The sequence below is a fragment of the Mycolicibacterium stellerae genome, assembly GCF_003719305.1.
GTDB lineage: Bacteria > Actinomycetota > Actinomycetes > Mycobacteriales > Mycobacteriaceae > Mycobacterium > Mycobacterium stellerae.
Genome location: NZ_RARC01000001.1, coordinates 512,930 through 568,101 on the forward strand (window position 1 = coordinate 512,930; position 55,172 = coordinate 568,101).

Consider the following 55,172-nt stretch of genomic DNA (forward strand, 5'->3'; position numbering starts at 1 on the left):
CGCCACTGCGATCTCACAGCCGGACGCCAGGAAACTACGTAGCCGGTTTGCGGCGTAATACCCTCGGCGTGCGCCCGACGAGGTCCAAGTTCCGGTCCGAATTTCTCGACCCGCGGACAGCACACCGGACGCTGCGACCTCACAGAGGGCGCTGCCGCGGATGCACGCGAGTGCGGGCTGCCCGAGGCTGCGCACACGCGACAACCTGGCAAGCACAAGCACTCCAGCGCCTTCAGCAACACCAAACCCGTCCGCCGCCGCAGCGATGGGTTTGGAGCGGCCGTCCGCGGACAGCGCCCCCTGCCGACCGAAGCCGACATGGATACCGGACGAATTCTCTGCGATAGATGTCCGACTCGCGATCGGCCCACGGCCAGGGCACCGCTGGGCTGCGGCTACCTGCAACGTCGTGACCTGCGAATTCTGCGGTAGCCATCATCGCCCTCCAGCCCAGTCGCGGTGGGAATGCCGGCAACCCCTCGAACGCCGTCTCCACTCAAGGAGATCGTCGCTGGCCTACCCCGCAGCGAGCGCAGTAGCGCGCCACTGCGATCCCGCAGAAGGGGCCTGGATACTACTGAACCGCTTTGCGGCGGGGTAGCAGGGCCGCAAGCTCGTCGCGGCTGGTGGTCTCCGTCTTCAACATGGCCCGATAGACGTAGCTCTCCACCGTGCGCACTGAAAGCGTCAGCCGCTCGGCGATGGCTCGGTTCGACATCCCCTCCCCGATGAGCATGACGATCTCGGCTTCGCGCTCGGTCAGCGGAAGGGACTCGCTGGCCTGACGAAGCGCGGGAGTACTGGCGCCACAGCAGAGATCCGCGATGGCCTCGGCCCGTGCCGACGAACCCAACGCCGACCCCCGTTTGTCGCGGCGCCGATATGCGAGAGCCGACTGGGCGGCGGCGTCGACAGCGGCGACCAGATCTCCTATCCGCTCGAACTCCCCTGATACGGAAAGCAGTTCGGCGCCGTCGCCGTCATGGACAGCCGCCGCAAAGCGCGCGGCTAAGCCCACCCGTGGTCCTTCGACGATCGACTCGAGTTCGCGCAACCGTGGTGCACACGTGCGGTCACCGAACTGGGTGGCGGTCTGCAGAAGTAGTACCTCTGCCGCGAATCTTCCTGTCGCTGCGGCCCTCTCGGCCGCCGAAAGCAGGATGCCGATCGCCTCGGTGATGGCGCCCTGGCCCCCGGCCACCCAAGCCTTGGCCAGACTCCGCTCGTGGTCCAGTGAGCGGAATGTGCGTTGCAGCTTGTCGAGCGCTGCCAACACCGCCGCTGCTTCATCGGAGGCACCGCTGACGGCGAGCGCGGTCACGTAGGGGAACCCGTAGCGGTATCCCCAGCCGATCGGATGCGATACGAGCAACCCTTCTGACCCCTGTTTCAGCAGCAGGCGTGCGGTTCGCAGATCGCCTGCACCAAGCGCCGCCCGTCCGGCGACCGCCGGGCCGAGCAGCTGAGCAGCACCCGGGAGATTGTCTGCCTGCGGGCGAATCCGTTCGGCCACCTCACGCGCGTCCGTGATTCGACCGGCCAGCAGCAGCGCGCCGACTTCCGCATCGGCGATGTTGAACCGCATGTGGGGCGCGTCGAGCGAGCGGGTTGCGACGGCGTATCCGGCTTCTGCGGCGGCGACGGCTTCGGTCGTGCGGCCGGCGTCTGCGGATATCTGGGCCAGCGCCCAGGCGATCTCGGCACCCACGACGGGCAGATCTTCCAGCGCAAGGGTTTTCGAAACGGCCATGGCCGACTCCGGCTGATCCGTCGCAAACCAGTACACCGTGAGGAAGGCGTCGATGTAGATACGGGCGTCGGCAGGAGTGAGCGCCGAAGCTTCGTCGATGAGCTCTTTGGCTCGCGCCGGATCACCAAGCGCCCACAGCATGTTGCTGGATTGCAGGAATGCGAACCTGGCGCGGTCGCGATCAGTCAACTGACCGTCACCGACGTCGGCAAGCACGGCCGCAGCCTCCTCACCTCGACCCAACCACGACAACGCGTGCGCCCGAACGAATTTGGGCTCCGGTCCCGCTCCGGCTCGGATTGCGCCTTCCGCCAGCTGATCCGCCAGCGACAGGTCCCCCAGCCAGACCGCGCCGTGTGCCGCATGGACGAGCAGATCCGGATCCGGGGTCAGGTCGGAATCGAGGCTCAACGTCGCACGGCGCACGACGAGCCGGAGGTCGTCTCGACCACCCGATGCGGCGAGTTCGGTGGCCACCCGGCCCCGCAGGCGTCGTAGCCTGCTGTGCGGCGCGCGCCCTCGGCGCAACTCGCCGTAGATCGGGTGCGCCAAGCGCACCTCGATTCCCGCACCGGCATGTTCCAGTGTGATGAGGCCACGCGTTTCGGCCTCCTCGACAGCAGCGGCATCGGTGATCGACGTCAGCGCGGCAAGGTCGAGCGGCTCCCCGACGGCCAGCGTATCGATCACTTCGCCGACTGGCTTTGGCAGTGTCCCGATTCGGGATTCGATCAACTCGACAAGGCCGGGCGGCATGATCGGGTCACCGGTCCACCGCCAGTACCCGTTCTCCTGCACAAGTCGCCCGCCCGCGACCTCCTGCTCGACGATGTTCCGCAGATACAGGACATTTCCGCGAGTCAGCTTCCAGAGCCGGTCGACGGCGTCCGGATCCACCGGACCATCAAGGGTCGCCGTCAGCAGCGTGCCGGTTTCACCAAGCGGCAGTTGCGCGAGGTCGATCCGCTCGAAGTGGTCGGCCTTCCATATCTCCTGTGTCGCAGGCGGAATCGGCTCACCACCGCGGACGGTGAGGATGACTTTGGCCAACCGTCGCGCCACGATCTGATGGACGACGAAGGTGGACAGATCATCGAGCAGGTGTACGTCATCGACAACGAGGACCACCTTCGCGGCCGTCGATGCAGACGTCAGCGCCTCGATCACTCCGCGCACCAACTGGACGGTGTCGGTGACATCTGACGGCGCCCATGCGCTGAACGCACCGAGCGGAACCGCGCGCGCCGACGACGTACCCGCCGTCACGCGTGTTTGGCAACCCCGCGCCTCGGCAGCCGCCAACGCCTCGCGGGCGAGCCGGCTCTTCCCTACGCCTTCCGCCCCGCTGATGACGGCGCCCGACGCCTCGGCAGCCGAGATGGCCGCGTCGACGGCGCGCATCTCCTCGGTGCGGCCGATCAACGGCCACGACATTCGCACGCGATAAGCCTAGGAGGACGGCGTCTGGTTACCGCCCTTTTTGACCTTCAACACCTGCTTGCGCAGGCCGTCGGTCGCCGTCTTCATCAGACCCTTGGCGCCCCGTTTGACCAGGAAGCCGGGCAGGGGTACGACCAGATCCACAGTCAGTTCGAAATGCACGTCGGTGGAGTCCCCGTGAGCCGTCAACGTGTAGCGGCCCCGCTGCGCACGTTGCTGTTTGGAGCTGACCAAGGTCCAGCTCACACCGTCGTCGTGAACGGTGTAGTCGAGCACCTGGTCGTCGCTCACACCGACGATCTTGACGACCTGACGCGACTTCCTTGGTCGGCCTTGGTCGTCTCGTTCGAGCACTTCGACTTCCTGGTGAGCCGACGACCAGTCGGGAAGCGATTCCAGGTCGATCAGAACATCCATGATCTCGCCGGGAGTCGCCTCGATGGTGATGTTGCGGGCTTCGGTGATCGCCATCGACGTGCGATACCCGCTATGAGCCCTTTTTGACCTTCAACACCTGCTTGCGCAGGCCGTCGGTCGCCGACTCGAGCCCGCCCTTCATCGCCCGCTTCAACACGAAGCCAGGGATCGGAACAGCCGGGTCCACAGTGATCTCGAACTTGACCCGCGTCTTGTCCCCGTCGGGGGTCAACGTGTACTTCGCATCCTGCGTCTTGAGCTGGCTCGAGCTGATCAGCGTCCAGCCCGCGGTGCTGTCGGTCCACTCGTATTGCACGACCTGCTCGTCGGCGATGCCCATGGTCTTCAACTTGAGCTTCACCCTGCCGGGTCTGCCGCCCTCCACGGTGTCGAGGATCTCGGCCCCCTGATGCTGCGACGACCAGTCCGGGGCCGTCTCGACGTCGGCGATGACGTCGAGGATCTCCTCGGGTGTCGCTTCGATGAGCACTTCGCGTGAATCGCTGACCGCCATGGCGCGACAGTAGTTGCCACGCACCCTCCGCCGCGGGCCTATCGCCCGAATCGGACAGTCACTCCGGCCATTTGTTGCCGAGGATGATCTCGACGAAATCCTCGCGGACGAACGTCGGGTCGTAGTGAGCCAGGACGTCGGCGTTGACATTGCCGAAGGTGCTGTGCGGGCGATGGACGTTGCCCTCGGTGAACGCCGCGAGGATGCGGCGTTTGAAGTCCGGCCTCGGGTGCGCGGCGGTCACGGCGGCAAGCGCGTCCTCGGATAGCTCGTCGCGCCCGATGCCGAGCACGTCGGTCTCGACACCCGCGGTGACGAGCGCGATCTCGGGGTCGAGGAACTCGGGGATGCCCGGCGTCGTGTGTAGGGCGATGCTCAGCCAAACCTTGCGCGCGGTGTGCTCGTCGACGCCCCGTTCCAGCAGGAAATTGCGTGCGGCGTTGGCCCCGTCGACCTCGAATCGCGCCATCGATCCCCGATAGCCCTGCGTGAGTCCGACGTCATGGAACATCGCTCCGATGTAGAGCAGCTCCAGGTCGGGGTCGAGCCCGCGGCGCCTGCCCTGCAACGCGCCGAACAGGAAGACTCGACGGGAGTGGTCGAACAGCAGGTCGCTCTCCACGTCACGGATATAGGAGGTGGCATCCCGCACCAGCGGGCTGTCGGGGATCGTGATCCCGGCGATCGTGTGTGTAGTCATATGACCAGTGTTGGCTCGCAGACCCCGCCCGACCCATGTCCGATCTGCCATCCTTCCCACAGAAAGCGACATACGGTGGTGTCATGCCAGCCGAGCATGTCGTTGTCGTCGTCGTGTTCGACGGCATGAAGCTGCTCGACGTCGCCGGACCCGCCGAGGTGTTCGCGGAGGCCAATCGGTTCGGCGCGTCATACCGGTTGGTGATGGCCTCGGTCGACGGTTCCGACGTGAGGACATCGATCGGCGCGCGCTTCGCCGTGACGACGCGCATCGACGACGTCGAATTCGCCGACACCACCATGGTGTCCGGTGGCGACGAGCTCGTCGGCAGGCCCATCGACCCGGACTTGGTCGACGCCGTCCAGAGGCTCCGACAGCGCAGCCGCCGGATGGCGTCGATTTGTACGGGATCGTTCGTTCTGGCGCGTGCAGGTCTGCTGAGCGGCCGCCGGGCGACCACGCACTGGCGCCACACCCGACTGCTGGCGCGGGCATACCCGGATGTCACGGTGGAACCCGACGCGATCTTCGTTCGAGACGGTGACGTGTACACATCGGCGGGCGTCTCGGCCGGAATCGACCTCGCGCTGGCCCTCGTCGAAGACGACCATGGCGCCGATCTGGTTCGCGAGGTGGCGCGGTCGCTGGTGGTGTTCCTCAAACGTTCGGGCGGCCAATCGCAGTTCTCCGCCGCAGTCGAGGCAAACCCTCCCACACGCTCGGTCCTGCGCGTCGTCACTGATGCCATCGCGGCCGACCCGGCGGCGAACCACAACGTCAAAATGCTTGCGGCACAGGCTTCTTTGAGCACACGACAGCTCACCCGGCTGTTCCAGGCCGAACTCGGCACCACCCCGGCACGGTACGTGGAAGCGATACGGGTCGATGCGGCACGGGCGGCGCTCGACGCGGGCAGCTCGGTCGCCGACGCGGCGCGGACCGCGGGCTTCGGCAGCGCCGAGACGTTGCGCAGGGTGTTCATCGGTGAACTCGGCATCTCCCCGAAGGCCTACCGGGACCGATTCCGGTCGACGGCACGCGGTTAGGACGCGGGAATCCATTCAACAATCACCACTGTCTTCGGCGGTAGGCTCGCCATCTATGAGTTCTGATGTCGACCCGACCGTGCCGCCGAGCGGCACCGGATGCGTTGAATGCGATTCGGCCGGCGGCTGGTGGGTGCATCTGCGGCGATGCGCGGCCTGTGGCCACATCGGCTGCTGCGACGACTCGTTGGCGCGTCACGCTTCTGCGCACTGGCGGGAAACCGGCCACCCCATCATCCGCTCCTTCGAGCCGGGTGAGGACTGGTTCTGGAACTACCAGACGAACGAGTACTACGACGGTCCCGAACTGGCCGCACCGGAGTGCCGCCCCGAGGACGAGACCGTTCCCGGTCCGCGCGGCCGGGTGCCAAGCGACTGGGCCGACCAGTTGCGTCGCCGCGAGTGAAAGCTCGGTGCGCGGGTACTCCGCCACAGTGAATAAGGAAAAGCCCGAGACCGCAGAGTCGGAGTCCGGACGCGATGGCGCCGACGACGACGTCGTGAGCGACCCGGCCAAATCCGACGGTGCAAGTGGCGATTGGGCCGACGAAGGCGGCGCGACGCCAAGCGGCCCCTCCGACACCGGCGACCACACCCAGTAGCGAGCCCGGCCCGCAGATGGCTGACCTTGCTCCGCGAGCGTGCGCGTTTGTACAGCCGTGCGCGGCGTGTCGTGTGCAGACACGCACGCTCGCGGTGCGAGGCCGCTCGCGGTGCAAGGCCGCTCGCGGTGCAAGGCCGCTCGCGGTGCAAGCCGGGCTCAGCGATCGGCGAGTGCCTGCTTGGCGGCGTTGTACCCGGGAATGAAGGTGATGCCGGGCCCGCCGTGACAGCCCGCGCTGCCGAGATACAGGCCCTCGATCGGGATCGGCTGGTCGACATAGCCTTTCGGGCCCGGACGGTTCGGCCCGATCTGGTCGGGATGTATCAGCCCGTGACAGTAGTCGCCGCCCGGCGCCCCGAACATCGTGCCCATGTGCTTGGGCGTGAAGGTCGTGTGCCTGATGATGATGTCCTCGAAGTTCGGCGCCAGCTTCGTGATCTTGTCGATCACCCGCTGCCCCATCTCGACCTTCATGTCGCCGTAGCTGGATTCGCTGTCCTCGATCGGAAACCACAGCGAGAAGGCCGACGCGGCGTGCTTACCTGGCGGCGCAAGGCCGGGGTCGTTGACCGACGGTATCTGCAGCGCGATCGACGGATCGGCGGGAACGATGCCACGCCTGCAGTCCTCCCACTGCTGCTGAAGTTCTTCGGGAGTACTGAAAATTCCGATATTGGACTGCATTTCGGGATCGTTGAGCAATTCGTAGGGCTTCGTGAACTCCGGTATGCCGTCAAGCGCGAAGTGCATCTGCAGGTAGCTGCCCCTGTGGTCGGACCGCGAGAAGCGCTCGCGGATGTCGGCGGGCACCGCGTTCGAGTCGACAAGGCCGTTGACGGTGAGGTCGGGCGCAACGCCGGATATCACGATCGGCGCGGTGATCGTCGAGCCGTCCTCGAGGCGGACCCCGGCGATGCGGCCGTCGGACACCGTGATCTCGTCGACCTTGCTGCGCAGCCGCAGTTCACCGCCGTTGGAGACGAACAGCTCTTGAAGGTGTGCGGTCAGCGCGCCGATGCCGCCGCGCAACTTCTTGACGAGCAGTGCATTCTCGTCCGGCACGGCGAACCCGTACGCCAGCGCGGCCGCCGTGCCGGGAGTCGCAGGTCCGCGGTAGGTGGTGTTGCACGCCAACAGCGACAGCATGCCGCGCAGCGCGCCGTTCTTCTCCTTGTCAGGCAGGTAGCGGTCGATGACGTCGGTGACGGATCCGAACAACAGGTCGGTGATCGTCGAGCGCTCGAATTCGTTTGTCGCGCAGGCATACATCTCGTCGAGCGTCTTCGGCGGTTGGCCTGCGTCAAAGCGGCCGAGCGCGCGCGTCGGCGCCTGACACCATGCCATCAACCCGGCCATGCCGTTGACGGCCTCCGCCCCGTGCACCTCGTTGATGTGCGTCAGCAGCTTCATCGGGTCGGTGTAGTAAACGAGCGGCTCGTCGCCGACACCCCGCAGCGAGACCGACATGACGTCGAGGTCGACCGTCGGCAGCGTGTCCAGCCCGAGTTCGCGGCTGACGACCGCCGACGTCGGAATCTGCACCGAGCCGGCGATCTCGAACTTGTACCCGTCGAAAAGCTCGACGGTGGAAGCCATTCCACCGGCATACAGCTTGAAGTCGAGGCACAGCGTGCGCAGCCCGGCCTTCTGAAGTAGCGCGGCCGCGGTCAGTCCATTGTGACCCGCGCCGACGACGATCGCATCAAAGTCCGCCATTGGCTGAGGCTGACACGGGAAGAAAGTTTTGTCAATAATGACGAAACTTGGGCCTAGGCGGTGTCCCCGAACCCTTTTTCCAGGGTCTGCAGCGCCTCCCGGGTCAACCGCCTCAACTCGGGTAGCGACCGGTCCTCCCCCAGCATCCAGACCTCCATCGCGCCGAACACCGCCGCCGCGATACATCGCGCGATGACGGTGATCCGCATCCGGTCATCGGTGCCGGGCTTGGGCGGGTCCTCCCCGCCGAGGTGCTCCTCGATGGCTTCGGCGAAGTCCGTCTCGACCTGACGGATGTGCCGCACGATCCGGCCTGGGTCGAGTTCCTGGGCCCGCAACGCCGGGATCTCCGCGACCGCCCAGTCGTCATACGGCCTGGCAAGAATCGCCGATTGCACGGCGTCGATGATCGGCTCATCCGGCGAGCGGTTCGCCAGCGCCGCCCGGAACCATTGCAGGCCGACGTCGTAGTCGGCGAACAACAGCTCGTGCTTGGACGCGAAGTGCCGATAGAAGGTTCGCAGCGACACCCCGGCGTCGGCCGCGATCTGCTCGGCCGAGGTCTCCTCGACGCCCTGAGCGAGGAACCGGACCAGCGCCGCCTGCCGCAGTGCCTCTCGCGTGCGCTCGCTGCGCACCGTCTGGGCAGGTCGGACCATGGCCGTAAGTTACCTCACGACATGGTTTTGGCAAATTTGTCAAAACTCTCCGCAAAGTCGCCCAGAACACGGCCGTTCCGCAGTAACCTGCCAGCCGTGGAGCTGAAGTTGCAGCGCATCGGTGCGTGGTCCGGAATCGTGATGATCGTCCTGTTCAGCATCTTCTTCTCGGTGATGGCCAAGCTGTTTCCCCCTCTGTCGCCGACGGCATCAGCGGATGAGATCGCCGGATTCCTTGTCGAACATAAGATCTGGGTCCGCTTCGGCATCGCGGGGAGCCTGCTCGCCATCGTCGTCGCGTTTCCGTTTCTGGCCGCGATCTGCCTTCGGATCCGCCGCGTCGAAGGTCGCTGGGGAATGCTCACCGTCACTCAGTTGCTCGCGGCAGCCGTCTTCGTGCCCGCCTTCATCTTCGCATTCGTCATCCTGGCGGCCGCCGCGTTCCGGCCCGAGCAGAGGCCTCCCGAGATCACCCTGGCTCTCGACGATTTGTTCTGGTTGTGGTTCGTCGGTATCGCAGGAACGATCATCGTGCAGAACCTGACGCTGGCCGTTGCGGCCTTCGTCGACACCACTGAGCCGCGGACCTTTCCCCGCTGGTACGGCTACTTGAATCTCTGGACAGCGACGCTGTCATTACCAGGCGGCATGACCGTGGTCTTCAACGACGGCCCGTTGGCCTGGAACGGCGTGTTCTCCTTCTACGTCCCCGGTGCCGCGCTGGTCATCTGGTTGTTCGCCACCGCTTTCGTGATGGATCGTTCCGTCAAAGCGCAGGAAGCCGCCGAAGCGCACCTCGTCGCCGCGTGACCGCGCCGATCGTCCGCCGGGTTCCCGGCGAATCCGGCACGTGGGTCTTCCTGTTCGGCGACATGGTGGTGTTCGGCGTCTTCTTCGTCACCTTCATGGTCGAACGGTCAAAAGCGCCCGAGGTGTTCGACGCCGCCCGCAAGACCCTGCACATCGGTGTCGGCGTCACCAACACCCTGGTGTTGCTGACCAGTTCACTGTGCGTCGTGGTGGCACTGGGCGCCATCCGCTCCGGGATGAAATCGATTGCCACCAAAGCGTTGTACGCGGCGATCGGATGCGGCTTGGCATTCATCGGGCTGAAAGTCTTCGAGTACGTGGCACTGGCCTCGGCCGGACACGGACCCGGTGCCAACCACTTCTACCTGTACTACTTCATCCTGACCGGTCTGCACCTGCTGCACGTGTGCATCGGTCTCGCGGTGCTGGCCCTGCTGGTCACCCAATCGCGCCGGGCCGAACTGAGTGCGACCCGGCTGGCACTGATCGAGGGCGGTGCCTGCTTCTGGCACCTCGTCGATCTGCTGTGGATCTTCCTGTTCGCACTCCTGTATCTGGTGAGCTGATGACGGTATTTCAACTTGTCCGCAATCGTGCGGGGATCTCCTGGCTGATACTGATCGCCGCGACCGTCATCTCCTGGGCGGTCGGGGCCGAACACGGCACCGGGTCGATGGTTGTGCTGGTGGTGTTGGCGATCGCCGCCCTGAAGGTCCGACTGGTCGGGCTGGACTTCATGGAGTTGCGGCACGCCCCGATTCCGCTGCGCGCAGCGTTCGAGTTCTATTGCTTCGCCATCTGGGCGGTGTTATCCGGGCTGTACCTCTGGCTCTAGCCGTCCCGGCCCAAATCGGTGGCCTGACGCCCTCCGCGATCCCCTTACAGTTGAAGGATGCTCGAGAGCGATCTGCGGCGGGGAGAGCGGTGAAGGTCCATCATCTCAACTGCGGCACCATGCACCCCGTTTACGGCCCTGAGTGCGTATGCCACGTCCTGCTGGTCGAAACCAACAACGGTCTGGTGCTCATCGACACCGGCTTCGGAATCGACGACTGCGCCGATCCGAAGGGACGGGTGGGACCGGTCCGGTTCGTCACCCGTCCCGTCTTCGAGTCCACCGAGGCGCCCGCGCACCAGCTCGACCGAATGGGGTTCCGCCGCGACGATGTCCGCCACATCGTGCTGACCCACCTCGATACAGACCATGTCGGCGGCGCAGCGGACTTCCCGAACGCGCAAATCCACGTCACCTCCGCCGAGGCAGTCGCGGCGTTCGCCTCGCCAACCCGCGCGGAAAAGGTCAGGTACGGCCGACAGCACTGGGTGAAAGACCGCGACGTCGTCGAACACGACCCCAAGGGGGAGGCCTGGCGTGGGTTCGCGGCCGCCAAGGAGCTCGTCGATATCGCTTCCGGCATCGTTCTCATCTCACTACCGGGTCACAGCCGCGGTCACGCCTGCATCGCGGTCGACGCAGGCCATCGATGGGTCTTGCACTGCGGGGACGCCTTCTACCACTACGGTTCGCTGGACGGCACCCACGTGCCGCGCACCCTGTGGGCGATGGAAACCGCGGTCGCCTTCGACCGAAAGAAGATGGGGGACAACCACGCTCGCCTGTCGGAGCTGTACAACCAGGCGGAGCCGGGCCTCTGCATCGCGCCTGCGCACGACCTAAAACTGTACGAACGCGCGAAGGCGACGGCTGAGCCCTCGAATTAGGGCACCAGCACCACTTTCCCGACGTTCTCGCGCGCGGCCAGAATCCGGTGTGCCTCACCGGCGTTGGCGAAGGGTACGGCCTCGTGAACGACTGGGACGGCGACGCCGTCGGCCAGCGCCGCGCTGAGCGGGCCGATCCACGGCTCCAGCGAGCCGCGGTCGTCCCACAGCTTGAGCATGTTCAACCCGATGATGGCTTTGGAGTCCGAGAGTTGCTTGACGAGGTTGAAGCCACGAAGCATCGGCAGTAGCTGCGGCAGCGCGGTTCGCAGCGAGCGTTTCTCACCCTGCTGCATCGCCGAAAACCCATACGCGATGATCCGGCCGCCTGGGCGAATCAGGTCGTAGGAGCGCTTGAGCGACTTGCCCCCTATCGCGTCGAGCACGATGTCATAGGGCGGCAACCCTTTCCACCAACCGTCCTTGCGATAATCGATCGCGCGGTCGACGCCGAACTCGGCCAGGCGCGCGTGCTTACCCGGTGACGCCGTCCCGTGTATCTCGGCACCCGCCGCCTTTGCCAACTGGATCGCCGCGATTCCGACACCGCCCGCCGCCGCGTGGATCAGCACCCGCTCACCGGCACGCAACGACCCATACCCATGCAGCGCTGCCCACGCCGTGGAGTAATTGACCGGTATCGCCGCGCCCTGTTCGAAGCTCAGCGATTCAGGTAGGGGTATCGCGTCGGCCGCCGGGATGGTGACAATTTCGGCGTAGCCGCCGAATCGCGTTCCGCCGAAGACGCGTTCGCCGACGCGGGCCTGGTCGACGCCTTCGCCGACGGCCTCGATGGTGCCCGCCACCTCGTAGCCGACGACGCAGGGCGGCTTGGGTGCGTCCGGGTAGAGGCCGACGCGCGCGAGGTGATCGGCGAAGTTCACCCCTGCGGCGCGGACCGCGATCCTCACCTGGCCCGCCGACGGCGCCGGCGGATCCGGCCGCTCTTGGGTCTGCAGGACGGACAGGTCACCGTGCTTGGTGATGACGACGGCGCGCATAGGAGGATCAGACCGTTGCGACGGAAGGGTTCTGCTGCGCGCGGCTCCTGAGTCGGCCGACGATGGTGCCGAGCAGGTCGTAATAGTGGGTCGGGGCCACCCGGGTCAGGATGTCGAAGAGGTAGGCATCGGGACCGACAAGAATGCGCGCCTTGCCGGCCTCGACACCCTTGTGGATGATCTCGGCCGCCTTATCGGGCTGGGTCATGGTGATCGCGGCGAACTCCTGCGCCATCTGCTCGTGGCTGCGACCGCGCCCGTCGGGGTCCTTGCGGAATCGCGCATTGCGCACGATGTTCGTGTTGACCCCGCCCGGGTGCACGTTGATGGCGGTCACACCGGTGCCGCGCAGCTCCTGACGCAGCGAGTCGGTGAAGCCTCGCACGGCGAATTTCGCTGAGCAGTAGGCACTTTGATTAGGCATGCCAGCGAGGCCGAACACACTTGAGGTGTTCACGATCGCACCGGAGTCCTGCTCGACCAGAATCGGCAGAAATGCTCGCGTCCCGTTGACGACACCGCCGAAGTTGATGTCCCACAACCAGTTCTCGTCATCGGGGTTCGCGTCGAGCACGCTCGAGGCCACGGCGACGCCCGCGTTGTTGAAGACTGCACCCAGCCGGGCAGGCGCCCAGTCGCGCACCTCGGAGGCGAAGTCGCGTTGGGCGTCGGCGTCGCGGACGTCGAGCACCCGCGTCAGGCTGGGACCGGTCAGGCCTGCTTCGGTCTCCTTGAGCCCGAGCTCGTCGACGTCGCTGAGGGCGACCGGGCAACCGTGGGTCGAAAGTCGTTGTGCCAGGGCACGACCGATGCCCGATGCCGCGCCAGAAATGACGACGGTGCGGCCGCTGATCCGGCGGGAAGGGTTGCTCACTGATTCTCCTTGACTTCGGTTTGATCGACCGACGCCGAGGCGACGTGGTCGATGATCAGGTCCATGAGGCGTGGCCATGCGCCTGCCGGGAGGTCGTGGCCCATGCCCGCGATGCTCTCCAGCCGTGCTCCGGGGATGGCCCGCGCCGTTGCGGCACCCCCGGTCGGATGGACCATCCGGTCCCGGTCGCCGTGGATCACCAGTGTCGGCACGTCGATGGCGCGCAGTTCGGCGGTGCGATCACCGGAGCGGAAGATCGCCGCGAGTTGGCGCGGGGTGCCTGCGCTCGACCGGTCGCGGTCCCATCCGGTGGCGGCCCTCTGGCGCACACGCTCCTCGTCGAACGGGAAACCGTGCGAGCCGATGTGACGGAAGATCGCCACATCGCGCTCCTCCGCCTCCGCCTGCGTACGCGGCGGTTTGGCGGTCGCCAACCGCCGCCAGGTGGAAAGCGCGGGGCGTCCGATTCGCGGCGCACCCGTGGTGGACATGATCGAGGTCAGCGTGCGCACCCGGCCCGGATAGTGAGCGGCAACGGTCTGCGCGATCATCCCGCCCATCGAGATTCCGGCCAGATGCACGTCCTGATAGCCGAGCACGTCGAGCAGGCCGACGGTGTCGCGGGCCATGTCGCCGAGGTGGTACTGCCGCGGATGGCTGCCTCCGCGCAGGATGGCAAGCGGCTTCGGCGGCGGGTAGTCCATATGCGTCGATCGGCCCACGTCGCGGTTGTCGAAGCGGGTGACCCGATAGCCTTGTCCGGCAAGGGCGGTGGCGAAATCGGTCGGCCATGAGCCGTGCAATTGCTGACCCAGGCCACCGATGAGCACGACGGGCGGATCATCGGGGTTGCCGATCTGCTCGTAACACAGTTCGATGCCACGGCCGACGTCGACGACCACTTGTTGGCCATTCATGCCGTCACCCGCTCGGAATCTCTGCGAGTCGTTGATTTCGATCCCACCCTTCGTCGGTAGACCACGGCGCGCCCGCCGCGCGCCGGTGCAGTGGCCACGCCGCGCGAGTGAATGCGCTCACCGGCGGCATATGTTGTGCCGAACTCGAATTCACGCAACAACGTCCGAAGCGTGACGTTCAACTCCATGTTGGCGAAGGCGGCGCCGATGCACCGACGGATACCTCCGCCGTACGGAATCCAGGTGTGCGTGTCGGGGTTGCCGCCCAGGAAGCGGTCCGGGTTGAAGGCTCCTGCGTCGGCGAAGTTCTGCTCGGCTCCGTGCGACATCGTGATGCTTGCGATGACCGCGTGACCTTGGGGGATGACCCACTCGCCCAATCGGATTCGTTCCCGCGCGACCCTGATGGTCGCCTCCACAACGGGTCGGATGCGCTGGACTTCCCAGATCGTGGCCTGCAGCAACTGCGACCCACCCGCGTCGACCTCGGCGGTGAGCCGGGTCAGCAGGCGCGGATGCCTGCGCAGCCGCTCGATTGCCCACGCCAGCGTGGTCGCCGTGGTCTCGTGGCCAGCCGAAAGCAGTGTGAGCAGCTCGTCGGCGATGTGGTCGTCGGAGATCGGTGAACCGTCTTCGTAGCGCGCCGCCAGCATGAGGGCGAGGACGTCGTTGCGCTCGCCGAACGCGGGATCGTCGCGCGCCTCGGCGATGAGGTCGGCGATGATCTCGTTGTAGCGCCTGCGGTACCGCTGGACCCGCCCCCACGGGCTCCACGGACCGAGATCGCGCCGAAACACCGCTGGCATCACCGCCATTCGCGATGCCAGCGGGATCATCGGTGGGAACAGCTCCCGCAGTTCGTCGAACGCGGAACCCTGTGCGCCGAACACCGTGCGGAGGATGGCGTTGAGGGTGATGCGCATCATCGGCTCAAGCGTTTCGAACTCCCGGCCCTCGGGCCAGCTCGCGATCTCGCGCATCACTTCTTCTTCGACGATCGCTTCGTAGCCGATCATCCGCTTGCCGTGAAACGGCGGGACGAGCAGCTTGCGACGCGCGCGGTGCTCGTCGCCGTCCAGGCTGAAGGTCGAGCCAGGGCCAAGGACGGCGCCAAGATTGGACGTCCGGCCGACGAGGTCGCTGCTGGTGGTGAAGAGATCCTTGATCAAGGCGGGGTCGCTGATCACCGCGGTTTCGCCGAATATCGGCAGGCTCACCGTGAACGCACCGCCGTAGCGCCGACCGATCGAGGCAACCGCGCGGTGCCGCGCGGTCAGGAAGCCGATGCCCATGACCGCTTTCGGTATCCGCGGCCCAGGCGGCATCCGCACCGGGTCCGTCGTTGCCTCACCCATGTCGCCCCTTCGCGTGGTACTGCAAGGTACCGCTCACGGTACGTGACCGTACCGGCGACGACAACCCCCCTTGTACAGATGTGTAATAACGCGTGGTCGCCCTGTTGCGGAAGTCGGCCACAGCGGCCAGCGGACAGACCTAATCTTGATCATTCCCGTCACGAGGAGCACATATGGGTTTCATGGCGCCGAATCTGCCCGTGGTCGATCACGAGGAATTTGTCCGCCTGCCGCTGAGAGACCGCATCAAGATCATCGTCCTCAAGTGGGTTGACTACGGGTACGGCGTGCCGCGGGCGATCCACGTCCTCTACATCGTCAAGTTGGTGGTCTTCTACGCGGTGGCCGGTATCGCGATCGCGACAGCGACCTCAGGCTTGCCCGCGTTCTGGCATGTGTCGGAGTGGTGGAATCAGCCGATCGTCTACCAGAAGGCGATCCTGTGGACAGTTCTGCTCGAGGCCCTTGGCCTCGGGGGATCGTGGGGACCGTTGGCGGGCAAGACAAAGCCGATGACCGGCGGCTACCGTTTCTGGGCCCGGCCCAACACCATTCGGCTGCGGCCGTGGCGGCGGGTGCCGTTCACCGCAGGTAACCGGAGAACCTGGTTCGACGTCGCGCTGTACCTCGCGCTGCTCGTCAGCCTCGTTGTGCCACTGCTGCTCTCCGGCGTACCCAGCGCGTCGCTGGCCGCGGCGCTGCCCGCCAACACCTCCGGCTTGGTGAACCCCGCACTGCTCGTCGGGCCCGCCGTGCTGCTGGTGCTGATCGGTTTGCGTGACAAGACCATCTTTCTTGCCGCAAGGGGTGAGCAGTATCTGCCCGCTTTGGTCTTCTTCGCGGCGCTGCCGTTCGTCGACATGATCATCGCGTGCAAGCTGCTGATCTTCACCGTCTGGTTCTGGGCGGGCGTATCGAAGTTCGGCCTGCACTTCACCAGCGTCATACCGCCGATGGTCAGCAATAGCCCGTCGATGCCATTGAAATGGCTCAAGCGGGCGCACTATCGCGATCACCCTGACAACCTGCTGCCGTCACACCTTGCCAGCTTCATGGCGCACGGACCCGGCACCGTCGTCGAGATCATCGCGCCGCTGACGTTGTTGTTCTCACCATGGCCGTGGTTGACGCTCGTCGCGGTGGCGATCATGGTGTCGTTCCATCTGTTCATCATTTCCACCTTCCCGCTCGCGGTCCCGGTCGAGTGGAACGCGCTGTTCGCCTATGCGGTCATCTTCCTGTTCTGGGGTTTCCCGAACTGGCAGGGCTACGCGATCTGGGACATGTCGTCGCCGTGGCTGACGGTCGTGCTCCTCGCGGCGCTGTGCTTCTTCCCGGTGCTAGGCAACTTCCGCCCCGACCTGGTGTCCTTCCTGCCCGCCATGCGGCAGTACGCGGGCAACTGGGCGTCGGCCACATGGGCCTTCGCGCCCGGAGCAGAAGAGAAGCTGAACCGGGTGACCCGCTCGGCGGGCAACCAGGTCGACCAGTTGATCGACTTCGGCTATGACCCGCTGGTGTCGGAGATCTTCGCGCAGCAGACCATCGGGTGGCGGGCGATGCACAGCCAGGGCCGCGGACTGTACTCCGTCCTGCTGAAGAACCTCCCCGACATCGACAGCAGATCGGTGCGCGAAGGTGAGGTGGTGTGCAACACGTTGATTGGGTTCAACTTCGGCGACGGCCACCTCCACGACGAAGACCTGATCGCAGCCGTTCAGGACGAGGCACAGTTCGAGCCGGGAGAGCTCATCGTGGTGTGGGTCGAATCGCAGCCGATCCACCGCAGGATCCAGTGCTACAAGGTGATCGACCCGGCTCTGGGCGTGATCGAGCGCGGCACCTGGAACGTGGAGGACGCGGTGGCCGAACAGCCGTGGCTGCCAAACGGCCCCATCCCGCTCGACGTGACCTGGACCCGGCCGATGAGCCCCGCGCCGATGCGGCATGCTGATCAGCCATGACACGCTGGTATCCGCTCGAATCCGCCGACGCCGATTTCTTCGAGTCGGCACCGCAGGTCTTCACCTACCAGAAGCGTTTCGCCGCCTCCCCCGCCCAGGTCTGGGAGCAGCTCACGTCTGATGCCTCGCTCGCCGCGTGGGGTCCTGCCATCAAGAAGGTGACCTGGACGTCGGCGCGACCGTTCGGCGTTGGCACTACCCGAGACGTCGTTGGGCCGGGCGGTGTGACGATGCGCGAGCGTTTCTTCCGCTGGGAAGAGGGCACCCGCAAATCGTTCGCCGTCTACGAGTCGACGCTGCCGCTGTTCAAGCGTTTCGCCGAGGACTACATCGTCGAGCCCGACGGTGCCGAGACCCTGTTCACCTGGGCGCTGGCGCTCGAACCGAAGGGCGCGCTATCGCTGCCGTTCAAGGTGCTGGCGCCTGCGGTGAAGGCCGCGTTCGGTCGGATTCCCGGTGACGGACAGCGGTATTGGGCCAAGCGCTCTTAGGCCGTTTTCAACCCGCCGATCGAATTGCCGCCGTCGATGATCAGCGTGGTGCCGGTGACGTACGAAGCGCCCGGTGCGGCGAGGAAAGCGATGCCGGCGGCGACCTCGGCCGCAGTCGCTGACCGGCCCACCGGGGTCGCCTCGCCCGCGGCCACCTCGGACGGGAGTTGGGCCGCGGTGGCGATCCAGCCGGGCAACACGACGTTGGCCGTCACGCCGTTGGCGGCGAAGTCGACCGCGATCGACCGCGTCATTCCCAGCATTGCCGCCTTGGCGGTGTGGTAGCCCACATCGCCGGTGTACGCGGTGAGAACGCCTGCCGTGGATCCCACGTTGACGATTCGGCCGTACCCGCGCTCGACCATCCCGGGCAACGCGGCCCTGGTGACGAAGAATGCACTGTCGAGATTGCGCCGAAGGGCAAGGGCCCATTCGTCATCGGTCATCACGGTTACCGGGTTGGGCCGCTCAGGGATGTTGACTGACGCCAGGCCGGCGTTGTTGATCAGGATGTCGAGCTTGCCGAATGCCGACTCGGTGGCCTCCACGAGTTGACGGGCAGCATCGGGATCCATCAGGTCGGCGACGTGTGAGGCAGCCGCGATGCCCTCCCTTTGGAGCTCGTCGGCACGCGTGGCCGCGCGGTCGGTGGTGCCGGTGACCATCACCGAGGCACCGAGTTGACCCAGCAACCGGGCGGATGCGAACCCGATGCCGAGGTCACTACCCGACCCGGTGACGAGCGCCACCTGACCGCTGAGATCGAACGCCTCGGGCACCACTGTTTGCATTATGTTCCTTCCCTTGGCATTTGAACGTGCTTGCCAGTGGTAGACGGGCTACTCGCCACGAGCTTAGAGGGCGATTCGAGCCATTCCTAGGTCAATCGTCCAATACTTGGACGTTCGTACAAGACAGTAACCGTCGCGTCACGAGAACGAAACGCAACGTGCGGACACTCGATTGCGAACCGATTGCCGGGCAGCTCTGCGACTGTATGGGCCGGCCAGCGGAATCGTCGAAAAGCAGTCAAGTGCAGGAGTTCTGAGCATGCGAATCATGTCCGGCGTCACATCCTTGGCCGCGACCGTCCTGCTGCTGGCCAGCACGGCCTGCTCCGGAACGAGCAATAGCCCGACCGACAGCGCGACGTTGGCGTCATCGGTGCGCACTCCTCTCATGAGCGATCCTCCGCCCCTGGACCCAGACGTCTTCTACCAACCCGAAGGCCTGTTGATCATGACTTCGGCGTATCAAGGACTGCTTCGCTACGCGCCAGGGTCGACGAAGCTCGAGGGCCTACTGGCGACGAAATGGACGGCCTCCCCTGACGGGCTGACCTATACGTTCACACTGCGCAACGGCGTGAAATTCGCTGACGGCACAGCCTTTGACTCCGCCGCGGTCAAGGCGAGCTTCCAGCGCCGCATCGGCATGGCGGCAGGGCCGTCCTACATGCTCGCCGACGTCAAGGACATGCAAACCCCGGATCCGCTGACCTTCGTCGTCACCCTCACCAAGCCCGTCGCGCCGTTTCTCGACTATCTGGCCTCGCCGTACGGCCCGCTGATGACCAGCCCAACCGCTGTCGCCCAGCACGCCTCCGGCGGCGACCACGCGACCGCATGGCTGGCGTCACATACCGCAGGAACCGGCCCGTACGAACTGACCGCGGCGGTGCCCGCCAGCAACTACACAATGACCGCCAACAAGAACTACTGGGGGGCAGCACCCCAGATCACCACCGTGGAAATGCCGGTGATCGCGGCCACCGCAGTTCAGCGCCTCCAACTCGGCGAAGGCCAGCTCGACATGATCCTGCACGGTCTGTCCAAAGGGGACTACGAGGCGTTGGGCGCAGGCCCCAACACCGAAGTGCGCCAGGAGAATGCATTGGTGAAGGCGCTTGTCATGGTGAACCCGGCATCGCAGGTCTTCGGTCCGCTCCAAGCGCGGGAAGCCCTGAGCGCCGGCCTCGACCAAACAGCCTTGACCGCAGCCGTTTTCGGCAACCAGGGCTCGCCGTCGACACAGTTCTACCCCACCGGGATGATGCCCGAAGGCGCCGTCCCCGATCAGCACGCCCACGACCCGTCGAAACTGGCTGCGATCGGCAAAAAGGGCGGCAACGTGGAGATCGGCTACCCGTCGGGCGACAGCAGCCTGCAGGACCTCGCCAACCAGATCCAGGTGATTCTCCAACAAGCGGGACTGACCGCGACCGTTCGGGACTCGCCGTCGGCACAGTTCTTCGCCCTCCCCCAGCACCCCGAACAGCGACCAGATCTGCTGCTCGCGTCGTTCAACCCCGACGCCGCACACCCCGACACCTGGTCACGGATATATCAGTACACCAACGCGCCCGTTAATCTTCAGGGCTGTTCGGTGCCGGCCGCCGACAAGCTCCTCGACGAGGGCAGCGCCGAGCCCGACCCCGTCAAATCGCAGGCCCTGTATGTCGAGGCAGCCAAGGCCTACCGTGATTCACTCTGTTGGGTGAACCTCGCAGACCTGCACAACACCATCGCGGCCCGTAAGGGTTACTCCAACTGGAGTAGCCAGCCCGCTTGGATGTGGGACACGGACTTCTCGACTCTCAAGTTCCAGGAGTGAACGGCGCCTTCGTGGGTACGCACAAGGACGCCGACGTCCGAACGGATGCCAAACACGCTGCCACTCAACGAAGTACCGGCAACACTGCCCGGGGCGCTCAACGTCGCATCGAGATCATCGACGCCGCGATCGCGGTAATGGCGCGGGTCGGACTGGCCGGGCTTTCGATGCGAGTCGTGGCCAGCGAGGCGCACATACCTTTGGGTGCTCTGAGCTACTACTTCAACGACAAGTCGGATCTGATCGCCCAGGCCTTTCAACAGCTGTCCGACCGCGAGATCGAACGTGTTGTCCGCACTGCTGACCGGCTGCAACCCACGATGCCGGCAGAGAAGCTCGCAGATCTCGTGGCGGACATGATCATCGACGGTTTCACGTCGCCGAAGGGTGCAATCGTCACCCGCTACGAACTGGTGACCGAAGCCAGCCGTGACGAACGGCTTAGGCCCATGTTCGAAGCGTGGTACGCGGCGATGGTGCCGGCACTCAGCCGGTTGTTCCGCGATCTTGGCTCGCACCAACCCGAGCTGGATTCCCGCACCGTGATGGCGGTAATGGCGGGGCTGGAGATCGACAACCTCTACCGGCCGCTGGGACCGGTGGACAAGCGCCGGATTCGCGCGACCCTGCGGCACGCGTTCCGGGCAGTGACCGCGTTGTACAACACCTGATCACTCATCGACAAAGGTGGAAATTAGATGGCATTCACCGGATTTGGCCCGGATATCACCTTCCTCGGTGTCCCACGTTGCGATCTCGACGACGTGTCGACGTACGCCGACGCCGACATCGTCATCCTCGGTGCTCCTCTCGACGGCGGGACGAACTACCGCGCAGGCACTCGATTCGGTCCGTCGGCACTGCGCCAGGCCTGCTACCTGCCACAGGACGGTTCGCGACCCAGCCTGGCATTGCGGGTCGACGGCCTCAAGGACCTTCGGGTGTATGACGCAGGCGATGTCGAGTTCCACAACGGGCACATCGAGCAGGCAGTGGAGTTGATCGAGGCGGCCGTGTTCAAGGTCTCCTCCGCGGGCGCCATCCCGATCATCCTCGGCGGCGACCACACCATCGCGTGGCCGGACCACACCGGAGTGGCGCGCCAGCACGGTTTCGGCAAAGTGTCGATGATTCATTTCGACGCCCACGCCGATACTGGTGACATCCACCTGGGTTCCCTTGTCGGGCACGGCACGCCGATGCGACGGCTGATCGAGTCCGGCGCGCTGCGCGGCGACCGGTTCCTTCAACTGGGGTTGCGAGGATACTGGCCAGACGAACCGGTCCTGCAATGGATGGCTGCCCACGGCCTGCGATCGTACGAGATGACCGAGATTGTGGCGCGAGGCCTGGAAACCTGCCTGACCGAGGCCTTCCAGATCGCCACCTCCGACTGCGAGGGCGTCTTCCTATCCGTCGACATCGACGTGTGCGATCCTGGCCATGCGCCCGGTACCGGAACGCCCGAGCCTGGGGGCTTCTCGGCTCGCCAACTGCTCGATGCGGTCCGGCGGATCTGCTACGAACTGCCGGTCCTCGGAGTCGACGTCGTCGAGGTCTCCCCTCCGTATGACCACGCGGACATCACCGCTCTGCTCGGGAATCGTGTTGTTTTGGAGTCGATTTCGGCGATCGCTCGGCGCCGTAAGGACGAAGCGCAAGGCACTAGCTGGGATCCTCGCCAGCCGCTGCTCGAGGGCCGCGAGGTTGGCGAGCAACTGCGGCTGATCGCCGCGGGAGACGAAGCCCGCCGACGCGGCGAGGGCACGCCACGGCCCCATCACCACTAGCTGCATGCCGCGCGCGTGCGCCTGACGTCGCAAACAGCCGACCAGGTCTACTGCTCCACCACCGTGACGTCGGGCACGTGGGTGCGCTGTGCCCACTGGAAGGCCTGCCAGGCGGCCACCTCATCAAACTGGTCGTGGACGCGCCGGGCCCAGTCCGACCCGATGGGGCGCGCGTCGCGAGCCTTCACCTGGACCTCGGCGCAGCGCTCCATCAACAGGAAGTAGCCGACCGCCGCGTCGATGGTGGCGCCGACGGTCAGCAGCCCGTGGTTGCGCAGGATCACCGCGCGGGCAACACCTATCGCTTCCGCGATGCGTTTTCCGCCGTCGATCGAGGAGATGTTGACCTCCTCGTCGTCGAAGATCTCGTGATCTCCGAAGAACGCGCACGACTCCTGCGAGATCGGCTCGAGTTTGGTCACACTCGCCGAGAACGGCGTCCCGTACGGCGTATGGCAATGGGCCGCGGAGACGACGTCGGGGCGGCCCTCGTGCAGCGGGGCGTGGATGTAGTAGGCCGCCATGTTGATGTGGCCGCCACCGTCGATGCTGCCGTCAGGGCCGACCAGTACGAGGTCGTCGGTGGTCATGTACCGGAAGGGCACGCCGTAGCGCCCCAGCCAAAAGCAGTCCGGTCGCCCAGGGTCGCGGGCCGAGATGTGCCCGTCGCCCAGCGAGCCCCAGCCCATTGCGCCGAACACCCGGTACGCCAGGGCGAGTCGGCGCTTGCGGTGTGCTCGCAGTTCGACGGGATCGGCGATGTCCGGCTCGTATGCCGCCGGGTCGAGGGTGTGGAATTCAGCGGGGAGCGCCATTATTTCCTCTCATGTGCTCGCTACTACATTTTCGATATGATATCGAAATAGACCTTCATTGAGACCCGAACGAGTGGAGCGCCCGTGTCGAATCGCCCCCGTGTCCTGGTGCTCGCCGAACCCGACCCGGAGCTTTCGCCGCCGCCGCTGCACCTGATCTCCGGCGACGTCGAGGTCGTCCCCGTCGGCTCGGTCCCGACCGACGCGGAGCTGGCCGGTGCCCTAGTGCTGTACATCTGGGATCACCGCTTCGCCGACCTCGCTCCGATTCTGCGCCGGACCGACGAGCTGCGCTGGGTGCATGCAGCGTCGGTCGGGGTGAACCGGCTCATCTGCCCCGAACTGGAGCAGGTCACGCTCACCAACTCGCGCGGTGTATTCGACACGTCGATCGCCGAGTGGGTGCTCGCCGCCGTTCTCGCGCACGTGAAGGGGCTGGGTGACAGCTGGGCGCTGCAACGAAGCCATACGTGGCAGTACCGCACGACGGGGCGGCTGGCGGGCACCCGCGCCGCGGTGGTGGGTACGGGCTCGATCGGCCGGGCCGTCGCCGATCGGCTCGCCCGCCTCGACGTCCACGTCACCCTCGTCGGCCGCACGCCGGGCGATGACCCGGAGTTCGGGAGGATCCATTGCTCGACCGAACTGGCCGCGGTCGCCGCTGAGGTCGACCTCCTGGTGCTCGCCGTTCCGCTCACGCCGGCCACTACGGCGCTGGTCGGATCCGAAGTGCTCGACGCCCTCGGCCCGCGCGGATTCGTGGTCAATGTCGGGCGTGGGCCGACGGTCGTCGAGTCCGATCTCGTCGACGCGCTCCGGTCCGGGACGATCGCAGGTGCCGCGCTCGACGTCTTCGACGTCGAACCGCTACCGCCCAGCTCGCCACTGTGGTCGATGCCGAACGTGCTGGTGTCGCCACACATGTCCGGTGACTACATCGGGTTCGAGTTCGACATGATGGCCGTCTTCACCGACAACCTCGATCGGTGGCTGCGCGACAAGCCGCTGCACAACGTTGTCGACCCGGCCGCCGGCTACGTGCCCCACTGACGCGCGTCGTCACGAGACCCGCGCGGGCGCCGGACGCGTCGGCCCACTGCCCGCACCGCTGCGCACGATCGCCGCGGCGATCGCATCTAGGTCGGCGTGGGTCAACTCGAGTTTCACCGCATCCAGCCAGCCGTCGATCTGCACCGGGCGCCGCGCCCCGACGATGGCTGCGGTGACGCCGGGCCACAGCAGCGTCCACGCGATGGCGACGCTGGCCGGGCTGCACGAGTGCCTGGCCGCCACGTCGGCGACGGCCGCGGCGACACTCAGGTTGGCGGGCAGCTCGGAGGTGAAGTCGGCCTCCCCGAGGCGCCAATCACCGGGCGCCAGCCGGGACGGGTCGAACGTGCCCGACAGCAGGCCCGAGTGGATCGGGCTGTAGACGATCACACCGGTGTCGTTGGCCTCACACCACGGGATGACGTCGGCTGCCGCGGCACGGTTGATCGCCGACAGCGGCGGTTGCACCGAGTCCACGTGCCCAACCGTCTCGGCCCTGGCGAGTTGGTCGACGGTGTGGTTGGACAGGCCGATCGCCCGCGCCTTGCCACTCGCCCGCAGTTCAACCAGCGTCGTCCAGTAATCCTCGAGCGCCGTGCCGTCGGTCGGCGGCCAGTGCACCTGGTACAGGTCGATGCAGTCCACGCCGAGCCGCCGCAGCGACGCCTCACACTCGGACCGTAGCGACGCCGCGTCCCCAACGGCCTTCGCCTCGGCCTGGCGGTCGTCGGGATCCCACACCATCGCGCACTTGGTGAAGACCAGCGGCCGAGCCGCCTCGGCCAGCCCAGCCAGTGCCCGTCCGACGATCTCCTCGGAGTGGCCGAGGCCGTACTCAGCGCGGTGTCGAGCCAGTTGATGCCGGCCTCGACGGCGTGGTGGATGGTGGCGACCGACTCGGAGTCATCCTGCGGACCCCAGCCGAAGACCCAGTCCCCGCCGCCGAGCGCCCAGGTGCCGAGCCCCACTGTGGTCAGCTCCCAGCCCGTCGCACCAAAGCTCCGTACCGGCAGGCCCATCAGCTGACCTCCTCGACCGGCTCATACCATCGCTTGCGGGTGCCCACCTTGGCGCGCATCTTCCAACGACGCGACTTGGGCGCCGCGGCCAGGTGTGCCCGCAACGTCTCGATCTGAAGACGCACCCGTGCGGCCAGATCCGGGTCAAGGCCGGGCCGCTGCAGCGACTCAGACAGCCGTACCAGGTTCATGTCGGCCGAGTACCAGAAGCCCCAGTCGTTGCACAGCACGTCGCGGATGCGGTCGAGGTCGATCTGCCCGGCATTCTGCGCGCCGATCCGGTGTTCGGCGAGCAGCACCGTGAGATCGATCAGGTCGTTGGCGGTCATCTCGTGAATCTGCAGCTTCGACATCACCAGGTCGGCCAGCGAGATGCACGGGTCGGTCAGCTCGAGTCGATCGGCGAAGTGAATCGAATGGGCCATCACCAGGGTGTCCATGAAGACGTCGACCTTGATGCCCGTCTGGGGGTGGGCGAAGATCTGCCGCTTGATCCCCCACTCGCGCAGCCCGCGCGCCGCCGGATCGGCGAGGTAGCCCTCGGCCCGGAAGAACGCGTCGATCCGTTGGTGGTCGCGATCGCGGCCCCAGAAGTCGATGTCGTAGAACGGGCGCCGCCCGAGCGCACGCATCAGCCCGTTGTGTTGGCGGCAGTGCAGGTGCACGGCCACCGACCCGGTGATCCGCAGTACCAGCGACTGCTCGGCGGCGGACCCGACGAGGCGGGTGGCCTCGCCGGGTATCCGTTCGTGCCGTGTCGTCGCCGCAGCGGCGGACTGAGCCTGAGGCGCGGCGTGCATCCCGTCCATCACTCGACCGGGATCTCGCTGAACTGACCCTTGAGGTCGGCCCCCTGCCGGGAGCGGTAGATCCGGAAAGCCGCATACCAGGTGAGCGCGAACACGGCCACGGCGATCGTCATGACCTCGGAGAGGTGGTTGTTGGCCCCGTAGGCGGCGTCGATCAGCAGCCGGTAGAAGACGAACACCACGCAGGTCAGCGCCACCACGCCGATCACAGAGATGACCGGGACCTTCCCCACCCGATACGCGATGGGAGACGACTCGAATTCCCGCTTGCGCCGGAACGGGAAAATGATCGCGGCCACGCAGACCCCCATGAACGGGATGCACTGGCCGAGGAAGCCGCCGAGCACAAGGACCGAGCTGGTGAACGCGTACAGGCAGACCCAGACGAAGGCGATCGCCGCCGAGAGCGCCAGCGCCCAAGTCGGGGTGTGGAATTTGGCCGAGACCGATGAGAACCACTTCGGGGCCATCCCGTCGAGCGACCAGGCCAGCATGCTGCGGGTCGCGACGATCAACGAGCTCGCACCGACGAAGAACAGCAGCGAGAGCACCCACAGACTGTTGACCACCGTCAGCACCGGGTTGCCGCCGGCGATGCCGGTGTACAGGTTGACGTACGGCGCCGCGTCGAGCGGGAACTGGTCCGGCGTCACCTGAGTCGAGGCGAGCATGAACGAGCTGCCGAACGCCATCCGGTAGAGGAACATCAGCAGCATCATCGCGCCGCCCATCGTCACGATGGCCAGCGTCATGCCACGCAGCTGGCTGCGCTGCCCGTCCTTGACCTCGCCGCCGAAGCTCACGGACAGAACGGCGAACCAGAGCGAGAAGGCGGGCCACGCCGCGAAGAACGCCGTCTGCGACAGGCTGAAGGGTTGGCTGGTGTCGCCCGCCGCCGCGATGACGTTGTCATAAGCGCCTGCTCCCGCGGCCGCGTCGAAATTGTGGTGGAAGTCGAGCACGCCGGTCGCCGCCAGCGCGAGGGTGATGAACGTGACGAGCAGGCTGGCCGCCGTGACATAGCTGGCCCACCTCTGCACCTTGAAGTACACCCCGGCGCCGCGGTACTGCACGAACGAGAAGAAGCTGATCACCAAAACGCCACCGAGGAAAAGGCCCCACTTGCCTGCGAACCAGTTGCCTGCGTCGATCAGGGTCGCGTTGTGTTCCTGAACGCCCAGTGAGCTGAGCATGGGAGCGATGCCGAATTTGGCAAGGAACGCCCCGTTGACCCCGGTGTAGAAGAGCTGCCAGAAGATCAGCGACATGCTCAACACGATGCCTGCGGCCGGATGCAGGATCCTCGACATGAACACGTAGTCGCCGCCGGAACGCGGGTAGACCATGCTCAGCAGGCCGTAGCAGCCGGCGATGAACAGGCCTGCCACGGTCGCGATCAGGGTGGCCAGTTCCATCGACGCGCCGGGGTAGAACTGCCAGGCGGCGACGATGAAGATGATGTATCCAAGGGCGATCTGTTGCCACCCGTAGAACATCACGTCGTCGGTGCGCACTTGGCGGACCAGACCCGAACTGGCGCGGGTGAAGACCCCGGCCGTGGTCGGGACTCCAGTGTTGACGGTCGGTGCAGCACTCATGGCTATCAGCCCCTTACCAGGCTCGTGTTGACAAGGCCGTGTCGTTCGTCGAGATCGATGAGCAGGCCGCCCAGGATCCCCTCGCTGTATTCACTGCCGGGGTTGCCGATCGTCACGCCGCCCAACTCACGGACTCCCCGGGATTCGTGGATGTGCCCGTGCAGGCCGAGCATCGGCTCATACGTCGCGATGGCATCGCGGGTGGCGGTGCTGCCGACCGGCACCATCTGGGGGCCACCGGAAGTGACCACCGCGCGCAGGTCTTCGTCGAGCTTGGGCGCGTAATCCAGCCCCGAAGCGTATGGCGGGACGTGCAGGCTCATGATCGTCTTGCCGGGGTCGGCGACCCGGGTCATCACCTCGTCGATCCGTCGGCCGAGGTCCTCCTCGGACACGTCGCGCGGACACGCCCACGGCGTGATGTTGCCGTAGCCCATGCCCATCATCTGGAAGCCGCCGTCAAGATCGATGACCGTCCCGTTCGGGTCCTCGATCACGCTCGAGCGGCTGAGCATGTCATCGACGTCGAAGTAGTCGTCGTTGGCACCGCTGATCAGCACCCGCACACCGGTTCCGCCCAGCCGGTCCTCGGCCATGTCGATCCAGCGCTCGACACGCTTGAGGATCAACGAACGGAAGAGGTCGTCGATCTTGTCTTGATCAGCTGAATAGGACTCGAACTCGTCGGGGGTGGTCAGCCACGCGTACTCACCGGCGTCACCGATCATCGTGAGCAGGTTGTCGAGCTGCGGACCCGAGCTGACCTTGCGCTCGATACCGGCAAAGCGGGCCTTGTACTTGCCGCGCTTGGTCTCGATCACCGGGACGATGAACTTCCCGGTGATGTCGCCGCCGATCACGATCGTGTCGCACTCGTAGTGCTTAGGGGTGGCGAGGAACTTCTTCCAGCATCGCTCGCTCCCGTGGATATCGGTGCAGAAGTACATGCGCACGTTGGGCGCCTCCAGAGGCAACAGGTCGGATCGTCGAACACGACCGAACGTATGGGCCGGTTGTTTCCAGCTGAATAAATACCCGTGTCGATAACGTATCGAATTGGACGGAATTGAGCTGTGAGTAGTATCAATTTACGGAGCGGAGTGATTGCAAATCGATGCAGTATCGATTTGGCTGACAAACAAGGCGGAGGCAGCTGTGAGTGAGGACCTGATGAACCCGGTGGTCGGCGCCGGCACGGTCGAATACGAGTGGATGACCTGGCCCGAGATCGCCGCGGCCGCCGCCGCGGACGTCCCGATCGTGATCGCCATCGGTGCAACCGAACAGCACGGTCCGCACCTGCCCGTGAGCGCCGACTGGGTCGTCCCTCAGGCACTGCTGCGCCTGGCCGCGGCGCAGCGCCCCTTCATCGTCGGGCCGCCGCTGCGGCTCGGTTACCGCTCGCGCCCGGCCAGCGGCGGCGGTCAACAGTTTCCCGGCACCCTCTCGCTCCGGGCGACGACGTTCATCGCGATGATCGAGGACTTACTCGAGGAATTGATTCGCACCGGATTCCGCCGGATCGTGCTGTACAGCTGGCACTTCGAGAACGCGAACTTCGTGTACGAACCGGCCTACCTGGTGTCGGGGCGCTTCCCCGATGTGAAGATCGTCGTCGTCGAGAACGGCATGCCCGACTTCAAGCCCGCCGATCTCGACGTGCTGTTCCCCGACGGCTTCCCCGGCCTCGCCCTCGAGCACGCCGCGGTCATCGAGACGTCGCTGTTCGAATACCTCCGCCCCGCCACGGTCCGGATGGACCGCATCGTCGACGACGCCCCCGCCCGCAACGTGCCTTGGGACGTGCTGCCGATAGACCCCAGGATGTCGACCCCCACGGGCGTGCTGGCGTCGGCGACGCAGGCCAGTGTGTCCAAGGGCAAACTGCTGACCGACCGGATCGTCGAGCACATCATCGAGATCCTGGACACCGAGTTCGAAATGGCTGACCACACTCCGCCTTTGGAGATGCTGCTCACCACCGACGAGGCGCGCTAATGGCCGGCGCGGCCCTGGTAACCGGGGGCGCAAGCGGCATCGGCCGTGCCACCGCTTACGCGCTCGCGGCGCGCGGCTACCAAGTCGCCATCGATCACCTCGGTCGCGAAACCGAGGCCAAGCAGGTGGCCAGCGACATCGGTGGGATCGCGTATGAAGCCGACGTCTCCGACATCGCCGCGGTCGACGAACTGGCCGCCGCCGTCGAGTCCGACCTCGGTCCCATCGAGGTCGCGGTGGCATGCGCGGGCTTCGATGTCGACCTACCACTCGAGGAGGTGACGCCGGAGTTGTGGCACAGCAGCCTCGGGGTCATCCTCGGCGGCTGCGTGAACGTGATCGCCGCGGTCGGGCCGCGGATGCGGGCTCGTCGCAGCGGCTCGATCGTGGGTATCTCGTCGGAACTGGCGCTGCTCGGCGACGAGAACCACGTGCCGTATGTGACCGCGAAGTCGGCGATGCTCGGCCTGGTTCGCTCGATCGCCCGCGAGTACGGCCCTGACCAGGTTCGGGTCAACATCATCTGCCCGGGCCCGACCGACACCGAGATGCTCACGCCGCGGTGGCGCGGCGAGGACTACCGGCAAAGCATTCCCCTGCAACGGTTCGGCACCCCAGAGGAGCTGGCCCGCGCGATCGTCGACGTCGCCGAGTGGACCTGGCTGACCGGCCAGGTTATCTCGCCCAACGGCGGGGTGGTGATCCAGTGACCGCGAAAGTCGCCCTGGTGACCGGTGCGGCCGGGGGCATCGGGCGCGAGATCGTTCGCGCGCTCGCCACGGCGGGTTGGACGGTCGCCGCGACCGATCTGGCTGAGGCCGGCGAGATTGCCGACGCCGAGCTGACGATCTCGGCCGACCTGTGCGGGCGGGACAACTGCCGGTCGGTCGTGGACGCGGTGCTCGCGCGGTTCGGACGGCTGGACCTGCTAGTCAACAACGCCGCGACGATGACGGTCGTCGAACCGACTGTGGACACGATGTCGTTGTGGTGGCGCGACATCGAGGTCAACCTGACCGCGCCCCTTTGGCTGACTCAGGCGGCGGCCGCACCGCTGCGGGAGACCGCCGGTCAGGTCGTCAACCTCAGTAGCATCTCGGCGCTGCGGGGCGAGGCCGGCTTCAGCGCCTACGCGGCGAGCAAGGCGGGGCTGCTCGGAATGACGCGGTCGCTGGCGCGCGAACTCGCCCCGATGATCCGGGTGAACGCGATCGCACCGGGGCCCACCGAAACCGAGCAGCTTCTCCGCGACGCCGAGTTCCACGGCGTGGGACTCGAGGAGCTGCATCGCCACTACACCGCAGGCATGCCGACCGGACGGCTGGTACAGCCCGCCGAGGTAGCCGACGTGGTCGTATTCCTCGCTGGTGCCAAATCGTTCACTGGAGAGTGCGTGCAGATCAACGGCGGGATGCTGATGTCGTGAGACGATCGCGCGGGAAGCACGCCGGGCACCGGGGGTCGCGGGAGGGACGGAATCGCAATGGCGCACGACACTGAACAAACCCGGGCCGGGCCAACGACCGACGACGACGGTCGCCGCGGCCACATCATGGTCGTCGCCGCCAGGCTGTTCCGCGAGCGCGGGTACCTCAACACGACCATGACCGAGATCGCGCGCGAGTGTGGACTGGGCCAGTCGTCGCTGTACTACTGGTTCCGCCAGAAGGAGGACATCCTGCTTGGGCTGCTCGCGTTGAACCGCGTCTCGCTCGACTTCGCCGAACAGGTTGTCGCCGAGACTGGTTCACCCGCGGTGCGGCTATTACGGCTGCTGCGCCTCGACATGCTCGAGCTGTGCTCGTCGTCGGTCGACATCTGCGAAGTCGAGGTGTTGGCCGAGCAGCAGCCCGCCGTGTTCGCCGAGTTCTGGGCCGACACCGCGGCCCTACACGGGCACATCGGCACACTCATCAGTGACGGCATCGCATGCGGCGAGTTCATTGAGTGCGATCCCGAGTTCGTCGCACTCAACATCTGCGCCGCCGAAGAGGGCGTGCAACGGCGGTACCGCAACTCGGCCGCACACGCCCCTGGCGGGAACAGCCCGTTCCGGCACCAGGATTACTCCCGCGAGCATGTCGCCAGCGAGCTCGCGGCGATCCTCGTGCGGGGGTTGCTGCGGGACCCGACGACGTTGCCGAACCTCATCGCGGCGGCGGCCGCCCACCACGATGTCGCGCCATCCACATCGTCGGCGTCGGCGCCGACCGGCAGGTGAACTCCGAGACACACATCGCGGCACTGCGCCGCGGCTGGTACCCGGTGGCCCGCGCCGTCGACCTTCACCGTCCTCAGAAGGCGACGTTGCTCGGCCGACGCCTGGTCGCGTTCAGCACTGCCGACGGGCAACCGCGGGTTCTGCCCGACCGGTGCCAGCACCGCGGCGGGACGCTCCACCGTGGCGCGGTCGTCGACGACGCAATCGAGTGCCCGTACCACGGGTGGAGGTGGCGCGGCGCCGACGGGCAGTGTGTCTTCATCCCGTCCAACGGTTCCTCCGCCCCCATCCCGAAAACAGCCGTCATCGGCTCCTTTCCCGCCGTGGAGCGCTACGGCCTTGTGTGGACGTGCATCGGCGATGCCCTGACCGACCCGCCCGACCTACCTGAACTCGAGCCACTCGGAATGACCTACGTAGCAGGCGAACCGGTCGACGTCGAGGCCGGGATTCTCGCCGCGATGGAGAGCTTCCTTGATGTCGCGGGCTCCCGTCTCATTGGTTGCGGGACGAGGGGCGCGGTGGCGCAACAAGTTTCGAAGTTCGAATACCGCTTCGTAATGCCGGGCATCACCACGGTGCTGTTCGATCACGGGGCCGGCGGCAAGCAGGTCGTGATGCAGGCGATTTGCCCGACGGGCCCAACTGGGTGCCGGATCTTCCTCGTCTCTGGAACTACGGCTGGCTTCGCCGCGTTCGATCCGGCCGCAACGCTGGCCGCCGAGATGCAGATCCCGCACGAGAACTTGTCCACGGGTCCTCGCCGACCTGCGGACTTGTCGACTGCCGATCGCACGCGCCTAGGGTGAAAAAATGACGATAGATTTCGACTACAAAGGCGTGCCCCACACCTTGGATCCATGGAGCGCTTCGCAGGATCGCTACGACTCCATGGTCTACCGCCGGGTCGGCAATTCGGGGCTGATCCTGCCCGCGATCTCGCTGGGGCTCTGGTACAACTTCGGCGACAACCGCCCCTTCGACATTCAGCGCGAGGTGCTGCGGCACGCGTTCGACCACGGCATCACGCACTTCGACCTCGCCAACAACTACGGACCGCCGTACGGCTCTGCCGAAGAGAACTTCGGCAGGATGATGCGAAGCGACTTCAGGCCTTATCGGCATGAGCTGACCATCTCGAGCAAGGCCGGGTGGGACATGTGGCCGGGCCCGAACGGTCAACTGGGCTCCCGCGGCTACCTGCTCTCGAGCCTCGAGGACTCCCTGCGCCGGCTCTCGATCGACTACGTCGACATCTTCTATTCGCACCGGTTCGACCCCGCAACGCCCCTCGAGGAGACCATCGGCGCACTGGCCACCGCGGTTCAGCTGGGCCACGCCCGCTACGTCGGCATCTCGTCCTACTCCGCCGAACACACCGCCGAAGCGAAGGAGATCGCTGATCGCGCCGGCATCCCACTCGTCATCCACCAGCCGTCGTACAGCCTGCTGAATCGATGGATCGAATCGGGCCTCACCGAGCAGCTTCGCTCGGCCGGCATGGGCGCGATCTCGTTCACGGCGCTCGCGCAGGGCCTGCTCACCGACCGGTACGCGACCGAAGACGCCGCCGACATCGACCGGGCCACCTCTCGCCCCACCTTTGCCGATGACGCGGTCACAGACGAGGTTCTCGCGAAGATTCGCGGGCTCAAGACCATCGCTGCGGCGCGTGGGCAATCGCTCGCACAGATGGCACTGGCCTGGGTGCTGCGCGACCCGGTCGTCGCATCGACACTCATCGGCGCGTCGAGCGTCGCTCAGCTCGACGAGAACCTGGGTGCCCTCGACAACCTGGACTTCTCCGATGACGAGCTGAGGTCGATCGACGAGTACGCCACGGAGGCAGGGATCGACCTCTGGCGTGAATCGTCAGACCTCTGATTATTTCGCACGGCACTGAACTGCAGTGAAGCTCGGTGGCCAGGGTCGGGATCGAACCGGCGATCTGGGGCTTCGGTGAGTGAGTTGTCACTCCGGCGGACCGTTCGGCGGGGAGATCACCACACGTGTCTACGCCCGGCCGATCGGACTTTCGGCTGACCATCGTCTGCCCCGAATCCCGATGCACGCCGACCCGCTCTGCGTTGCTCACATGCGGCACACGGTCCGGTCCGGCAACTACAGCGCGCCGCTCGGCGTGTCGGATCATCGCGCCGCGGTTCGAGAGTGTCCAGTCTCAACGGCTCTTGCACGTTAGGGATGGATAAAAGCCTGTCGATCGTCGCCCGCATCTTGAAACTGTTGATTGGCTGTGAGTTGGCAGGGTTAATCCTGTTGGCTAACGCCTAAATTCGTAGGGTTGCGCGTCGCAGTCGACCGTCAACGCACACACCATCGAAAACGGCACCCAGCCCTACCGACTACGCATCAGCAAGACCGGACGCCCTCGGAGCCGCAAACCTGCGTAAGACGCTTTATCAGAGAGAAATCATCGGTCCCCGGGACGCAGGCGCCGGCGGATTAGCGTTCGAGTGTGAACACCACATCGTAGAGACCGGGGTGCGCCTCACCGAGTGATGAGTTGCGATCGAGGAACCCGGCATCGCGCAAATGCTTGATCACCAACAATGCCGAGTCAATGCCATCGCTTTGCGCATAGTTGACAACCCGACTGCCGTCGTGGCTTCGATGCAAACTTGCCGAGACCCACCCAGGTGTCGCGCTCGCAAATTGCGCCGCTTCACTGAGCAAGTCAATCAGCGCTTGCTGGCCGCCATCTGGCACCGTGAAAGTGTTGATTTGAGTGACGATTCCGGCGGCCGTCCGAATGATAGGCATACATGCCCTTTCGATAAGGGTGTATCCGACCGAGGGCTGGACGAGCCAAGCTTCGCGCGCCAAGCCGCCGATGCACACACACCAGTTGCTTGTCGCGGGTCCGCCGCAGCGGTACGGAGCTTCCTCACAGAAGAGAGCGGGCTTACCAGTGCCGCTCCAGGTCCTTTTCGACATCCCGAGTGTATCGGTGGCGCTCGTTTTGCGTCGCATGCGTTGGCACGCCTCGAAACAAGGCTAACCGCGCGTACCCGGAAGCCCACGGCCCTGCGGGCCTGTGACACACCTGGAGCGCCGCTACGCGGGGCCAAAATTCATGACGATCGTCTGGGGCGGAAAGGTTGACAAAACCCACTCAGTCTCGGCCGGCGCTGCTATAGCCAGTCACGGCCCTGTCGGGCGTAAAGCTCGGATGCGGTAACCGTTCATATTGGCCCCATCGTCCGGCTCAATTCGAAGGATCAACCTTCAACGAAAGCGAACATTCGCCCTTTCCCATCTGGCATGACCTAGATGCTGAGCAAGTGCGCGCGTTCAGCCCGTCACTCGCCGATAAGGTTGCATGTGACACCCACAACCTAGGATCGACGCGCAGACTGCCGAGGGATGGTCGATTGCCAGGAACTCTTGACCAGTCTCCATGCTGCACGGAGCCTCGGCCGGGGTCAGGTAGGCGAGATATCGTCGTCTCAGGCGAGGAACCCACTCGGAACCGGAGGTTGGCGGGATGCTCAGTGACCCCGCTGAGGACGACGTCCCATCGAACAACCTTGCCGCGGAACTGTTAAACCGCTCGTTCGGCGACGGCGCCAATGTCGGCTTGTGGCCCGGCATGACGATCTACCGGTACATCGAACCGACGGTGCCGAAATGGGATGAGATTCAATCACTCTCGGTATGCATCGTCGCACAGGGCCGAAAGGCCGTCACCGCCGATGGCCATCACTACGTCTACGACCAATACCAATATCTGGTGCTCAGAAGCAACTTGCACTTTCAGTCGCAGATCCTGGACGCAACGCCAGACAAACCGTTCCTCGCCTTCGTGCTGCAAATTGACCCGGCGGTGGTCCGTAAGGTCTCGGCGGAGATGGTCGGTCGGCGCGGGGTCGCAGACCACCCAACAGCGCCAACCGAGAGTCAGGACCAGAGCGTCGTGTCCGAACTCGACGACGAGCTCATGAGCGCCGTCCTTCGCTTCATGAGGTCCCTCACGGCGGATTCTGACCGGCGGGTACTTGCTCCGCTGTACCTGCAGGAACTGGTGTACCGCATCTTGCAGCGTGACCGGTTCTCCAAACTGCTCTTGATCGCCGGCCAGCAGGACGACGGGAATTCCATTGCAGCGGCATTGAACTACATCAACGCACACCTGTCCGAGCCACTGACGGTCGAGATCCTTGCCGGGCAGGTGAACCTCAGTTCGTCAGCGTTCTCGCGAAGGTTTCGCGAACTGACCGACAAATCGCCCTATCAGTTCGTCAAGGAGACCCGACTGGAGCGGGCGCGCGAACTGCTACTCGAACGCCGACTGGGAGTCGGAGACATATCCGTCGCAGTCGGATACGCAAGCCAGTCGCACTTCACGAAGGAATTCCGGGCGCGCTTCGGGACCAACCCGGGCGAGTACGCCGACGCAGATGGACTGAGCCGCGATCTGCACGCCGCTCGCTGATGATGGAGTCGGAATGGGCATGAGTCGAGCGGAAATGGGCTAGCACACCCCCAACGCTCGGGGTTGACTGCAGGGGTACGGAAAGTAGTTCACGTCCAATCAATTCACCGGGGTTAGCCTCGGGTTCTCAGCCTTGTCAGGAGTCTTCAATGCCGCTAGCTCGTATCGACCTCATCGAGGGAAAGTCCGCGGAATATCGACGTACCATCGCCGATGTCGTCTACGACAAGATGATCGAATGCCTTGGCGTGCCCGAGGATCGATTCCAAACCATCAGTGAACACAAGGCGGAGAACTTCCTCTTCGACGCCGATTATCTCGGCATCTACCGATCCGAGAACTGCATCTTCATCCAACTGATCTTCCTCGACGTCGCGACCCCGGAGCAGAAGGGCACGTTCTACGAGGCTGTCGTGGACGAGTTGCAGGAGAAGCTGCAGGTGCGGCCCGAGGACGTCTTCTTCAACCTCATGACGGTTCAGCCCGCGGACTGGTCCATGGGACTGGGGGTGGCGACCTACGTCAGGGGGGTGCCAGCCGACCGTCTCGACCCAAACTCCATCCCGCACTGACGATTGCAGCTTCGGTTCCTTGCAGAGCCAACGTCGAGGGGCCGCCGTCTCCGTCCGACCTAGTCGGACCATCGCTGGCAGATGAACACAACACAACCCTCGACTGGCGCCGGCAGTTGCCCGGAGCTGTCCCCACCCGAAGGACGCCATCATGGCAACTCCAGCAACGACATTGAAGAAGGTGCTGATCACCGGAGCCGGAACTGGCTTCGGATACGAGGTGGCAATGCGACTGGCCGAGAAGGGTTTCGACGTGGTGGCCGCCGTCGAGATCTACGGCCAGGTGCAGACCCTGAAACGACAAGCCGACGAGCGTGGGGTGACCCTGCAGGTCGAAAAGCTCGACGTCACCGTTGACGGCGACCGCCGCAAGGCCTGGGACTGGGGCATCGAGATTCTCGTCAACAACGCCGGCGTCGGTGAAGGCGGCTCCACGGTGGACATTCCGGGAGACAACATCCGGCACCAGTTCGAGGTCAACGTCACCGGACCGCTGCTGCTGACCCAGGGCATCGCCAAGCAGATGGCCAAGCGTGGATCGGGACGCATCATTTGGGTGTCCTCCCGCGAAGGGCTCAACGTCAACCCCTTTACCGGCATTTACTCCGCCTCCAAGCACGCCGTAGAGGCCATTGCCGAGAGCATGAAGGACGAGCTGCAAGAGTTCGGCGTGGAAGTGGCGACCATGAACCCGGGCCCGTTTCTGACCGGCTTCAACGACCGCATCTTCCAAACCTGGCAGAGCTGGGAAGACGACCCGGAACACCGTTTGTTCGACTATGCAAAACTCGCCTTTCCTCGGGCGCAGTTCAACCCCGAGCCCGTCTACGCGACGCTGACATCGCTGGCTGCCGGTGAGATCGACACGTACCGCAACCTAGAGCCCACGTCGATGATCGAGGAGACCAAGAACCTCATCGAGGCCCCATGGAGCAAGAAGACCACCGACGGGCTCGGCACCCGCAACGACGGCATCCAGAAGTCCTTCGACATGACACCAGAGCAACTGCGCGATGACCAAGACCCGATCCCCGCACCTTGACCGCGGCATGTCGCCGGGCTGGCCCGAGCGCGTCATCGCCACGGACTCTCCGAGGTCAACATCGACCAGCTCAAGGCCACCCAGAGCGTCATTCCGATCGTCTCGGTGCAGATCCGTTCGACCGCTCCGCCGAGGCACTGGTGGATGAAGCACACGCCCAGGGCGTTGCGTTCATCCCGTGGTTCGCCCTCCCGCGCGGGTCCGCTGGCAGCCACCGACAACGCTGCCCATCCCGCGGACCTCCCAGGCGAGTCACCTCGAACAGAGAGTACCGGTGTTCTGAATCACGTTGTGTGACAGTGACTATCGCCGCCAAAAACCTTGCCGCAGAACCGGGTGGACTCAAGCAACAACCCCAATGAGATAGGAGAATGAGATGAACGAGGAACCTGGTGTTGGTCTGGACGTCCTGCTCGACAGAGCGGTAAACAAGGGAACGGGATTCTCCGCAGACGAGCGGTCCGACCTACACCTCGAAGGCTTGTTACCTGCTGCAGTCGACTCGCTGGACCTGCAAGTCGAACGCGCACTTGCCCATCTCGCGGCCAAGCCGACCGACTTGGAGCAGTACATCTATCTCCAAGAGCTGTGCGACCGCAACTCGACGCTCTTCTATGCGCTGCTGATGAGCGACCCCGCACGCTTCATCCCGATCGTCTATGACCCCACCATCGCCGATGCCTGCCTCACCTACGGCCACATCTATCGCCGGCCCCAAGGGATGTATCTGACCAAGAAGATGAAGGGACGGTTCGCCCGGGTACTGGCCAACTGGCCAACACGGGACATCCGGTTCATCTGCGTCACCTCCGGCGGGCGCATCCTGGGTCTCGGCGACATCGGGGCCAACGGCGCCCCCATCCCGATCGGCAAGCTCCAGCTCTACACAGCGTGCGCCGCGGTGCCGCCGCAGTACCTGCTGCCGGTTCATTTCGACATCGGGACCACCAACGCCGCGCTCCGTGCCGACCCGCTCTACACCGGGCTCCGCGACACACCCCCATCCGACGATGACCTCGACGCGCTGGTAGACGAGTTCATGGACGCTGCCAACGAGGTCTTCCCCGGCGTGTGTGTGCATTTCGAAGATTGGAAGGGCACCGACGCAATCCGGCTGCTCGCGCGCTACCAAAACAAATACCTCGTCTATAACGACGACATCCAGGGCACGGCCAGCGTCACCATCGCCGGACTCACAACGGCGCTTCAAATCAAGAACGAGAAGCTGGCCGATCAGAAGATTCTGTTTACCGGCGCAGGATCCGCGGCAATCGGCATCGCCAACATGATCGTGGAAGCGATGATCGACGAAGGATCATCACAGGACGACGCTCGCGGACGCATCGCCATGTACGACGTCGACGGGTTCCTCGACGCCACACGAGATGACCTCAGCCCTTCTCAAAAGGTCTATGCCAAAGACTTACCCGCGACCCAGAGCCTGGCCGAGGCGGTGACGTCGTTCCAGCCGACAGCGCTCATCGGTGTCAGCACGACCCAGGGCCTGTTTACTGAGCAGGTGATCAAGGGGGTCGGCTCGAACACCGACCGCCCGATCATCTTTCCGCTGTCCAACCCTACCGACAAGGCGGAGTGCACCGCACAGCAGGCCTACGAATGGACCGACGGTAAAGCGCTGTTCGCAGCTGGCGTGCAGTTCCCCGATGTCACCTACAACGGCAAGACCTTCCACCCAGGCCAAGCCAACAACTTCTACATCTTTCCGGCATTCGGTCTGGCCATCTATGCGACCAAGCCCAAACGCATCGACGACAAAATGTGGATTGCCGGCGCACGCGGGTCAGCAGACCAAATCGACCAGGCATCGCGCGACGAAGGGATGCTCTTTCCCGACCAGGACGAGGTCCTCGAGGTCGAAATCACCACGGCCACGCGCATCGCGGAGCACATCTTCGATCGCGGCCTCGCGACCGTCGACCGACCCGACGACATCCGCGCCTGGATAAAGAGCCTGACCTACACCCCCACCTACTGACGCCAGCCCCGACCCCGGCGACCTTCCCCCAGACTCACACCCCGCGAGGCCAGGAGTATCAGATGGCTGACAGCAAGACCAAAGACACTGCCAAACACGAGACGATCAAGGACGTGCCCATTGGGATCGACGCGACCGGGCAGCGCAAAGAATTCGACTCCATGGGTGACGTCGAAGTACCCGCCGACCGGTATTGGGGCGCCCAAACGCAGCGCTCGCTGCAGCACTTCTCGATCGGCGACGACCACATGCCCAAGGCGGTGTACCACGCCTACGGCTATGTCAAAAAGGCAGCCGCGCTCGTCAACGCCAAAGCAGGCCGACTCGAGCACTGGCGTGCCGATGCGATCCTCAGGGCGGCCGATGAGGTGATCGCCGGCAAGCTCGACGAACACTTCCCTCTCTACGTGTGGCAGACGGGGTCAGGCACGCAGTCAAACATGAACCTCAACGAGGTCATCGCCAATCGAGCCATTCAGCTGCTTGGCGGCACGTTGGGCACACAGGCGCCGATCCACCCCAACGACCACGTCAACATGGGCCAGTCGTCCAACGACAGCTTTCCCACCGCCATGCACATCGCGACGGTGTTCGCGCTCACCGAGCACATGCTGCCCGCACTGGACCGCTTCGCCACCGCGATCGAAGCCAAGGCCAACCAATGGATGGACGTAGTCAAAACCGGCCGCACCCATTTACAGGACGCGGTGCCGCTCACGGTCGGCCAAGAGTGGTCGGGCTACGCCGCCCAGGTGCGCGACGCAATGGAGAACGTGCGTCGGTCGCTGGACGGGCTGTACCGCCTCGCGTGCGGCGGTACCGCAGTAGGCACAGGGCTCAACGCTCCGGACGGCTTCTCGGTCGACATTGCCAAGGTGATCGCGGAACTCACCGAAAAGCCATTCGTCACAGCACCCAACAAGTTCGCGGCGCAAGGCTCGCTCGACGCGATGGTCGCGGCGATGGCGGCGGTGCGCGGTGTCGCGGTGGCGCTCATGAAGATTGCCAATGACATGCGCTGGCTCGCCTCGGGTCCGCGCTGCGGGTTGGGCGAACTGCTGCTCCCGCAGAACGAGCCGGGCAGCTCGATCATGCCGGGCAAGGTCAACCCGACCCAGTGCGAGGCGATGGTGATGGTCTGCATCCAGGTCATCGGCGAAGACAACGCCGTCGGCTTCGCCGGCAGCCAAGGCAACTTCGAGCTCAACGCGATGCGCCCCATCATCATCAACAATGCGCTGCACTCGATCCGCATCATCGGGGACATGTGCGACAAGATGCGCAGCTACACCATCGAGGGCACCGAACTCAACCGCACGCGCATCGACGCCTCTGTAGGCGAATCGCTGATGCTGGTCACCGCGCTTACCCCCGTGATCGGCTACAACAACGCCGCGCAGATCGCCGAGGCGGCCAACGCCAACGGTTCGACTCTCAAAGAGGCGGCACTGAAATCGGGCGCCGTTGACGAGAAGACATTCGAAGACGTGGTCGACCCACGCAAGCTAGTCGGAGAGGGAGTACAGGGGGCCTAGATTCCGTGCGGCGTCGGCGATGTCGTCGTCCTCGGCGGTGAGCGTGGTGTGCACGGTTTCGATCTAACGTTCGGCGCGCCGAAGAGCGTCTCACTGGTTCGGGCCCTGCGGACCGACGATGTGGCTGGCGGGATTGACCGCCGTCGCCTATCAGCACGTGACGTCACGCTGCGGAGACCCGGGAGGGCTGGGGGGGTACTACTCCGAGCGCGAGACCCGCACGCCGGTGTGGCTGTTGGCCGGCGACACTCACACCATATCGCGGCTGATCGGCCTGACTGATGCTCAGCGCGCCGGAGGGGAGGTTGATGCGGAGGTCGTGGCGCGCTGGCTCGACGAGGGGATCGTTCCGAGCGGTGCGCATGGGCGCGCGTTCCCACCCTTCCGCGCCAGATCCTTTGCGGGCACGTTCGGCGGTTTGGGCGGTGTCGATGTAGTAGTTGATCGACCACCGCTTTAACTTGGCGATCGTCAACACCGTTCTCACCTGCCTGGAGCTGGCGTCTTGACCGCACACATCTACGCCGATCTGTATGACGACGAGCTTGACGACGTCGCATCCGCACTCGACGCCCTTGACGACACTCGCGGGGACCTTCCGTGAGGAACCGTGGCGGACGCCCGAAGGTTTTGGCCGGATATTGGCTGGATGAATTCGACGACGAAGAGCCCGAGCTCTACAACTCTGCGGTCTTTCATGACGCTGAACAGCGCCGATACTGAGTGGCCAGGGCCGGGATCGAACCGGCGACCTTCCGCTTTTCAGGCGGACGCTCATACCAACTGAGCTACCTGGCCCGACGGCACCGCTGTGCCTCGCCGCCGTGGCGACCCTGACGGGACTCGAACCCGCGACCTCCGCCGTGACAGGGCGGCGCGCTAACCAACTGCGCCACAGGGCCTTGCTCGTACATCCTGCTCCGCGAAATCGCGAAGCGGGTACCCCCTACGGGATTCGAACCCGCGCTACCGCCTTGAAAGGGCGGCGTCCTAGGCCGCTAGACGAAGGGGGCCAGCCGAATCTCTCCGGGGTACTCGCAGCGCCATGACGCTGGGAGCCTCGATAGCTTAGGGTACCGGGTGCCGAATGCTCAAACGAGATGCCCGTCCCGAGGCAGTATCCTTTCTTCGGTCAAGTTCCACCCTGCCCCTATAGCTCAGTTGGTAGAGCTACGGACTTTTAATCCGCAGGTCCCAGGTTCGAGCCCTGGTGGGGGCACAAAGCAGACGTCCAGTTCAGGCGCACCTTTTGGACCAGGCGCAGCGCGCTGCCAGACAACCCGACACACATTTTGTCGGTGGTTTGTCGTCAGTCACCTGACTTACGCCGCGTTCGGCTGCCGACAGCAACACCGTGACAGCGGCACGGTCCGACGATGCGCGGGACTACGCTTCGCACCCAACTCCGTCGTCGTTTGAATCAAGGCCGTAGATATCGTCGCCGTCGACAGACACAGGGCCATCCACATACTCCGGACCGTTACCGTCACCGCTGGCACAGTCGACATCGCTGGCAATGGGAACGCAGGCACCTGAGTAGTTGGGATCGCAGTCGGAGCTTTGCCTTAGCGGCACATGTGGATCCGTGATGGCTATGCCGCCCGGAACAGCGTTGGCCAGCGGACTGAATGCGATGGCCACCGTAAACCCAATTGTCAGCATTGACAATCTCCTCATGGCGGCAAAGCGTATCTGAGTCGGTGCCGCCTGTTGGCGGGTTTGCTCCAAGCCACCTACACACTCGACGCCGGTACCCAACCCGTGCGGTGCCCACCCCGGCGGGAATCCTCCAAAACGGCGAGCTACCGCCAATAGGCGATCTGGTGACAGGTGGTGCACTCAGCAGTACTGTGGTCCTCGTGCCGCTGACACCGGCACCAGGGCGCAGGAAACTGTGCGCAGGCGCGAGGCAGCCCTTCGGGAGGCATGCGCGAGTCTGCATATTCCAGTGCGTTTAGTCACGGCCCTTCGGGAGGCACGCGCGAGAACGCGGTTCACCTTTCACCGCACGGTGCAAGAGGTGTCCGTTTTTCGCACCGAAGGGATAGCAATGTCTATCGACAACGACACTCGCGACGATCACCCCCGCCTATCGATGGCGAAACAAGCACTGGAGCGACTACTTGAGGCGGCCGAGCCCCCAACGGCACGCAATTGGCACGCATCTAGTACGGCGGTAGTCGCGCTTAATGTGAGCAAGAAGGCCGACGGCACCCTCCTTGAGGAATTGGTGGGCTTCGCGATCCCCGCAAGTGCGACGCTCGTGCTTGGGCTGCGAACTGAAAATGACTGGCTCATTACGGAACAGAACGAAGCCGTCTGGATGGTGGCAGCCTGCGAGGTATGTGAGTTTCAGGCGACCGACTATGACGGCCTTGCTCACCATGTCATGGAGATGCACCCCGGAAACTACGCGGTGACGTGCGCATCCTGCGATATCAAGATTGTGGGGGCGAGCGCGGTTGTCGATCATTTCAACCAACTCCACTCGGATGCCTTGGACTTGGCCCAGATGCTCGCTGAGAAATCGCTGATCTAGCACCTTCAGCCAGAACGGTTTTCGGGCGTCCTGCGGTCCGAATCGCGGTTCGATTCCGCGACTGGCCCTACTCGCGCTCTGCGAGCGTTCGCACCTTGACAACTACACAGTGCCCCCCGGCATCCAGCGGGAGCTCAGATAGCACTGGACCGCCAGGTGCAGGATGGGACACCCAGCGGTCCAGTCAGCGATCCCTGCGCGCCATGCCGATGACTGTGGACAGGTTTCGCTGCGTGACAACGCGTGAAGCTGGGTACGGACTTCGCGTGTTGCCAAGTATCAAGTTGTGTCACTAACACGCAGGACGGCGGGCTGCCGCTATTGGTGGGGAAACACCCTTGGCCCGACAAACCCTGCCGCCTGCGTCCTCGCGGCGCTAGTACCTACGAAGTACGTTCACACGTGACGATGAACTTGAGCGCCGAAAGTCATTGTGTTGCTAGCGCTTCCTTCGCTGCCGTGCGGAGCTCTTGGCGCGACGGCCGCCCTTGCCGGGACCGCGCCTGGCCTGCCGGGTGAACTTTCGTTGCGCCGTCGCTTGCTTCCTGGTGGCCACGGTCCTACCTCCGGTTCATGCCGATGATCGGGTCGCAGTCCGGCGTAGTGCCCCGGTATCGGCCGCCTTCGGCATATGGCTTTCCGCGGACCGATGATGGCTCGATTCCCGCTCCCCAGCTGAACTCGGACGCATCGGGTTCCGCGTTGGGATCAAGCGGGTAGCGGAGGCCGGCATCGTTGGCGCCGGATATGTTCGCGCCGGAACTGGTACCGCTGCTAGTCATCTAATGAACCTGCCTGTGAGGTTAGGTTGGCCTGCTGCTCACTACCGCTCGCAGCTTGCGTAAGAGTTGCGTTGGCCCGCGCTATCGCCACAATCACATCGGCGAGATTGCGACTGAGCCATTCAGATGCGTTCATGTGTCAGCCGCCGGTCACATCGGGATCGAAGGCGCGACGTAGCTGCCGGTCGCCTTGATTTGAGTTACAACAGCTGCGCCACGGTGCCGAGTGCCCACACCGATGCAGCGCGCCCAGAAGCTGTCTTGCAGTGGGTAACCGGGCCGCACGCCAGGAATGGTCCGCATGCCACGATACGACGCGTTGGTGTGTTCGCGAACGCTCACAGCGTTGTTCGGGCTGTTGGCACCGTTAGTCGCCACGACCATCAGGTACTTGGCCGGAATGTACTGGCTGCGCACAATCCACAGCGGGCCATAGCTGCCGTCAATCTTTAGCCCTGAGTACTCCGCTGGCGCGACGTCGCCAACGATCTCGTTGGGCGTGTAGTACGCGGGTGCACCTTGGGACGGGATGAAGTCGTGCTTAGCGATCACGGTGTTGTTGTTCTCGACGTTAGCCCGGAAAGCCGAGACCTCATCGGCCTCTACCGGGTTCATAAATGCAATCAGACGGCTGCCGGGGTCAACGCCGTAACCGTGCTCTTGCACGTGGGTTATCGCAGCCTCCAGGTCTCCGCTGTCGATATCGGTGCTGCCGCTTACCAGGTAATGCGTGTGCGTGTCGTCAAAGGACTTAACGAGATACGTCGGTGGCACCATGCCGTCAGCGCTCCACAGTGGGTAGCAGGTGTGGCCGAACTCGTTTGTCTGCGGTGTCGGGTTGAACAGACGGTTGACGATGAGTCCGTTGACCAACTTGTTGTCGGCTGCCACCGCGTAGTTGGTCACGGCACGAATCTGTTCAGCTGTGCTGTCTCGCATGAATTTCCACGTGAAGCGACCCGCTTTGTCGTAGTCGATCAACGTATTGCCTAGCAAGATAGCGTTGCTCGGAGCGCGCAGGCTCTCCGGCTCACCGAACTCCGAGGCAACTTCAAAGCTCTCGTCGGCAATACTCTGCGGCACAGCATCGGCGGCGTTGATCGTGTAGTGGCTTAGCAAGCTAGCCACAGCTCCACGCTCGCCATTCCAAGCGGTGAGTACGGCCTGCACTTCGGCCCACAGCGCATTGACATCGACGCCGTCAGCGGTGGTGTTGACCAGAACATCGCCTTCGGTGTTGATACCGAGTCCTTCAGCACCAAACGGCGGGAGAGCCAAAAGCGACTGCAAGTCAGTCGGATTGAATCGGGGTTGTGTGTAAATCGCATTCACGTTGCGAGCCTTTCGTTCTCGCTACCTTTCGGTAGTCCGTTGAAAACACCAGGCTCGCAACGCGGCGCGGGACTGAAAGAAGCGTCACCGCGCTGCGCTAGGTGCCGACATTGTGCCCCGCTGATGTAGGTACACAACGCCGTAACGGCTCTCCACCGCCTGCAGGCCATCATACCCCGGCCCGCGCAGGGCGTGTCTGCGGAATCGCTTGGGGCGCAGCGCGACTCGGCTATCATCGGCTGCGGGCAGCCAGCGCGGAAAGGCGGCAACAAATGACTGCAGTAAAGGCAATTCGGCCGTTCCTGAACATCAAGCAGGCCGCGGAATATCTGCAAGAGATGGGCTTTGACTCCTGCACGACAGATACGATCCGCTACCTGGCATACGAAAAGGGCTTGCTGCCCCGACCAAAGATTGTCGGTGGGCGTGCCTACTGGAGCCGCGCCGATCTAGACCAGTTCGTGGCGGACTTGTGAGCGATCTAGTGAGCCAGCATCTTCCTACCGCAGACATCTTCGCGGTGCAGCTGCACAGTGAAGGGCCGCAGTGTCTTGGAAGAGTCACGGTTCGGTGCCCCTACTGTTCGCAGCTGCACGCACACCGAGTCTTTGTTAACGACACAGTCGAATTCACGCGCACAGCACCTTGCTCGACAGATGGCAGTGTGCAGCGGTATCGCGTGGACCTCAAAGGCGAGGGAGGCGACGACAACGCCATTGATTATCCAGCACTCAGTTGGGAGGAATAGCTATGACTATCGACAAAACCAGGTGGCAGGAGTTCAACCAATTGCTGTCACAGAAGGGGCTACCTGCGGTCCTGCTCGATAGCGCCACTACCGCAGCCGCCGAGGAGATGGACGAGATCCTTGCCGGACCTGAGGGGTACTTTGACGCCCATCCCATCACGCGGGCCATCAGCGACGAAATGATCAAGTGCTGTCGTCAAGGCGACGTTGACTACGACACACGTTGGAGTGTCGACTTCGACGAGTCCAGGCCAGAAACGATGGCGCGCTACTACGCACTCGCCTACGCCAGCACCACACTGATACCGCTGGATGACCTCACCCAGTGGGAACTGGTTGCCGACACTCTGTTTCCGGATCCCAGATGCGATGTGCACCTCCTGCACGACTGTTACCGACTGCGGGATCGTGGTGAGTATCTGCGCGCAGAGACGGTCTCCATGAAACGCGGCGAAATCATCTGCCTGTTCAACATCTGCGATATGTGCCTGGAGTCGTTGAGGTGGATCACCTTCAAGAGCCCGGAGTACGGAGGCCCACACCCTTGGACGGACGAGGGCAAGCGCGGCGACGACCCCTCCGCGCTGTGATGATTGACGACCAGATCATCCGCCTGCACAGTCAGGGGTTCGCTACTGGCGCTATCGCAATCCGGCTGGGCGTGGATAGCAGCGCGGTACGACGTGTTGTCCGTACGCATCTGAAAGCGGTAGCCGAAGCATCCAAGCCGCACTACAACGGCATCTCGGCCGAAGAGAAGAAGCGCAGGCAGAAGGTCGAGGCCAAGGTTGCCAGAGCTCAAGCCGCCGTCCAAAAAGCTGAGCGACAACTGCGGGAATTAGACGCACACTAGCGTTTCCGCGCCGAACGGATCACGTCTCGCGATTCTGTCGCAATGGGTGGTGTAGGCAGTACAAAATTGTATCGGGCATTTCCGCAAGTCAGAGCGCTGTCGGTCAATTCGGTTGGGGGACACCGGCGTTCGTGTCCGGCACAATTGGGGTACCCGCTGCACCCCACGTGGCGGTCTTTCCTGACGCGAAGGAAGGACTTGGCACAATGCCTGTTCTGCGAATCGACCAGCAGTACTTCGACGCTACCGAAACGGCCCTCATTGCGCGCGAGATGGGCTTGAAGCGAGTCTCTGAGCGCACCGTGCGGGAGGCCGCTTATTACGGCGATAGGCCGTTGAAGCGCACCAAGATTGGTGGGCGCGTGTACTTCGCACTAAGCGACATTGAGAACTGGATCGCTGGCTGCAAAGTGTCGGACTGATGAGTCCCATAGAGCTGCCTGACGTTACCGGCCTGGACGTATTCGATGCGGCAGTCGAGTACGCAGCCAGCGGCGTCCCGGTTGCACCCTTTGACCCGTCCAAGGGCAAGGGCAAGTCCTGCTGGAACCTCGTTGGATACCGCGATGTCACCACCGAAGGTGCGCAGCTGCTCCGTTGGCGAGAACAGTTTGGTTCGTTTCAAGCTCTCGCTACATCTCCCGGCCAGTTCGGCTGTGTCGTGCTCGATGTGGACAGGCCACCTGCCGTTCCTAAGCAGCTGCGGTCGCTGTTAGATACAGCTCCCTACGTCAACACCAGACCCGAAAGCCCGAAGCGCGGGCACTACTGGTTCGTGCTGCCGAAGGGGCTTCAGCTTGGTAATCCGACATTGGGTTTCGGGGAGGTCCGGTGTGTTGGCGGCGGGATCGTCTTGCCTCCCTACGGGGACCGTCGGGTAGTACGGCCAGGTGTGCCATTAGCACTACCCGACGAGCTCGCCAGCGCGATAGACACACATGATGTTTCCGCAGGTGCCGGGAGGGTGGACCTGGGATGGTTCTTCGACACCTACACCGAAGCGAAGTACCCGCACAAGCTGCGCGGGCTGCAAGCTCTGCACTGCAAGGTAACCAGTCGCCAAAGCCCACACGACGCTATGCGGACAGCACTGAACGTCGGGTTCGGTGAGGCCGTCATCGGGTACGTGGATGCCCGCAGCGTTTACGACACATTGCTTGCTCTGTGGGATAGCGACAGATCGCGTTCCGAGTTCGACCGCTTGGCTTCTTCGTGCGCTGGCTACGTGCTGGCAGATAGTCCTGAGGCCATCAAGCGCCGCAGCGACCGTTGCACCGGTACCGACTCGCGGGATTTCATCGGCGGCTACAAGGTTGGCCGGCAATGTGCGGTGTCCGGAAGTGGCGCCGCTGAATCAAACGCCGGTAGGGCGAGAGACACGAAACCAACTACTTCTCAATGACACAAAGACCGCCCAATTGCTTGACGGTACAAGGGGCGGCCTGAGTGCGAACGAAAGTGACTGCAATGTTAGCAGATTGGGCGGATGATCCCGGCCGAGACGGCCCGCAGGCGGTGCGTCGTCTCAGCGGCGTCACGCCTACTTCGGTCAAGTGGCTTTGGTACGGATGGCTACCACTTGGCAAAGTGTCCATCCTTGAGGGTGACTCCGACGTCGGTAAGTCGACCGTGACGCTTTCGTGGGCTGCCATTGTGTCGCAGGGTAAGCCTTGGCCCACGTCCGTTGTCGGCACCAAACACGTTGACTCCATATCGGATCCCGCCGATGTTGTCCTTGTCGGTATCGAGGACGACGAAGATGACACCGTTGTGCCACGTCTAATGGCTGCTGGCGCAGATCTGGAACGTATTGCGACCCTGAATAGACCTGTGGACGAGTGGGGCGACCCTAAACCGTTCACCATTCCCGATGACATCGATTGGCTGCGGCAAGGCATTGTCGAAACCGGCGCGAAGCTTGTAGTGATCGATCCAATCTCGGCCTGTATGCCCGAGAACGTCAAACACGGCGTCGACACGTCTATTCGCCGGGTGCTCATGCACCTGGTCGAACTTGCGCGTGAAACACAATGTGCCATCTTGCTTGTCCGTCACTTCAATAAGGCCGCTGGTATGAGTGCCAAGCACCGCGGAGGCGGCAGTGTCGCTTATTCCGCATTGGTGCGCAGCGTCATCAGTGCCGCACCGCTGTTGCATCCAACCGACGAAGGCGCAACGTATGCTCTCGCGAGGGCAATCGGAAACCTCTCCAAGGCACCATCTTCCATCGGTTACTCGCTGGACAGCAGTGCGGACAACGAAGAGGTGCCCGAAGTCACATGGCGCGGCACAGTTGACGTGACCGCAGACCAGCTCATCGGCGCAGACGGTGCCAAAGTGGCCGATGCGCGTAAGACGGCCCCATTGCGCGAGGCCGCCAAAGTGGCGCTGAAAGAGCTACTGAGCCATGGCCCTTTGCCGTCGGACGAAGCCATCGAGAAGACTCAGCTTGCCAGCGGTGCCGGTAAAGGCACTGTGCAAAGTGCGGCCAAAGATCTGGCCGTTATCAAGATCTCTCACTACGGCGACAGTGGCGCCATCTCGCATTGGACGTGGGAGCTGCCGCCCGGGTTGCAACGTGTGAAGCAGGCTGGCGATGTCGAATTCTGATCAGTTCCTATGGGATTGGGCTGCCGTGCCGGGCGGAGGCGCACTACCCGGAAACGCCGTGACCTGCATAGATGTCACTCGCCCTAACCTCCCGAAAACGGTGGCATCTAGTGGCATTTAGGTCTGACCTGCATAGATGTCACTAGACCCCACTAGATAGCACTAGAACGCATCAATCCTCGGGGTAAGAGCCGCAACTGCACATAAGGAGCGCAGACAATGCCAGACAAAGACAACGTGATCGACGTCGAAGCTGTCGAAATTGAAGGCAGCGATCATCTTCCGGCTGTTATCCCGCGGCAAGCTAGTCGTGCAGAAGGCACCCATGAACACGGGGAACCAATGCGCAAGTGGTCAGAGGAATGGTGGGCTGCGCAGTCTGCCTCTACGCAAGCGCGCAGGTGCCGAGCGCACAGCAGCCGCACCGGCGAACCTTGCAAGAACCTAGCGTTACAGGGCGGTACTGCCTGCAGATACCACGGTGGTGCCGCTCCGCACGTAAAGGCAGCTGCCAGAGCGAGACTGGATAACGCGGCCGAAGTGATGGCCAAACAACTACTCGGGCTAGCGCTTACAGCCGAGAGCGAAGGTGTGCAGCTGGCTGCCGTCAAGGATGCACTAGACCGCACTATCGGCAAGGCACCGACCACAGTGGAGATAGGCCCGACCAAACCGTACGAAGAAGTGCTTGAAGGTATCAGCACAATGACCCGCGCTGAATCTCGTAGAGCTCGAGGCGTTCCCGATTCTGGCGGTGAGTCATCCTCCCCGGCATCAGCGGAAGCACTATTCGGCGATGAGATCGCAGCTGGCGAGAACGCTCAGGCATATTCACCGCCTGCGCAACCACGAGAGCCTGAGCCGTCTGATTCCGACCGCGAGCGCAGCGCACAACGGCGGCAACCGCCACGCTCGCAGGTGCAGCACGTGACAGGTGAGGCAGCGATGCGGCTAGCTAACGAGGCGAACCGGGCTATCGGTGCGATGCCTGATCAGCTGGCGCTTGAGAGCCGTCACAAGCGCTACCCGCGTCCATAGAGGTCAGAAGTACAGACAGGCGCGGTGTCCATCGTTTGCACCAGGCGTTGTGCCAGGTCGGCTATAAGTGTTCGCTGTGGTCGCTGTCGCCCGATAGCGGCTCCACCGAACACCAGGAGAGGATGATGACAGATACGAAAGCCATAGGCTACATACGGGTTTCGACGAATCGGCAAGCTGAGAACGGCTACGGCTTAGAGGCACAACGAGAACAGATTATGCGGTTTTGCCAAGAGCAGAACCTTCAGCTGGTGGCGCTGATTCCTGACGTCATGAGTGGTAAGCGCACCGATAAGTTGTACGGACGCATTGCCGCCATCACCGCCATCCGCACAGGCATGGCGAATGTGTTGGTAGTCAACACCCTTGACCGCTCATCTCGCAGCATGGCAGACGGCGCGAAGCTGGTCGACGACGCCAAGCTCGAAGGTTGGCGCATCGTCGGCTTGGACGGAACCGATAGCAACACAGTGTCTCAGCTGACTGCGCACGCCAGACTCCTAGTCGCCGAGGAAGAGCGAGAGCTGATCTCGAAGCGCACCAAGCAGGGACTGATCAAGGCCAGGCAGGCCGGAAAGCAGCTCGGGAAGCCAAGCACCATTGACCCAAAGATAGTGCAATGCATCATCAAGCAGCGTCTTGCCGGCAAAGGCACGAAGGCAATCGCGAAGGCTCTCACTGAGTCTGGCGTAGCTGCCCCAATGGGTGGCGCTTGGAGCTACAGCACCGTTCGCCGCGTGCTTGAGAGGGAAGGTGTGGCGTGATGAAGCGAACTGGCGCAGACGTTGAGCACGAAGAGCAGCCGGACAGGCCGCAGCCTGAGCGCACGTGCAAGGACATGGCGACCAACGGCGAAGTCGCGGACACCTCGCCCTCAGAGGAAGGTGAGAACTGATGGCACACATTCGTCAACGTCCATCCGGCAAGGTGGACAAATTCGGTAACGCAATCGTTCGCTATCAGGTTGTGTGGCTTGAGCCTGTCCGAGACGAATTCGGTGCTCCGACTGGCAAGCACAAGCAGACGTCGGAGACGTTCGATACTGAGCGCAAAGCGAAGGCGCATCTGCGCAAGGTTGAGACTGACCTGGAGAGTGCCAAGGGCATCGATCCGTCCAGCGTCAAAGCGAAGGCCAATACGCCGTCGGGAACCTATGCGCGTCAGTACCTCGACAGCCTCACCGGGCAGATGGAGTCGGACACCATCGAGGGCTACGAGAAGCTGTACCGCACCCACATTGCGCCGGTGTTCGGTAGCAAGCCAGTGGCTTCCATTACCGCGGCGGACGTCGACAAGTTTCGGGCTGCTTTGTTCGCTCCGCACCCAAGGCGCAGCTTTGTCACTCGCGGCAAGCCTGACCCTAGCCGCAAAGCCCCCTCCCCCAGCATCAGCGGTGGCAGCAAGGACACAACCGCTCAGATGGTTGTCCGCAGTCCAAAAACGGTGAAGCATATCGTCGGAACGCTCAAGCGGATGTTGGATACCGCTGTGCGTGACGGCGCGATTGCGTCAAACCCTGTGTTGCCTGCGCCACGGCGCACCACGAAGCGAAGGGCTGCCGGTGATACCCGCAAGCCGTTTGCGCATCATCCGCTGACCGCTAATCAAATAGCGTCCGTAGCGGACTGGGTCGAGCACAACAAAGGCAACGCGGTGTACGCGCTGGCTGTGCTCCTCGCGGCACATACTGGCGTTCGCGCCAGCGAGCTGCAGGGTCTGCAGGTGCAAGATGTCACGCTGAGCGATCTGCCGGGCACTGTGGGCAGCGTTCGGGTGATGCGCACTGCGACCAAGAAGCAAGGCCAGTGGATCGAAGGAACACCGAAGAGCGAGGCCAGCACCAATCGCGTAGTGCCGCTGGCGCCGTGGCTGGCGGATGAGTTGCGCCAATATCTGACTACTGTTCACCCGTTTGCCGGCAAGAAGCGCATCGCACACGCTCCCCTGCTTCCTGGTCGTCGCAGCCGCACCAGCTTCGATTGGGCGAAGCCTCTTAGCGCGGACAACGTGTACGACAACTACCTCCAACCAGCCTGTCAGGCATTGGGTCTGGGCGCTACGCGGTGGCATGATTTGCGCCACAGCTTCGCCACCATGAACCTGAGCGCTGGTGAGCACTACATGACCGTTTCAAAGTGGTTGGGGCACAGCAGTTTCGTACTCACGTTGACTACGTACGCCGACTACATCAAGGAAGACGAGATGGAAGCGCCGAAGGTTGGGCGCGGTGTGGTCGCCACGGAAAAGGTAGTACCACTCCAGCGAAAGTCAGGCTAATCACCGGTTGAGTCGTCCGATAGTGTGTCTTGTAGAAAGTTCGCTAGGCTTTCGATCGACTCCACGAAGGTTATGGCCGTCATAACGTCGACCTGTTGGTCGGCGGAGTGTGCGACTGAATTACGAAGCTCGCTCATGCTTTTCATGACTCTTGCCACATCATCGTCTAGACGGCCGTCGCGGTTAAGTATGTCAACCATGCGCCGAAACCCTATCGAGCGTGGCTCTTTCGGATAGAGCTGGCGGAAGCGCTTTCGGAGGACACCGTCGAGATCGGCGAATGGCAGAAGAATCGCGGCCCTCGGCTCAAGCACGGCTATCTGCTGGTACTTGCTTACGCGCTCCTCTACCGTCTCTGGCGGTAGGACTATCTGTTCCGGACTACCGTCGGTTATTGCTTTAGGAGCTTTCTCTTCGAGCTCCTCGGCAGCCTCCGCGAGCTCTCTCACCTTCTCTTCGAATTCGACGTCGACGCCAGCTGCCTTCAAACGTCGAATATCGCCCACGCGGTCAACAAGTCTGTCCGCCGCGGATTTGATCTGTTTTCGCAGTAGGACGATTGACGAACCGGCAACCAAGGGCCATGCCCACGCATCGGATATCTGAACGATGAACTCAAGCCAGGACATTAGAGGCCAACCTGCCTATTCCAGTCTGTCACATACATTTCCAACCGCGCGAACTCCGGTTCTGACAGCATTCGGTGATGTGCCACAAAGTTTCTTGCTCTTTCGAGCTCGTCGAGGCGCTGCTTCAACCAGTGTTGCGAAGGTATCAGGTCCTCGAACTCTGACCAGTTGTTGACAATGATGTCCGAGAGGCCTCCAAAGTCAACGAATCCCAAAGGGTCAGCGCGTAGGCCCGCGATCCATGAATTGTCTTGGGCGTCCTTGAGTCGAGTCTCAGCGTTGTCATGAATCTTCTTCGGTACCTTTGTGTTCCACCATAAGGTATCGACATCGGAAAGTTTGTTCTGGATGAGCTCACGCACCGCGTTCTCAAAGCAATACAGCAATGCGTATAGCCGCGCCATCCTGATCGCGTCGTTCCGAATCGCTAGCGGGAAAGGTGCGATCGCCTCTTCGAAAAGCCGCTCCTCAGTGGCTTCTGCGTTGAGACCGACGCGCACCCCTGCCTGCCGGAATGTTTCTGCCTCAGCCTCGAACATCAAACTGCGGAAGAGAAACGTACGGAGCGAATCGTGTTCGCTCACGACAACAAGTTCTCACGCAGGGATCGAAAGATCGCGTTGAAGACTTCGATATCTTTCGTTGCAGGCAAGTGGATTTGGATTGTGTAGTGCAATTCGGCCGTCACCTGCCCGGTGCGCGACTGTTGCTCTGTAGCGCCATCACCCTCAGGGGTCTTGGTTGCGTGTGGGTCCTCGCGCTGAACGTTTTGTGGCACCGGTGTCGTTGTTCCGGGTGCGGCCTTCATGTCTGCGTGTTTGAGCAATGCATAAAAGGTCATCGCTTGCAGCTGCGCGACCTTGTCGGTCGAGT

General features: G+C 63.8%; 58 protein-coding genes, 4 tRNA genes and 3 pseudogenes (1 of these 65 cut by a window edge). 37 read left to right on the forward strand and 28 right to left on the reverse strand.

Features of this window, described 5'->3' with window-relative positions; all coding sequences use genetic code 11:
• Positions 1-210 precede the first annotated feature (210 nt).
• From D6M19_RS35210 to D6M19_RS02490, 5 genes and pseudogenes are all read right to left on the reverse strand, one after another.
• A pseudogene (locus tag D6M19_RS35210) lies at positions 211-405 on the reverse strand (beta-ketoacyl synthase N-terminal-like domain-containing protein); the annotation flags it as partial.
• A 169-nt stretch (positions 406-574) separates the two neighbouring features.
• The gene (locus D6M19_RS02475; RefSeq protein ID WP_234834672.1) at positions 575-3,184 is read right to left on the reverse strand and encodes a helix-turn-helix transcriptional regulator; all 2,610 of its coding nucleotides are present in this window, start codon (positions 3,182-3,184) and stop codon (positions 575-577) included.
• A 15-nt stretch (positions 3,185-3,199) separates the two neighbouring features.
• Positions 3,200-3,661, reverse strand: coding sequence for an SRPBCC family protein (locus D6M19_RS02480; RefSeq protein ID WP_123023539.1), 462 nt, complete (start codon positions 3,659-3,661; stop codon positions 3,200-3,202).
• Between the two features lie 16 nt (positions 3,662-3,677).
• The gene (locus D6M19_RS02485; protein ID WP_123023662.1) at positions 3,678-4,121 is read right to left on the reverse strand and encodes an SRPBCC family protein; all 444 of its coding nucleotides are present in this window, start codon (positions 4,119-4,121) and stop codon (positions 3,678-3,680) included.
• A gap of 58 nt (positions 4,122-4,179) precedes the next feature.
• Positions 4,180-4,821 carry an HD domain-containing protein gene (locus tag D6M19_RS02490; RefSeq protein WP_123023540.1) on the reverse strand — a complete coding sequence of 214 codons (642 nt, stop codon included), beginning with the start codon at positions 4,819-4,821 and terminating at the stop codon, positions 4,180-4,182.
• An 83-nt stretch (positions 4,822-4,904) separates the two neighbouring features.
• Here D6M19_RS02490 and D6M19_RS02495 point away from each other — a divergent pair, with 83 nt between their 5' ends.
• From D6M19_RS02495 to D6M19_RS02505, 3 genes are read left to right on the forward strand one after another with little or no spacing between them, the layout of a single operon-like run.
• Positions 4,905-5,867, forward strand: coding sequence for a GlxA family transcriptional regulator (locus D6M19_RS02495; protein ID WP_123023663.1), 963 nt, complete (start codon positions 4,905-4,907; stop codon positions 5,865-5,867).
• Between the two features lie 55 nt (positions 5,868-5,922).
• Entirely contained in the window at positions 5,923-6,273 is a 351-nt protein-coding gene (locus D6M19_RS02500; RefSeq protein ID WP_123023541.1) for a UBP-type zinc finger domain-containing protein, read from the forward strand.
• Between the two features lie 28 nt (positions 6,274-6,301).
• Complete coding sequence (locus D6M19_RS02505; RefSeq protein ID WP_164478297.1) at positions 6,302-6,469, forward strand: hypothetical protein; 168 nt, start codon at positions 6,302-6,304, stop codon at positions 6,467-6,469.
• A 158-nt stretch (positions 6,470-6,627) separates the two neighbouring features.
• Here D6M19_RS02505 and D6M19_RS02510 read toward each other — a convergent pair whose 3' ends face one another.
• Both D6M19_RS02510 and D6M19_RS02515 read right to left on the reverse strand, forming a co-directional pair.
• The gene (locus D6M19_RS02510; RefSeq protein ID WP_123023543.1) at positions 6,628-8,187 is read right to left on the reverse strand and encodes a phytoene desaturase family protein; all 1,560 of its coding nucleotides are present in this window, start codon (positions 8,185-8,187) and stop codon (positions 6,628-6,630) included.
• Positions 8,188-8,240: 53 nt separating this feature from the next.
• The gene (locus D6M19_RS02515; RefSeq protein WP_123023544.1) at positions 8,241-8,846 is read right to left on the reverse strand and encodes a TetR/AcrR family transcriptional regulator; all 606 of its coding nucleotides are present in this window, start codon (positions 8,844-8,846) and stop codon (positions 8,241-8,243) included.
• A gap of 141 nt (positions 8,847-8,987) precedes the next feature.
• Here D6M19_RS02515 and D6M19_RS02520 point away from each other — a divergent pair, with 141 nt between their 5' ends.
• The 4 genes from D6M19_RS02520 to D6M19_RS02535 all read left to right on the forward strand — a co-directional run bounded on the left by D6M19_RS02520 (position 8,988) and on the right by D6M19_RS02535 (position 11,378).
• On the forward strand, positions 8,988-9,656 hold the full coding sequence (locus D6M19_RS02520; protein WP_123023664.1) for a hypothetical protein: 669 nt from the start codon (positions 8,988-8,990) through the stop codon (positions 9,654-9,656).
• Positions 9,653-10,222, forward strand: coding sequence for a cytochrome c oxidase subunit 3 (locus tag D6M19_RS02525; RefSeq protein ID WP_268812293.1), 570 nt, complete (start codon positions 9,653-9,655; stop codon positions 10,220-10,222). The genes D6M19_RS02520 and D6M19_RS02525 overlap by 4 nt, the downstream gene beginning before the upstream one ends.
• A complete protein-coding gene (locus tag D6M19_RS02530; protein WP_123023545.1) occupies positions 10,222-10,491 on the forward strand; it encodes a cytochrome C oxidase subunit IV family protein in 270 nt (89 codons plus the stop codon). The genes D6M19_RS02525 and D6M19_RS02530 overlap by 1 nt, the downstream gene beginning before the upstream one ends.
• A gap of 89 nt (positions 10,492-10,580) precedes the next feature.
• Positions 10,581-11,378 (forward strand): MBL fold metallo-hydrolase, encoded by a 798-nt coding sequence (locus tag D6M19_RS02535; protein ID WP_123023546.1) that lies wholly within the window; start codon positions 10,581-10,583, stop codon positions 11,376-11,378.
• Here D6M19_RS02535 and D6M19_RS02540 read toward each other — a convergent pair.
• The 4 genes from D6M19_RS02540 to D6M19_RS02555 are packed head-to-tail and all read right to left on the reverse strand — an operon-like array spanning position 11,375 to position 15,525.
• Entirely contained in the window at positions 11,375-12,379 is a 1,005-nt protein-coding gene (locus tag D6M19_RS02540; RefSeq protein ID WP_123023547.1) for a zinc-binding dehydrogenase, read from the reverse strand. The genes D6M19_RS02535 and D6M19_RS02540 overlap by 4 nt on opposite strands.
• Before the next feature lie 7 nt (positions 12,380-12,386).
• Complete coding sequence (locus tag D6M19_RS02545; RefSeq protein ID WP_234834654.1) at positions 12,387-13,253, reverse strand: SDR family NAD(P)-dependent oxidoreductase; 867 nt, start codon at positions 13,251-13,253, stop codon at positions 12,387-12,389.
• The gene (locus tag D6M19_RS02550) at positions 13,250-14,170 is read right to left on the reverse strand and encodes an alpha/beta fold hydrolase (protein ID WP_123023549.1); all 921 of its coding nucleotides are present in this window, start codon (positions 14,168-14,170) and stop codon (positions 13,250-13,252) included. The genes D6M19_RS02545 and D6M19_RS02550 overlap by 4 nt, the downstream gene beginning before the upstream one ends.
• The gene (locus tag D6M19_RS02555; RefSeq protein WP_123023550.1) at positions 14,167-15,525 is read right to left on the reverse strand and encodes a cytochrome P450; all 1,359 of its coding nucleotides are present in this window, start codon (positions 15,523-15,525) and stop codon (positions 14,167-14,169) included. Before D6M19_RS02555 ends, D6M19_RS02550 begins: the two co-directional genes overlap by 4 nt.
• A 173-nt stretch (positions 15,526-15,698) precedes the next feature.
• Here D6M19_RS02555 and D6M19_RS02560 point away from each other — a divergent pair, with 173 nt between their 5' ends.
• The gene (locus D6M19_RS02560; RefSeq protein ID WP_123023551.1) at positions 15,699-17,489 is read left to right on the forward strand and encodes a DUF3556 domain-containing protein; all 1,791 of its coding nucleotides are present in this window, start codon (positions 15,699-15,701) and stop codon (positions 17,487-17,489) included.
• Positions 17,486-17,980, forward strand: coding sequence for an SRPBCC family protein (locus tag D6M19_RS02565; RefSeq protein WP_123023552.1), 495 nt, complete (start codon positions 17,486-17,488; stop codon positions 17,978-17,980). The genes D6M19_RS02560 and D6M19_RS02565 overlap by 4 nt, the downstream gene beginning before the upstream one ends.
• Here D6M19_RS02565 and D6M19_RS02570 read toward each other — a convergent pair.
• Complete coding sequence (locus tag D6M19_RS02570; RefSeq protein WP_123023553.1) at positions 17,977-18,771, reverse strand: SDR family NAD(P)-dependent oxidoreductase; 795 nt, start codon at positions 18,769-18,771, stop codon at positions 17,977-17,979. The genes D6M19_RS02565 and D6M19_RS02570 overlap by 4 nt on opposite strands.
• A 268-nt stretch (positions 18,772-19,039) precedes the next feature.
• On the opposite strand from D6M19_RS02570, the gene D6M19_RS02575 reads away from it, so the two are divergent.
• From D6M19_RS02575 to speB, 3 genes are read left to right on the forward strand one after another with little or no spacing between them, the layout of a single operon-like run.
• The gene (locus tag D6M19_RS02575) at positions 19,040-20,593 is read left to right on the forward strand and encodes an ABC transporter substrate-binding protein (RefSeq protein WP_234834655.1); all 1,554 of its coding nucleotides are present in this window, start codon (positions 19,040-19,042) and stop codon (positions 20,591-20,593) included.
• 11 nt (positions 20,594-20,604) lie between these two features.
• On the forward strand, positions 20,605-21,264 hold the full coding sequence (locus D6M19_RS02580) for a TetR/AcrR family transcriptional regulator (protein WP_234834656.1): 660 nt from the start codon (positions 20,605-20,607) through the stop codon (positions 21,262-21,264).
• Positions 21,265-21,291: 27 nt separating this feature from the next.
• Positions 21,292-22,383 (forward strand): agmatinase, encoded by a 1,092-nt coding sequence (speB, locus tag D6M19_RS02585; RefSeq protein WP_123023555.1) that lies wholly within the window; start codon positions 21,292-21,294, stop codon positions 22,381-22,383.
• A 47-nt stretch (positions 22,384-22,430) separates the two neighbouring features.
• On the opposite strand, the gene D6M19_RS02590 is transcribed toward speB, so the two are convergent.
• Positions 22,431-23,198, reverse strand: a complete 768-nt coding sequence (locus D6M19_RS02590) for a class II aldolase/adducin family protein (RefSeq protein WP_123023556.1) — start codon at positions 23,196-23,198, stop codon at positions 22,431-22,433.
• A gap of 84 nt (positions 23,199-23,282) precedes the next feature.
• Here D6M19_RS02590 and D6M19_RS02595 point away from each other — a divergent pair, with 84 nt between their 5' ends.
• Positions 23,283-24,248, forward strand: coding sequence for a D-2-hydroxyacid dehydrogenase (locus tag D6M19_RS02595; protein WP_164478298.1), 966 nt, complete (start codon positions 23,283-23,285; stop codon positions 24,246-24,248).
• Between the two features lie 9 nt (positions 24,249-24,257).
• Here D6M19_RS02595 and D6M19_RS02600 read toward each other — a convergent pair whose 3' ends face one another.
• The 5 genes and pseudogenes from D6M19_RS02600 to D6M19_RS02615 all read right to left on the reverse strand — a co-directional run bounded on the left by D6M19_RS02600 (position 24,258) and on the right by D6M19_RS02615 (position 28,648).
• Positions 24,258-25,103, reverse strand: coding sequence for an aldo/keto reductase (locus tag D6M19_RS02600; protein WP_327389773.1), 846 nt, complete (start codon positions 25,101-25,103; stop codon positions 24,258-24,260).
• Between the two features lie 38 nt (positions 25,104-25,141).
• Positions 25,142-25,267 (reverse strand): annotated as a pseudogene (locus D6M19_RS35065) (hypothetical protein); the annotation flags it as partial.
• Entirely contained in the window at positions 25,267-26,067 is an 801-nt protein-coding gene (locus D6M19_RS02605; RefSeq protein ID WP_164478299.1) for a hypothetical protein, read from the reverse strand. The pseudogene D6M19_RS35065 and the gene D6M19_RS02605, both read right to left, overlap by 1 nt.
• A gap of 8 nt (positions 26,068-26,075) precedes the next feature.
• Positions 26,076-27,674: an APC family permease gene (locus D6M19_RS02610; protein WP_123023559.1), complete on the reverse strand. Its 1,599-nt coding sequence runs from the start codon at positions 27,672-27,674 to the stop codon at positions 26,076-26,078.
• Between the two features lie 5 nt (positions 27,675-27,679).
• Positions 27,680-28,648, reverse strand: a complete 969-nt coding sequence (locus tag D6M19_RS02615; RefSeq protein ID WP_164478300.1) for a metallophosphoesterase family protein — start codon at positions 28,646-28,648, stop codon at positions 27,680-27,682.
• Between the two features lie 181 nt (positions 28,649-28,829).
• Here D6M19_RS02615 and D6M19_RS02620 point away from each other — a divergent pair, with 181 nt between their 5' ends.
• From D6M19_RS02620 to D6M19_RS02645, 6 genes are read left to right on the forward strand one after another with little or no spacing between them, the layout of a single operon-like run.
• A complete protein-coding gene (locus tag D6M19_RS02620) occupies positions 28,830-29,672 on the forward strand; it encodes a creatininase (protein WP_234834657.1) in 843 nt (280 codons plus the stop codon).
• Positions 29,672-30,382 (forward strand): SDR family NAD(P)-dependent oxidoreductase, encoded by a 711-nt coding sequence (locus D6M19_RS02625; RefSeq protein WP_123023561.1) that lies wholly within the window; start codon positions 29,672-29,674, stop codon positions 30,380-30,382. Before D6M19_RS02620 ends, D6M19_RS02625 begins: the two co-directional genes overlap by 1 nt.
• Positions 30,379-31,098 carry an SDR family NAD(P)-dependent oxidoreductase gene (locus D6M19_RS02630; protein WP_164478301.1) on the forward strand — a complete coding sequence of 240 codons (720 nt, stop codon included), beginning with the start codon at positions 30,379-30,381 and terminating at the stop codon, positions 31,096-31,098. Before D6M19_RS02625 ends, D6M19_RS02630 begins: the two co-directional genes overlap by 4 nt.
• Before the next feature lie 57 nt (positions 31,099-31,155).
• A complete protein-coding gene (locus D6M19_RS02635; RefSeq protein WP_123023563.1) occupies positions 31,156-31,893 on the forward strand; it encodes a TetR/AcrR family transcriptional regulator in 738 nt (245 codons plus the stop codon).
• Entirely contained in the window at positions 31,890-32,702 is an 813-nt protein-coding gene (locus D6M19_RS02640; RefSeq protein ID WP_164478302.1) for a Rieske 2Fe-2S domain-containing protein, read from the forward strand. Before D6M19_RS02635 ends, D6M19_RS02640 begins: the two co-directional genes overlap by 4 nt.
• A gap of 4 nt (positions 32,703-32,706) precedes the next feature.
• Positions 32,707-33,777, forward strand: a complete 1,071-nt coding sequence (locus tag D6M19_RS02645; RefSeq protein ID WP_123023565.1) for an aldo/keto reductase — start codon at positions 32,707-32,709, stop codon at positions 33,775-33,777.
• Between the two features lie 579 nt (positions 33,778-34,356).
• Here the strand turns inward: D6M19_RS02645 and D6M19_RS02650 are convergent.
• Positions 34,357-34,674 carry an antibiotic biosynthesis monooxygenase family protein gene (locus D6M19_RS02650; RefSeq protein WP_123023566.1) on the reverse strand — a complete coding sequence of 106 codons (318 nt, stop codon included), beginning with the start codon at positions 34,672-34,674 and terminating at the stop codon, positions 34,357-34,359.
• 724 nt (positions 34,675-35,398) lie between these two features.
• On the opposite strand from D6M19_RS02650, the gene D6M19_RS02655 reads away from it, so the two are divergent.
• The 3 genes from D6M19_RS02655 (at position 35,399) to D6M19_RS02665 (ending at position 37,960) form a co-directional block, all read left to right on the forward strand.
• A complete protein-coding gene (locus D6M19_RS02655; RefSeq protein ID WP_123023567.1) occupies positions 35,399-36,346 on the forward strand; it encodes an AraC family transcriptional regulator in 948 nt (315 codons plus the stop codon).
• A 149-nt stretch (positions 36,347-36,495) separates the two neighbouring features.
• Positions 36,496-36,918: a tautomerase family protein gene (locus D6M19_RS02660; RefSeq protein WP_123023568.1), complete on the forward strand. Its 423-nt coding sequence runs from the start codon at positions 36,496-36,498 to the stop codon at positions 36,916-36,918.
• 151 nt (positions 36,919-37,069) lie between these two features.
• A complete protein-coding gene (locus D6M19_RS02665; protein ID WP_123023569.1) occupies positions 37,070-37,960 on the forward strand; it encodes an SDR family oxidoreductase in 891 nt (296 codons plus the stop codon).
• Positions 37,961-37,992: 32 nt separating this feature from the next.
• On the opposite strand, the gene D6M19_RS34540 is transcribed toward D6M19_RS02665, so the two are convergent.
• Positions 37,993-38,175 (reverse strand): hypothetical protein, encoded by a 183-nt coding sequence (locus tag D6M19_RS34540; protein ID WP_123023570.1) that lies wholly within the window; start codon positions 38,173-38,175, stop codon positions 37,993-37,995.
• Between the two features lie 161 nt (positions 38,176-38,336).
• On the opposite strand from D6M19_RS34540, the gene D6M19_RS02675 reads away from it, so the two are divergent.
• From D6M19_RS02675 to D6M19_RS35395, 4 genes and pseudogenes are all read left to right on the forward strand, one after another.
• Entirely contained in the window at positions 38,337-39,956 is a 1,620-nt protein-coding gene (locus D6M19_RS02675; protein WP_123023571.1) for an NAD-dependent malic enzyme, read from the forward strand.
• A 62-nt stretch (positions 39,957-40,018) separates the two neighbouring features.
• On the forward strand, positions 40,019-41,491 hold the full coding sequence (gene fumC / locus D6M19_RS02680; protein ID WP_123023572.1) for a class II fumarate hydratase: 1,473 nt from the start codon (positions 40,019-40,021) through the stop codon (positions 41,489-41,491).
• A 48-nt stretch (positions 41,492-41,539) separates the two neighbouring features.
• Positions 41,540-41,602, forward strand: a pseudogene (locus D6M19_RS35390) (hypothetical protein); the annotation flags it as partial.
• A 7-nt stretch (positions 41,603-41,609) separates the two neighbouring features.
• Positions 41,610-41,951: a hypothetical protein gene (locus tag D6M19_RS35395; RefSeq protein ID WP_234834675.1), complete on the forward strand. Its 342-nt coding sequence runs from the start codon at positions 41,610-41,612 to the stop codon at positions 41,949-41,951.
• Between the two features lie 264 nt (positions 41,952-42,215).
• Here D6M19_RS35395 and D6M19_RS02695 read toward each other — a convergent pair.
• From D6M19_RS02695 to D6M19_RS02705, 3 genes are all read right to left on the reverse strand, one after another.
• Positions 42,216-42,289, reverse strand: a tRNA-Phe gene (locus D6M19_RS02695).
• A 27-nt stretch (positions 42,290-42,316) separates the two neighbouring features.
• Positions 42,317-42,393: transfer RNA gene (locus D6M19_RS02700), tRNA-Asp, on the reverse strand.
• A gap of 38 nt (positions 42,394-42,431) precedes the next feature.
• Positions 42,432-42,504 (reverse strand) — tRNA-Glu (locus tag D6M19_RS02705).
• 133 nt (positions 42,505-42,637) lie between these two features.
• Here D6M19_RS02705 and D6M19_RS02710 point away from each other — a divergent pair.
• Together D6M19_RS02710 and D6M19_RS02720 are read left to right on the forward strand one after the other, a co-directional pair.
• A tRNA-Lys gene (locus tag D6M19_RS02710) sits at positions 42,638-42,710 on the forward strand.
• A gap of 831 nt (positions 42,711-43,541) precedes the next feature.
• Entirely contained in the window at positions 43,542-44,030 is a 489-nt protein-coding gene (locus D6M19_RS02720) for a hypothetical protein (protein ID WP_164478303.1), read from the forward strand.
• A 560-nt stretch (positions 44,031-44,590) separates the two neighbouring features.
• Here D6M19_RS02720 and D6M19_RS02725 read toward each other — a convergent pair.
• Together D6M19_RS02725 and D6M19_RS02730 are read right to left on the reverse strand one after the other, a co-directional pair.
• A complete protein-coding gene (locus tag D6M19_RS02725) occupies positions 44,591-44,812 on the reverse strand; it encodes a hypothetical protein (RefSeq protein ID WP_123023575.1) in 222 nt (73 codons plus the stop codon).
• A gap of 150 nt (positions 44,813-44,962) precedes the next feature.
• Positions 44,963-46,144 (reverse strand): hypothetical protein, encoded by a 1,182-nt coding sequence (locus D6M19_RS02730; RefSeq protein WP_123023576.1) that lies wholly within the window; start codon positions 46,142-46,144, stop codon positions 44,963-44,965.
• 272 nt (positions 46,145-46,416) lie between these two features.
• On the opposite strand from D6M19_RS02730, the gene D6M19_RS02735 reads away from it, so the two are divergent.
• From D6M19_RS02735 to D6M19_RS02770, 9 genes are all read left to right on the forward strand, one after another.
• Positions 46,417-46,620, forward strand: coding sequence for a MerR family transcriptional regulator (locus tag D6M19_RS02735; RefSeq protein ID WP_123023577.1), 204 nt, complete (start codon positions 46,417-46,419; stop codon positions 46,618-46,620).
• A gap of 274 nt (positions 46,621-46,894) precedes the next feature.
• Positions 46,895-47,482 (forward strand): hypothetical protein, encoded by a 588-nt coding sequence (locus D6M19_RS02740; RefSeq protein WP_123023578.1) that lies wholly within the window; start codon positions 46,895-46,897, stop codon positions 47,480-47,482.
• A complete protein-coding gene (locus tag D6M19_RS02745; RefSeq protein ID WP_206428420.1) occupies positions 47,479-47,745 on the forward strand; it encodes a hypothetical protein in 267 nt (88 codons plus the stop codon). Before D6M19_RS02740 ends, D6M19_RS02745 begins: the two co-directional genes overlap by 4 nt.
• Positions 47,746-47,951: 206 nt before the next feature.
• Complete coding sequence (locus tag D6M19_RS02750) at positions 47,952-48,167, forward strand: helix-turn-helix domain-containing protein (RefSeq protein WP_123023668.1); 216 nt, start codon at positions 47,952-47,954, stop codon at positions 48,165-48,167.
• Complete coding sequence (locus D6M19_RS02755; RefSeq protein ID WP_123023580.1) at positions 48,167-49,147, forward strand: bifunctional DNA primase/polymerase; 981 nt, start codon at positions 48,167-48,169, stop codon at positions 49,145-49,147. Before D6M19_RS02750 ends, D6M19_RS02755 begins: the two co-directional genes overlap by 1 nt.
• Before the next feature lie 65 nt (positions 49,148-49,212).
• Positions 49,213-50,355 (forward strand): AAA family ATPase, encoded by a 1,143-nt coding sequence (locus D6M19_RS02760; RefSeq protein WP_123023581.1) that lies wholly within the window; start codon positions 49,213-49,215, stop codon positions 50,353-50,355.
• A 1,163-nt stretch (positions 50,356-51,518) separates the two neighbouring features.
• Entirely contained in the window at positions 51,519-52,157 is a 639-nt protein-coding gene (locus D6M19_RS02765; protein WP_123023669.1) for a recombinase family protein, read from the forward strand.
• The gene (locus D6M19_RS35070) at positions 52,157-52,288 is read left to right on the forward strand and encodes a hypothetical protein (protein WP_268812294.1); all 132 of its coding nucleotides are present in this window, start codon (positions 52,157-52,159) and stop codon (positions 52,286-52,288) included. The genes D6M19_RS02765 and D6M19_RS35070 overlap by 1 nt, the downstream gene beginning before the upstream one ends.
• Positions 52,288-53,670, forward strand: a complete 1,383-nt coding sequence (locus D6M19_RS02770; protein WP_123023582.1) for a tyrosine-type recombinase/integrase — start codon at positions 52,288-52,290, stop codon at positions 53,668-53,670. The genes D6M19_RS35070 and D6M19_RS02770 overlap by 1 nt, the downstream gene beginning before the upstream one ends.
• Here the strand turns inward: D6M19_RS02770 and D6M19_RS02775 are convergent.
• The 3 genes in view from D6M19_RS02775 to D6M19_RS02785 are tightly spaced (each overlapping or abutting the next) and all read right to left on the reverse strand, a layout consistent with a single transcriptional unit that may run on beyond the window.
• Positions 53,667-54,299, reverse strand: coding sequence for a hypothetical protein (locus tag D6M19_RS02775; RefSeq protein ID WP_123023583.1), 633 nt, complete (start codon positions 54,297-54,299; stop codon positions 53,667-53,669). The two genes, D6M19_RS02770 and D6M19_RS02775, sit on opposite strands and share 4 nt — an antisense overlap.
• Positions 54,299-54,883 (reverse strand): Swt1 family HEPN domain-containing protein, encoded by a 585-nt coding sequence (locus D6M19_RS02780; protein ID WP_206428421.1) that lies wholly within the window; start codon positions 54,881-54,883, stop codon positions 54,299-54,301. The genes D6M19_RS02775 and D6M19_RS02780 overlap by 1 nt, the downstream gene beginning before the upstream one ends.
• A protein-coding gene (locus D6M19_RS02785) for a DUF5343 domain-containing protein (RefSeq protein ID WP_123023584.1) crosses the window boundary here: on the reverse strand, positions 54,880-55,172 show its end. It continues 343 nt past the right edge of the window; only the last 293 of its 636 coding nucleotides appear in the window; the start codon falls outside the window, past its right edge; it ends in the stop codon at positions 54,880-54,882. Before D6M19_RS02785 ends, D6M19_RS02780 begins: the two co-directional genes overlap by 4 nt.

What these genes read in the sequence shown, in the direction of transcription:
- D6M19_RS02475 (WP_234834672.1), bottom strand. Translation starts at nt 3,184, where the DNA reads ATGTCGTGGCCGTTGATCGGCCGCACCGAGGAGATGCGCGCCGTCGAC.
- D6M19_RS02480 (WP_123023539.1), bottom strand. Translation starts at nt 3,661, where the DNA reads ATGGCGATCACCGAAGCCCGCAACATCACCATCGAGGCGACTCCCGGC.
- D6M19_RS02485 (WP_123023662.1), bottom strand. Translation starts at nt 4,121, where the DNA reads ATGGCGGTCAGCGATTCACGCGAAGTGCTCATCGAAGCGACACCCGAG.
- D6M19_RS02490 (WP_123023540.1), bottom strand. Translation starts at nt 4,821, where the DNA reads ATGACTACACACACGATCGCCGGGATCACGATCCCCGACAGCCCGCTG.
- D6M19_RS02495 (WP_123023663.1), top strand. Translation starts at nt 4,905, where the DNA reads ATGCCAGCCGAGCATGTCGTTGTCGTCGTCGTGTTCGACGGCATGAAG.
- D6M19_RS02500 (WP_123023541.1), top strand. Translation starts at nt 5,923, where the DNA reads ATGAGTTCTGATGTCGACCCGACCGTGCCGCCGAGCGGCACCGGATGC.
- D6M19_RS02510 (WP_123023543.1), bottom strand. Translation starts at nt 8,187, where the DNA reads ATGGCGGACTTTGATGCGATCGTCGTCGGCGCGGGTCACAATGGACTG.
- D6M19_RS02515 (WP_123023544.1), bottom strand. Translation starts at nt 8,846, where the DNA reads ATGGTCCGACCTGCCCAGACGGTGCGCAGCGAGCGCACGCGAGAGGCA.
- D6M19_RS02520 (WP_123023664.1), top strand. Translation starts at nt 8,988, where the DNA reads ATGATCGTCCTGTTCAGCATCTTCTTCTCGGTGATGGCCAAGCTGTTT.
- D6M19_RS02530 (WP_123023545.1), top strand. Translation starts at nt 10,222, where the DNA reads ATGACGGTATTTCAACTTGTCCGCAATCGTGCGGGGATCTCCTGGCTG.
- D6M19_RS02540 (WP_123023547.1), bottom strand. Translation starts at nt 12,379, where the DNA reads ATGCGCGCCGTCGTCATCACCAAGCACGGTGACCTGTCCGTCCTGCAG.
- D6M19_RS02550 (WP_123023549.1), bottom strand. Translation starts at nt 14,170, where the DNA reads ATGAATGGCCAACAAGTGGTCGTCGACGTCGGCCGTGGCATCGAACTG.
- D6M19_RS02555 (WP_123023550.1), bottom strand. Translation starts at nt 15,525, where the DNA reads ATGGGTGAGGCAACGACGGACCCGGTGCGGATGCCGCCTGGGCCGCGG.
- D6M19_RS02560 (WP_123023551.1), top strand. Translation starts at nt 15,699, where the DNA reads ATGGGTTTCATGGCGCCGAATCTGCCCGTGGTCGATCACGAGGAATTT.
- D6M19_RS02565 (WP_123023552.1), top strand. Translation starts at nt 17,486, where the DNA reads ATGACACGCTGGTATCCGCTCGAATCCGCCGACGCCGATTTCTTCGAG.
- D6M19_RS02570 (WP_123023553.1), bottom strand. Translation starts at nt 18,771, where the DNA reads ATGCAAACAGTGGTGCCCGAGGCGTTCGATCTCAGCGGTCAGGTGGCG.
- D6M19_RS02575 (WP_234834655.1), top strand. Translation starts at nt 19,040, where the DNA reads ATGTCCGGCGTCACATCCTTGGCCGCGACCGTCCTGCTGCTGGCCAGC.
- speB (WP_123023555.1), top strand. Translation starts at nt 21,292, where the DNA reads ATGGCATTCACCGGATTTGGCCCGGATATCACCTTCCTCGGTGTCCCA.
- D6M19_RS02590 (WP_123023556.1), bottom strand. Translation starts at nt 23,198, where the DNA reads ATGGCGCTCCCCGCTGAATTCCACACCCTCGACCCGGCGGCATACGAG.
- D6M19_RS02605 (WP_164478299.1), bottom strand. Translation starts at nt 26,067, where the DNA reads ATGCACGCCGCGCCTCAGGCTCAGTCCGCCGCTGCGGCGACGACACGG.
- D6M19_RS02610 (WP_123023559.1), bottom strand. Translation starts at nt 27,674, where the DNA reads ATGAGTGCTGCACCGACCGTCAACACTGGAGTCCCGACCACGGCCGGG.
- D6M19_RS02625 (WP_123023561.1), top strand. Translation starts at nt 29,672, where the DNA reads ATGGCCGGCGCGGCCCTGGTAACCGGGGGCGCAAGCGGCATCGGCCGT.
- D6M19_RS02635 (WP_123023563.1), top strand. Translation starts at nt 31,156, where the DNA reads ATGGCGCACGACACTGAACAAACCCGGGCCGGGCCAACGACCGACGAC.
- D6M19_RS02645 (WP_123023565.1), top strand. Translation starts at nt 32,707, where the DNA reads ATGACGATAGATTTCGACTACAAAGGCGTGCCCCACACCTTGGATCCA.
- D6M19_RS02650 (WP_123023566.1), bottom strand. Translation starts at nt 34,674, where the DNA reads ATGCCTATCATTCGGACGGCCGCCGGAATCGTCACTCAAATCAACACT.
- D6M19_RS02655 (WP_123023567.1), top strand. Translation starts at nt 35,399, where the DNA reads ATGCTCAGTGACCCCGCTGAGGACGACGTCCCATCGAACAACCTTGCC.
- D6M19_RS02660 (WP_123023568.1), top strand. Translation starts at nt 36,496, where the DNA reads ATGCCGCTAGCTCGTATCGACCTCATCGAGGGAAAGTCCGCGGAATAT.
- D6M19_RS02665 (WP_123023569.1), top strand. Translation starts at nt 37,070, where the DNA reads ATGGCAACTCCAGCAACGACATTGAAGAAGGTGCTGATCACCGGAGCC.
- D6M19_RS02675 (WP_123023571.1), top strand. Translation starts at nt 38,337, where the DNA reads ATGAACGAGGAACCTGGTGTTGGTCTGGACGTCCTGCTCGACAGAGCG.
- fumC (WP_123023572.1), top strand. Translation starts at nt 40,019, where the DNA reads ATGGCTGACAGCAAGACCAAAGACACTGCCAAACACGAGACGATCAAG.
- D6M19_RS35395 (WP_234834675.1), top strand. Translation starts at nt 41,610, where the DNA reads ATGTGGCTGGCGGGATTGACCGCCGTCGCCTATCAGCACGTGACGTCA.
- D6M19_RS02720 (WP_164478303.1), top strand. Translation starts at nt 43,542, where the DNA reads ATGTCTATCGACAACGACACTCGCGACGATCACCCCCGCCTATCGATG.
- D6M19_RS02725 (WP_123023575.1), bottom strand. Translation starts at nt 44,812, where the DNA reads ATGACTAGCAGCGGTACCAGTTCCGGCGCGAACATATCCGGCGCCAAC.
- D6M19_RS02735 (WP_123023577.1), top strand. Translation starts at nt 46,417, where the DNA reads ATGACTGCAGTAAAGGCAATTCGGCCGTTCCTGAACATCAAGCAGGCC.
- D6M19_RS02740 (WP_123023578.1), top strand. Translation starts at nt 46,895, where the DNA reads ATGACTATCGACAAAACCAGGTGGCAGGAGTTCAACCAATTGCTGTCA.
- D6M19_RS02750 (WP_123023668.1), top strand. Translation starts at nt 47,952, where the DNA reads ATGCCTGTTCTGCGAATCGACCAGCAGTACTTCGACGCTACCGAAACG.
- D6M19_RS02755 (WP_123023580.1), top strand. Translation starts at nt 48,167, where the DNA reads ATGAGTCCCATAGAGCTGCCTGACGTTACCGGCCTGGACGTATTCGAT.
- D6M19_RS02760 (WP_123023581.1), top strand. Translation starts at nt 49,213, where the DNA reads ATGTTAGCAGATTGGGCGGATGATCCCGGCCGAGACGGCCCGCAGGCG.
- D6M19_RS02765 (WP_123023669.1), top strand. Translation starts at nt 51,519, where the DNA reads ATGACAGATACGAAAGCCATAGGCTACATACGGGTTTCGACGAATCGG.
- D6M19_RS35070 (WP_268812294.1), top strand. Translation starts at nt 52,157, where the DNA reads ATGAAGCGAACTGGCGCAGACGTTGAGCACGAAGAGCAGCCGGACAGG.
- D6M19_RS02770 (WP_123023582.1), top strand. Translation starts at nt 52,288, where the DNA reads ATGGCACACATTCGTCAACGTCCATCCGGCAAGGTGGACAAATTCGGT.
- D6M19_RS02775 (WP_123023583.1), bottom strand. Translation starts at nt 54,299, where the DNA reads ATGTCCTGGCTTGAGTTCATCGTTCAGATATCCGATGCGTGGGCATGG.